Source organism: Mesorhizobium sp. RCC_202 (assembly GCF_041355295.1).
GTDB lineage: Bacteria > Pseudomonadota > Alphaproteobacteria > Rhizobiales > Rhizobiaceae > Mesorhizobium.
The window spans coordinates 283435-334861 of the sequence record NZ_JBFUPO010000008.1; the positions used below are offsets into that span (position 1 = coordinate 283435).

Below are 51427 nucleotides of genomic sequence, written 5' to 3' on the forward strand. Positions count from 1 at the left end.
CCGGAACAGCCCGCTGTCGCTGCGCAGGTCGATGGAAAGCTCCCGCTCCAGGGCTTCGGGCTTCAGCCGCGCCGCCTTCTGGTTGCGCTGCAGATCATCGATCAGCGGCGCCAGCGGCGTGTCGGCCGGGATCTCGCCGACATCGGCGCCGAGCAACAGCTCGGCTTCGACCATCTTCCACAGCAGCGCCTCGCCGTTGAAGAGCGCCGCGATCGAGGCGTCGCGCAGTTCCTCGAAACCGGGCTTCGGCCGTTCGCGAATGGCGGCAAGCGCCCGCGCCAGACGCTCGGCTTCGATCAGCGATGCGGTCGAGATCATGTGGCCCTTGGCCCTGAGAACCGAGGCGATGCGCGCCAGCCACAGGACGGACGCATCATCCTGGCCGCGGGTCTGCCACAGATGCTTGCACCAACCGGGCGCGACGACGCCGGCGCCATAGCCGTAGCCCAGCGCAAGGCGCGGTCCCGTCCAAGGCGCGAAGGTCATCATGGTCTTGCGCCGGCCGATGCCCTTGAGCAACGCTTGGTCGCTTTTCTGCGTATGCGCCGCCTGCAAAGCCGGCACGTGCCAGGCGCCGCAGACCACAGCCAGAGGGCCGTCGAATTCCTTGCGCGCCGCGGCGATCTCGAGCCGCATATGCGCCTCGCGCATCGCCTCGAATTTGCCGATCGCACCCTCGCCGTCGCGCAGCGTCGTCATCGCGTCGGCGATGGCCGCGAAGATCGGGCCGGGCTCCGGATTCTGCTCGATAATGTCGGACCACCAGCTTTCGCCGTCCTCATAGCCGGCCGCGCGGGCCAAGGTGCCGATCGGATCCCGGATGCGCGACGTGTCTTCGCCCTGTTCTTCCTCGCCCTCTGCTTTGGCCGCATCGGCGTCGGTCGATCCTTCAGGCGCCTTCTCCGTCAGTCGCGCCGCCGCCGGCAGATCGATAAAACGCAGCGCCGCCTTGTTGGCGACAGCCCATAGCGCCGCCTGATATTCCGGCGAGAACTCGGCGAACGGCCAGAAGCTCGTCGCGGCGGGGTCGTCCTCCGGATAGCAAAGCAGCGCCACCGGCGGCTTCATCTGAGGGCTGGCAAGCAGCGGCAGCAGCGGTGAGGCATCCACCGGACCTTCGATCAGCACGGCAACGGGCTGCAGGTCCTGCAACGCCTTGACCAGGCTCTCGGCAGAGCCCGGCCCGTGATGGCGAATGCCGAAATAGCTGATGCCGGCCTGCGTCATCGGTCAGATGGCCGCGTTGAGCGCCGCGTAATAGCCGGCATAGTCCGGCCGTTTCTTCAGCACCGTCTCGAGATATTCCTCCAGCACCACCTTGTCCTGCACCGGATCCTTGACGATGGCGCCGACAAGGCTCGGCGCCAGGCCTTCCGCATGGAGCTTGCCGCCGTCAAACCATGCCGCCTGGCTGAGGCCGCTGACCATCGTGGCGATCGCCTCGGCGGTGGACAACGAGCCTGACGGCGTCTTCAGCGTCACCTTGCCGTCCGCCGTCGAGCCGGAGCGCAGTTCGCGGAAGATGGTAAGCACGCGCGCGATCTCCTCGCCGACATTCTTCGGCACCGGCAGGTCCAAGCCGCCGGCCATTTCGCCGACGCGCCTGGAGACGATAGAGACCTCTTCCGCCATGTCGTCGGGCAGCGGCAGCACGACCACATTGAAGCGCCGCTTCAGCGCCGAGGAGAGCTCGTTGACGCCCTTGTCGCGGTTGTTGGCGGTGGCGATGATGTTGAAGCCGCGCTGCGCGTAGATCGACGTGTTCAGCTCCGGCACCGGCATCATCTTTTCCGACAGCACGGTGATCAGCGTGTCCTGCACGTCGGAGCCCATGCGCGTCAGCTCTTCCAGGCGGCAGAGCTTGCCGTCCTGCATGGCGCGGTAGAGCGGCGTCGGCACCAGCGCCTCCTGGCTCGGGCCCCTGGCCAGCAGCTGGGCGTAGTTCCAGCCATAGCGGATCTGGTTTTCGTCGGTGCCGGCGGTGCACTGCACGACCAGCGTAGAGTTGCCCATGATGGCGGCGGCGAGATGCTCCGAGACCCAGGATTTCGCCGTGCCGGGAACGCCGAGCAGAAGCAGCGCCCGGTCGGTGGCGAGCGTCGCTACCGCGGTTTCCATCAATTGACGGCGGCCGACATATTTCGGCGAAATCACCGTGCCGTCGCTCGCCTTGCCGCCCATCAGGTAGGTCAGCACGGCTTTCGGCGACAGGCTCCAGCCGGCGGGCTTCTGGCGGTCGTCGCCGCGCGCGAGCGCCTGCAGTTCGGCGGCATGGACCTCTTCGGCCGGGAGGCGGATGGCTGCGTTCATGCGATCTTCTCCGGATTGATCATCTGGCGGATTGGGAAGGGTTTGCGGTGAGCGCCGCGTTGAGCCGCAGCAGGCCGAGCGATGGCGATGCCGGCGGCAGGCCGGCCGCGACGACCTCGTCGATGAATTTTGCCGCCGCGGGCGCGGTGACCAGGTAGCCGATCGTCTCGACGATGTCCTCGGCGGCCCGCCTTGGCGCATCTTCCTTAGCGGCGATGCCGTTGCGAAGGGTTGCCAGGAAGCGTCCGTTGGAAAGATCATCCCAGCCGAGCCATCCGGCCTCGATGCCCTGCGCCTGGCTCAGTGCGCCGGAAAACTGCGCGTCCTTGACGATCTGGCGAACAAGCACGCGCTGGCGTCCGGTGTCGAGGCGCGGCGCAAGCTGCAGCACCAGGAGCGCCGCCTTGCCACCGGCGGCGATCAATGTGTCGGCCATATGCGCGACGGCGGCGTCGCTGCCCGAAGCGGCAACCATGCGCGAGAGAAAGATATCGGCATTGTTGTCGGCGCCGAACTGCCAGCCGGTTATGAAATCGGATTCGGTCACCCCGAACCGGGCCGCCAAATCGACCAGATTGCAGAGCTCGAACAGCTCGGCGCGGCGCTGCTCCTGCGCATGCGATTTGGTTTTCGCCGGGCCGAATGTGGTGCGGCGACGGATGAAACCTGCCTTGCCTTCCTCGATGAAGCCGGCGAGCTCGGCTACGGGGACGTCCGCGCCGGCCTCGCCGTGTTCGCCCAGCATCGCCAGCATGCGGCCCGCCAGCTCACGGATTTTGCCGGACCGGTCGGCTGCCAGGCTTTTCAGGTACGGCGCGTCGTCCGGTCCGAGACCGATGCGGATGAGCTCGACCAGCGGCAGCCGGATTTCGGCCGATTCGGCTGGCGCCTTGGCCTCGAGCAGCTGTCGAGCCGCTGCCGGCTCGCTGCAGCGCATCGCGGCCAGCGCCAGGCGCCGCGCGGCGGGATAGAAATCGGCCCAGTTGTCCGCATTGAGCTTGTCGGCTGAGCCTGGTCGTTCCTGTTCGGCACTTGCCTGCCAGTCGAGCCAGGGCGCGTAGACATCCGGCGCGTTCTGGTCCGACGCCGCAGGCATCCAATCCATCGGATGGGTGACGAAGCCACGGCTGGCCACCAGCCTGACGACGAGAGCCTTGCGCCTTGCGTCCACGGCATGCTTGAGCGCGGCGCGCAGCAACGGCCGCAACCGATCCGGAAGCATCGGCAAGGCGAGCATCGGCAATTGCGGGCGTCGCTTCAGCGTCTTGGGTGCGGCGGGACGAAGCGCGACATCCAGCGCCTGCGCGGCGATCGCCAGCAACCGTCGCTCTTGCTCGTCGGGGTTGGACGCAGCGGCGACATCTTTCCATTCGGCAGGAGCAAGTTCAAACACCGCGCCACCGGAAATCCAGCCGTCGCGCAACCGCGCCAGCCCTGCCTGCTCAGGCTCGTTCATGACAGATCGAGCCTCCCCATATTGCTCTGCGAGGCCAGCAGCTCGAGCCTGGCGCCGTTCCAGAGCGCGGCCGTGGCCGCAAGGTCGAGACCGAGCAAGGTCCGGTCGACCGTGCCTGCGACAGGCAGAGCGATACCATGCGGATCGCTGGCCGCCTGCCACCAGGCACTGTCCCTTTCGTCCAGCGCGATCGCGCCAGCCGGCAGGATGATCGGGCAATCCGACAGCCACGGCGTGCCATCCTGGAAGGTAGCGTAGAAAGTCAATGGATCGCCCGAAGCGCCCGAAGCGAAATCGGGCCATGTTCCAGGCGAAACGTCGCCCAGCCTTTCGGCGACCAGCGCCCGCAGCGGATTGCGGGACGGGTAAAACACCAGCCTCGCCTTAAAGCGATCACCCGGCGCGAAAGCTCCCGATCGCCGGCCGGCGGACGCCGGAAAGAAATCGAGCAGCACGGCAAAACGCGGCGCTGCGCTCTTCAGATCGAGCAGCCAGGTGGCATGACTGACAAGACCATCGCGGCGGGTTTCGATCTTCTCGCCGAGAACCTCCCAATCGCTTTCGATTTGGATGGCATCCGGATTGGCGAGCACCTGCTCTCGGGTTTCCGACGTCGAAACCAGCCGTTTCAGCTCGGCATCGTCGGGCGCGGCGCGCCAGGCCTTGGCGAGCAACACCAGCTTACCGAGTTCACGGATTGCGGCATCGGGCTTTTCTTCGCCGCGCAATGCCATCAGCCGCGCCGGCAGTTCGTCGATGCGCCCGGCCAGCGCCGTGGCCTTCAGGTCGACAAGCCTCGCCGCAATGCGACGGCAGCGTTCGCTGCAGGCGTCGACGAAGCCGGCAAGACCAAGCCGAAGCTGGTCGGCAATCCATTGATCGAGCTCGTCCAGCGCGGCCAGGACCGAACTTCGCGTGTCTTCGGCCCGCTTGCGCTGCGCCGCCTCGCGGCGTTCGGCCGCCACGGGGTCTTCGACCGGGGCGCTTTCCTCAGGTTGGGCGGCCGCGTCGATGCTTTTGCCTTCGGCATTGGCCGCTTGCGCCGGCTGTTGTCCCGGCTTGCGGCGCCGGCCGAGCCAGTCATTCACCCATTCCGGCGTCTGGGCCACGTCGGCGAAGCTGGTTGGCGCGGTGGCGCCGATCCAGGCCAGCGCCAATATGTGCTTGCACGGAAATTTCCGCGACGGGCAGGTGCATTTGTAGCCATGGTCGCGGAGATCGAATGCCACGCGATAGGGGTTCGATCCCGAACCCTGGCATTCGCCCCAGAGGAGTCCCAGCTGCTCATTCGTCTCGAGCCGGGGCCAGTTCGACCGCTTGGTCAGCTTGGCGGCCGCGCCAAGCGAAGCCTGGTCGGGGGCTAGAGCTTCAATGGTTTTCAAGTCCAGTTGCAAGCCGCGCCTCTCATGACCTCGAAGCATGATTCCGCGACGATAGATAGCCGTTTGCGACCGACTGGTGTAGCTCCAGTCGCGGCAAAGTTGATGTCTTGTCTAATGTTGTGTTGCCCTGCTGACAAAACAGCAGTGCATGACCCCTCCAAGATCAGGCCGACACGGCGGTTTCCGATCCACCGAGGTAAAGCCGGTGCAACTCGTCCGGCGATTGCCTGAGCTTGGCGCAGTCGCCGTCATGGACGACGCGGCCACGGCGCATGACATAAGCGCGGTTGCCGATCGACAACGCCAGGGCCGCAAACTGCTCGACCAGAACCACCGCCAGCCCATCGTCGGCGAGCTTGCGCACCGCCGTCATCAGCCGCGTGACGATGACCGGTGCAAGGCCGGCCGACATCTCGTCGATCAACAGCACCTTCGGCCGGGTAAGCAGCGCACGCGCGATGACCAGCATCTGCTGCTCGCCGCCGGACAAAAGGCTCGCCTTCACGGTGCGGCGCTGAACCAGTTCCGGGAACAGCGCGTAGGCCTCGGCGAGGTCGGCGCCTGGATGCAGGCTGACACGCAGGTTTTCTTCCGTGGTCAGCTGGCGAAAGACGGTGCGGCCCTGTTCGACATGGGCGAGGCCTTCGCGTGAGCGAGCGCCGGGCCGCGCCTTCTGCAGCGCGCGGCCGTCGATGGCTATGCTGCCGCCGGCGACCGGGATGATGCCCGACAGGCCTTCGAGCAGCGTCGTCTTGCCGGCGCCGTTGGCGCCGAGCACGACGCTGATTTCGCCGCTCTCGGCGACGAGATCGAGCGAGGTGACGACCGGCAGCTCGGCGCGGTCGATCGACAGGTTGGAAACGACGAGCCTGCTCATGCCGCGACGCTCTCTTCCTCGATGCCGAGATAGGCTTTTTTCACCGCGCGCTCGCCGAGCACCTTGGCCGGCGGGCCGGAAGCGATGACCTGGCCGAAATCGAGCACGGTGACGTCCGAGCAGACAGCCCGCACCAGGTCCATGTCATGCTCGACGAGCAGCACCGCCGATCCGAACAGCTTCGGGATTTCGGCAATGCGCTGGCCGAGCCGCAAGGTCTCTTCATGCGACTGGCCGGCGGCCGGCTCGTCGAGCAGCACTACGGCGGGGCGCGCTGCAACGACGCCGGCGACATCGAGCAGACGCCTGGTGCCGGCGTCGACGGACGATACCAGCATGTCGGGATGAGGACAGTCGAGCCAGTCCAGCAGCGCCCTGGTCTCGCTTGCCGACAGGCCTCTGGCGGCGAGAGCGAGGTAACCACCAACGGTGAGTTCCGGCGCGATGCGGTTGGTCTGCCAGGTGCGGCGCACGCCGGCGCGGGCGCGCCGATGCGCCGACATGCCCTCGAGCGGCCTTTCACCCAGGCGGACGCTGCCCTGATAGGACGACAGGAAGCCGGCGACGGCGTCGATGAAGGTCGACTTGCCGGCGCCGTTGGGGCCGATCAGCCCGGCCACCGTGCCGGCGGCGACGGTCAGGCTGACATTGTTCAAGGCGACGACGCTGCCATAGCGGACGGTCAACCCGTCGATCGTCAGCGCGGCACCTACGGGACGTTCCACGGCCGCAGGCAGATCCTGCGTCGAGGCACCGACGGGCTTCGGCTTGCGCGCCGGCAGTAGCTTGCGGACCTGGCGCCGGAACGTCTCGCTCATCGTCTCGCCGGAGGCCAGCGCCTGGGTGGCGCCGATGGCGAAGAAGACGTTGCCGATATCCTGCGGCCAGTCCAGCCGGCGCAGAAGTTCGGGAAACATGACGACGAGCAGGCCGCCGATGATGGCGCCCTCGGCAAAATGCGCACCGGCCATCACCGACACGGCATAAAGCGAGAGCGACTGCATCATGCTGAAATTCTCGGCGACCAGCGTGCCGAGATAGCCGGCGAGCAGACCGCCCGAAACGCCGGCGACGAAGGCGCTGATGGCGAAAGCCGAGAGCTTGGCGGTGGCGATGCTGACGCCATGCGCGGCGGCGGCGCGCTCCGAGTGACGGACCGCCAGCCAGGAGGCGCCGAGGCGCGTGCGGTTGATGATCTCGAGCGCGACGGCAATCGTCCCATAGAACAGCAGCACGAAGACGAAATAGCCTTCGTCGCTGTCGAACAGCTCCGGTCGCGGCACCTGCAGGAAATCGGTCTGGCCGGGATAGGTCATGGTCGCCAGGATGGTGTCGAAAGCGGTGGCGAAGGAGAGCGTGACTATGGCGAGGTTGATGCCGCGCAGCCGCAGCGCCGGCAGGCCGATGGCGACGCCGAACGGCACCGCCGCCAGGCCGCCGATGAGGATCCAGACGGGCAGGCCGCCTGGCGCCTCCGCAATGTTCAAATAACCCACCGTCCAGGCGCCGACGCCGGCGAACGACATCTGGCAGAGCGCGATCATGCCGGTGCGGCCGGCCACGAGGCCAAGACTCTGCAGCGCCACGCCGGTGATCAGCACCGAGGTGGCGAGGAACACCCAATAGGAAGGCAGCAGACCCGCATAGGCGACACCGCCGGCGATGAGCGCCACGACGATGATGACGAGCGAGGCTCGAAGACTAGCGCGCTTCATCCCAGCGGGCCTCCCGCTGCGACCAGAGGAGGACGGCAAGCACCACAAGGAACGGGATGGCGCTGCGGTACTGGCTGATGGAGTCGATCGAGCTTGCCAGCCCCTCGACAAGGCCGAGCGCAATGCCGCCGGCGAGCGTCCACCAGAAGCTGCGGAAGACGCCGACAAGGGCCGCCGCCAGCGCCGGCACCACCAGCAGGCTCAGCGTCATGAAGTTCGGCGAGCGCTGAGGCGCGATGATCATCAGCGCGAAAGTGGTGAAAGCGCCGGTCATGCCCCACACCAGGAGGGACAGCATTTGCACCCTCACGCCGAGCAGCTCGGCTGCCATCGGCCGGTCCGCCAGCGCGCGCAAATTGAGGCCGATTTTGGTCCGGTTGAGGAAAAGGTCGGAAAGGATGGTGAACAGCACCGCGAGCCCTATGGTCAGCACCGAGGCGATGGTCACCTCGACGCCGGCCAGCCGAAAGGCGGAGCCCGGGAATAGCTCCGGCATGTTGTGCGGGTGCTGGCCGCCGGTGAGGCGCAGGCCAATGGCGATCAGGCCGACGAGCAGGGCCACCGTCACCGCCGCCTTGGTCGAGGCGCTCGCCTCGCCGAACCACCTGGTCATGATGTAGCCTATGGCGACGCCGGTCAGCGTGCCGGCGGCGATGCCCGCCAGCACCGAGGGCCAGATCGGGAAGCCGGCCTCGAACAGCGCGATCAGCACGAAGGTTCCGGCGGTGCCGATGGCGGCTCCGGTGAAGTTCACCACAGCGACGAGCCTATAGGTGAAGACTGCGCAGACGCCGAGCAGCGCATAGGTGCCACCGGCCGTCAGTCCCGCCACGGCGGATGTGAGCAATGGGTTCATTTTTTCCCAATCTGGAAAGCGGGCTGGCTTCGGCCCGAAATATCTGTCGGGATCGGCGCCGCCCCTCATTGTCCTGCCGGACATTCCCCCGTGACGGGGAGAAAGAGGCGGACTACGAGAGGCAGCGCCGACGCTCGGGAGGACCTCACTTGGCCTGCGGCAGCACGACCCAATCCGGCGTCTCGACCTTCCAGGCGCCGTTCTCGAGCTTCATCACCTTGGTGGCCTGCATCGGCGAATGCGTCTTGGCCTTGCCGAAGACGTAAGGCGAGCCGGCGAGCGGGTTGGTGAGCGGCTGCATGTCATGCAGCGCCTTCGACACGCTTTCGCGGGTCACCTCGCCATCGATCGAGGCGACGACCTTGAGGAACATCTGCGCGGCGAGATAGCCGCCTTGCGAGAACGCGGTGAGCGGCCGGTTTGCCTTCTGCATGTCGGCAATCCATTGGGCATTCGCGGCCGAGTCCTTCTCGGTGTAAGGCTCCCACTCGGTGCCGACATAGATCGGCTGCTTGGTGTCGGCCAGCGCCTTGGCGACCTGCTCGGTATAGCCCGGCGCCAGGAACAGCCAGTTGATGCCGGTGATCTTCTGGGCATCCACGGTCTTGATCAGCTGCACCACCTGCGGCTCGACCTGGTTGGTCAGCACCGCGTCGCAACCGGCGTCGCGCGCCTTGATGACATAGGGCGTGAGGTCGCCCTGGAAGGGCAGCGTCAGATCGATGAGATGGACCTTCTGGCCGCTGATCTTCTCCCAGTTCTCGATCGACTTCTTGTAGGCTTCCTGGGTGCCGCCGATGATGATGAAGAAGGCGCAGAGCTTTTTCGACTTCAATTCGTTGGTGGCGTAATAGGCCATCGCGGTCGATAGCGTGTAAGGCCCGACATTGACCGGCGCGACATTGGGCGAGGAGAAGCAGGCGGCGTCGACGCCGAGACCCTGGACGGAAAGGATCTTCTTGCGACTGTAGGTGGCGGAGTTGACGGCGCAGTCGAGCAGGCTCGCCGAGCCGACCAGCGCCACCGCTTCCTTGTTGTCGATGAGGTCGCGGGCCGCTTGCGCCGCGACCGCCGGATCGGCCTTGTCGTCGGCGATGGTGTAATCGATCTTGCAGCCATTGATGCCGCCGGCGGCATTGACCGCGTCGAAGGCGGCCTGGGTGGCCTTCGGCACTTCGCTGAAATCCGCCGGGCCGGTGACGGTCGATACGGCGCCGACCTTGATGGCGCCGTCCTTGCAGGTCGGGCCGGCGGCGGAAGCTGTGCCGGCCATGGCGGCAAGGCCGATACCGGCCAGGGCCGCCGCGAACAGTCTCGATTTCCAATGCATGTTTTTACTCTCCCATTTTTGTCATGCGTATTTCGGTCAAGCGGCGAGCGCCGGCGAAGCGATGCTCGCCGCATCGATGGCGGCGAATTTCACCAGGGTGCGGGCTATGGTCTCGCGCTCGATGTCGCGGACGATGAACACCAGCCGGGTGCGGCGATCCGCCGACGGCCAGCGATCCAGCCGCGCCGGCGGGTGGAAAACGTGTTGCACGCCATGCAGCACCAGCGGCCGCTCCGGCTCGTCCGCGACGCGGACGAGCCCCTTGAAGCGCAGCAGGTCCTCGCCCTTCAGCGCGGCGACATAGTCGAGCCAGCGGGCGAAGGCGCTCCACTCGACAGGCTTGTCGATGACGAAGCTGAAGGACTGGATGCCGTGATGGCCATGCGTGTCGTGATGATGCGCATGGTCATGGCAATCCGGTCCGCAATGATGGTGGCCATGCGCGACCGCCTCGAGCCGCGTCGCGATGCGGGCGACGTCCGATGCAGCGTCGACGGGCAGGCTTGCCAGGAGATCAAGATCGACTTCGCCGTTGCGGGCAATGGCATGCTCGACTGCCGGGGCCAAGTGCTCAAGCCGACGTTGCAGCTCACCCAGCGCGTCGTCCGACACAAGATCGGTCTTGGTGATCAGCAACCGGTCGGCGACGGCGACCTGCTTGGCGGCTTCGGGATGACGGCCAAGCGTCGCCTCACCGTTCACGGCATCGACCGTGGTGACAACGCCGCCAATGCGAAAGCGAGCCATAAGCTCGGTTTCAGCCATCAGCGTGTGCAGGATCGGCGCAGGATCGGCGAGCCCTGTCGTCTCGATGATGACCCGGGACAGCGGCGCTTCGCCGGCCCGGCTTCGACGGTCGAGCTCCTTCAGCGTCGCGACAAGGTCGCCGCGCACGGTGCAGCAGACGCAGCCATTGTCGAGCAGCGTGAACTGCTCCTCGCTCGCTTCGATCAACAGATGATCGAGGCCGACGGCGCCGAACTCATTGACGATGACGGCGGCGCCCGCCAGCGACGGCTGACGCAGCAGCCGGTTGAGCACCGTGGTCTTGCCGCTGCCGAGGAAGCCGGTGAGGATCGTCACCGGGATCCTGGTGTCGCGCGAGAGATCAGCCGCGCTCATAGACCACCCTCCCCTCGAAATATGTCGTCAGCACCTTGGTGTCGGCGAGGTCTTCTGACGGCGTTTCCAACACGTTGCGGTCGAGCACGATGAGATCGGCCGATTTGCCGATCTCGATCGAGCCGACAGTGTCGCCAAGGCCGATGGCGCGGGCCGAGTTGATGGTGAAGATTTCCAGCGCCGTCGCGACATCGATCGCCTGCTCCGGCCAGAGTGCCGCGCCCGGGAACTCGCCGCTCGGGTTGCGGCGCGTCACCAGCCCTTCGATGCCGTCCCACGGATCGGGGTTGGGCATCACCGGCCAGTCGGAGCCGCCGGCGAGCAGCGCGCCGGCCGCAAGCAGATCCTTGTTCGGCCAGAAGCGCAGCGCGCGCGCCTCGCCCATGGTCTGCTTGTGGCCTTCGAGGAAGCTGGTCGGATACCACAGGAAAGGCGACAGATCGGCGACGACGCCGAGTTCCGCAAAGCGGGCGATGTCGTCCGGCGCGATGTAGCTCGCATGCGCGATATGGTGCATCACCTTCGTCGGGCCGTTGAAAGAGCGCACGACATCGATGGCATCGAGCGCCTGGCTGACGGCGGCATCGCCGGCGCAGTGAATCTTCACGCCGAGGCCAAGCTTCTCGCATTTGCCGACCCAGCGGATCAGCTCCGGCACGGTGACGATGGTCGAGCCACGGAAGCAGCAGCCGAGCACGGGGTCCTTGGTGTAGGGCTCGTGGAAGGCGGCGGTGCGAGCACCCGGCACGCCATCGAGGAAGATCTTCACGAAATCCGGTTTGGCATGGGCGCCGCGATACTGTTCGCGCAAGGCGATCAGTTCGTCGCCGGCGATGCCGAACATGAAGGACGGCTCGACCGCCGGCATCGCCGACACCGACCACGCGGTGAGCTCGCCGCGATCGTCGAGTCCTTTCAGCGAGGCAAGGACCGGCTGCATGGCGGCGGCGTCGAGGAAAGCGGTGACGCCGTAGGAATTCAACGTCGCGATCGAGCGCGCCATCGCCGCACGGCCCATCTCGTCGGTGTAGTGGCCGGATAAAGCGATGGTGCGCTCGATGATGCCGGCGGCGGTTTCGATCATCATGCCGGTCAGCGCGCCGGTCGCCGCATCGCGGCCGATCGAGCCTTTCTCCGGATCCGCCGAGGCGGCGGAAAGACCAGCCAGCGCAAGCGCCGCCGAATTGACCCAGCGATTGTGGTAGGTGTCGTCGCGCAGCATCACCGGGCGGCCCAGGCTGGCACGGTCGAGTGCTGCCAGCGCTTCCAGCGAGTTCAGCTTCGGCAAGAGATCGCTGCCCCATTGGCCGCCGATGATCCAGGAACCTTCCGGCGTTTTCGCCGCCGCCTCGCCGACGCGCGCGATCAGCGTCTCGAAGCTCGCCGTCGGCGCAAAGCGCAGCTCGAACAGCTCGGCCATGCCACCCATCATCAAATGCGCATGCACGTCGACAATGCCCGGCATCATCATCGCGCCCTTGAGATCGACGATTCGTGTGGAGGAGCCGGTGGCCCCGGACAGGTCCGCCGGCTCGCCGACGGCGACTATGCGCCCACCCTTGACGGCAACGGCCGAGGCCCAGGGCCGCTTGCGGTCGAGCGTGTAGATACGGCCGTTGGTGAAAACCAGGTCCGCACTTCTGTCTGGCATGTCTCTCTCCTCCCAACCGGCCAGCGCCGCCACGCCAACCGGCAAAAAACCTCAGTTCACGTCACACCGCCCGGTTCTGCGTCGGCGCGCGGCCGCCGCCATCCGCCACCAGCACCGCGCCGGTGACAAAGGACGCCTCGTCGGATGCGAGGAACAGGCAGCAGGACGCGATCTCTTGCGGCTCGGCGACGCGGCGCAGCGCAATGCGGCCGGTCAGCGCCGCGAATTCCTCTTCCGGCGTCGAGCCATTGGCGGCCGCCGCCACTTTCATCTCGTAGACGCTCATCGGTGTGCGCACCCAGCCGGGCGCGACCGCGTTGGCGCGGATGCCGTCGGCGCCATGCGCGAAGGCGAGCGAGCGCGTGTAGGAAACAAGTGCGGCCTTGCTTGCAGAATAGGCGGCGTTCTGGCCGCTGGCGTTGAAGGCGCCGACCGAGGCAGTGTTGACGATCGCGCCGCCGTTTGTCTTCATGAGCGGCAGTGCCGCTCGACACACCATCATCGCGCCGGTGACGTTGACGGCGAAGCTCCGGGCCCAGGTCTCGTCGCTCAGCGTTTCGGGTTCGTCGAGGATCATCACGCCGGCGGCGTTGACGACGATATCGAGGTTGCCGCCGCAGGCATCGATGGCGCGCGCAATGTCGCCGGCATTCGTGATGTCGCCGCGCACGGCGATGCCACCGCTTGCCTTGGCGGCTTCCTCCAGCACAGCCTCGCCATGACCGAAGGCGATGACCTTGGCGCCATGGCGGCCGAACAACTCGGCTGTGGCGCGGCCCATGCCGGTGGCCGCGCCGGTGACCAACGCCGTGCGACCATCGAGGCGGCGGCTCATGCGAGCCCCCAATGCCGCTCGACGGCATAGCCTGTCTCCGGCAAGGTCGAGCCGCCGTCGACGACGATGGTCTGGCCTGTCGTGTATTTCGCTTGGCTCGACGCGAGGTAGAGCATGGCGTAGGCGATATCGTCGGCTTCGCCGAGACGGCCCATGGGGATGAACCGGCCGAGCCTGTCCGCCACCTCAGGCTTGCTCATCGTGCCCCTGCCTGGCTTGGCGATGAAGCCGGGCTCGACGCCGTTGACGGTGATGCCGTCGCGGGCGAATTCGAAGGCAGCGCCCCGGATGAAAGCGTTAACGCCGGCCTTAGCCGCCGAATAATGCGCGCCGCCCGCCATGGCGACCCGCGCCGACACCGACGAGGTGACGAGGATGCGGCCGAAGCCGTTGTTGCGCATCACGGGTGCCGCCGCCTGCGCCAGCCAGAAGCAGGCTTTCAGATTGACCGCCAACGCTTCTTCGAGCTTGTCCTCGTAAAGCGCCTCGACCGAGGCCCACGGACAGCCGCCGGCATTGTGGACGACGATGTCGAGCCGGCCGTTCTCGCGCACCGCATCGCCGACAAGGTCGTGAAGCGCCGCGCGGTCGAGCCCGGGAAGCGGGACTGCGCGAGCGGACAGGCCGCGCGACGTAAGGCCAGCTGCCAGCGCTTCGGCGATATCCAGGCTCCGGTTGGCGATGATCACCGAGGCACCGGCCTCGGCGAAACGCGTGACGATGGCTGCCCCGATGCCGCGTCCACCGCCGGTCACCAGCGCTGTCCTGCCCTTGAGATCGAAGGCGTTCGCCATGGTGTCAGACAGCGCCCGCGCCACGGACGAGATCGACGAAGCGGCCAAAGACCTCGGTGTGGCGGTCGACATCGGCCGGCGACGTCGCCGGGCACATCAGGAACATGGTGTGGAACGGCGTCACCAGGATGCCTTCGTTCATGTAGAAGGCGTGCAGCAGCGTCTCGAGGTCGCCGCGCCGGCCGGCAATGACGTCGGCGCCGCTCAGCGGCGGCTTCGGCATGAACATGATCTCGGCGCGAGCGCCGGTCTGCGTCACATGCCACGGCAAATTGTTGGTGCGAATGATGCCCCAAGCCGCTTCGGCCAGCCGCGTCGCGTTGGCGATCATGAGCTCGAAGTTCGCTGGCGTCAGCACCTCTTCCAATACTGCGCGCATGGTGGCGACGGTCAGCGCATTGCCGGCCAGCGTGCCGCCGATGCCGAGATGCGCCGACTGGCGCACGCGCGGATTGACCATCGGCACGATCGCCCAGAGCCGCTCGGCGATCTCCCGAGAAACGCCGAAGATTCCGGCCGGAATGCCACCGGCAATCGCCTTGCCGGCGACCAGGATATCGGGCTCCAACCCATGCAGCGCGGTGTAGCCGCCCGGGCCGCTGGAGATGGTGTGCGTCTCGTCGATGATCAGCACGGTGCCGGTACGGCGCGTGATCTCGCGCAAGGCGGGATGGAAACCATCGGCGACCGGGATCATGCCGAAATTGGTCATCAGCGGCTCGGTCAGCACGCAGGCGACGTCGCCATGCGACAGCGCCTCTTCAAGTGCCGCGGCATCGTTGAACTCGACCACCTTGGACACGGCGGCATGGTCGACGCCGTTCGGATGGATCATGTTGCGCATGCCGACGCGGCCGTCGCGGATCTCGACATGCGCCTCCTCGACGCCACCGTGATAGCAGCCGGAAAAGACCAGCACTTTCGGCCTGCCAGTGATCATGCGCGCGATGCGGATGGCGCCGCGATTAGCGTCGGTGGCCGAGGTCGTCAGCGTCCAGTACGGCAGTCCGAAGCGGCGCGTCAGCTCGGCGCCGACCCACAGGCTGTCCTCGGTCGGCAGCATCGTTGTGGTGCCGTTCTGCAGCTGATGGAGTGCGGCGCGCGTCACCGGCTCCGGCGCATGGCCGCACATGCCGCCGGTGTCGCCAAGCGCGAAGTCGACATAGTCATGGCCGTCGATGTCGGTGATATGCGCGCCGCGCGCCGAAGCGGCATAGACCGGGAAGCCGCCGGCCCAGCGCCGCATCCAGTGCGACGGGCCGCCATAGAGGAAATGCGTCTTGCCTTCCTCCCAGGCCGTGGCCGAGCGAGGATGCGTGGCGAGGAACCGCGCCTGCTCATGGTCAAGCAGGGTGTCGATGGTTGCGGAGGGCAAATCATTTCTGCTGGCGGCCATCACGGCGCTGAACTCTCCCTGACGCGCAAAATTTGGGGCGCTAAGCCATTCCCAAGTCGGTTCACTATTTGAACCGTTGTTTTGTATGTTATAGGCACACTGACGACTGCAACGGGCGCTGTCAAGTTAATTCACATGCGAAGTATCTCGGAGAGCGAACATGAGCACGGTGGGCAAGGCGGTGTCGCTGCTGGAGTTGTTCACGCTGCGCGAACCGGAGATCGGGCTTTCCGACCTCGCGCGCCGAGCTGGCCTCGACAAGGCCACGGCAAGGCGCCTGTTGATGGCTTTAGCCAAGCACCGGCTGATCGAGCAGGAGCCGCAAAGCCGGCGCTACCGGCTTGGCGCCGGACTGTCGCGGCTAGCCCGCATCCGCGACGCGCATTTTCCCTTTGTACGCCTTGCCGCGCCGGTCATCCGCGACCTGTCGCTCGAAACCGGGGAGACGGTGCATCTGTCGGAGTTCAGCGCCGGCGCGCTGCTCACCGTCCATGTCGACCTGTCGGGCAAGGCCAATCGCGTCAATGTCGACGTAGGCCAGGTGCTGCCGCTGCATGGCACCGCGTCGGGCATCGCCTTCCTCGCCGCCTCAAAGCCGGAAACGGTCAGCGCCTATCTGGAAAAGCCACTGGAGGCTTTCACCGCGCATACGATGACGACGACCGAAGCCCTGGCCAGGGCGATCGCGCTTGCAGCCGCGCGCGGCTATTCGCGCAGCGCACAAGGCTATGAGGAAGGCGTCCACAGCATCGGTGCGGCGATCCTCGGCGCCGATGGCCAGCCCATCGGCACACTGGCGGTCGCCTCCCCCGTCTCGCGCGTCGACGACGCAACCGCGGCCAGCCAGGGCGAAGCGGCTGTCAGGGCGGCAAGGATGATTTCGACGCGGCTCACCGGCGAGGCTTGAGCCTAGGGCGCAGCTTACGGGGTCTCAGCCTCCACGCCTCATCTCGCCTCGATCAACCACACATCTCTCATCGTGAACGGTGTTCATTTTTCTCTTGAACACCGTTCAAGATGTGTTATGGTGCGAGTATGAACACTGTTCATGGAAGAACCGCGACTGGTCGGGAAGGAGTTGTCAGCGCCGTTCTGGGAGCAGCCGGTCTACTCGATGACCATTGTATCCGGCCTGAAACAGACCATCGCCGACCCGAACTAACCCTGAAACGAAAGGATCATATCGATGCTCGCCGACAGCCATGCCCGCAATTGTTCAGGCGCTCGGACAGTCTGGAGACCCGTCTCCGGCAAACGCTATGAGGCGCCAAGAACAAGAAGCAAATGGATTGGATTGCACCGCGGTAACGAACTTTAACTCCTGCCCGATAAACAAGGCTCAAACCGAGCAAGTCACCGCACAATCCAATCGGATTGGCTGACGGCCTTGCCCAATGGAAATTGCCATGAACACCCATCTTATGATGTCTAGGCGCTTCGCGCCGCTCTTCTGGACGCAATTCCTCTCGGCCTTCAACGACAATTTCTTGAAGAACACGCTGGTGTTCCTCATTCTGTTCACGCTTGCCGCCGATCAGGCGGCCTCGCTGGTGACGCTGGCCGGCGCCGTGTTCATGGCGCCCTTCCTGCTTTTGTCGGCCCTTGGCGGCGAGATCGCCGACCGCTTCGACAAGGCGCTGGTCGCCAAGCGGCTGAAATTCGCCGAGATCGCCGCGGCGGGTGTCTCCGTCGTCGGCATCGCGCTGTCGTCCATCCCCGTGCTGATGACGGCGCTCTTGATGTTCGGCGTCATCTCGGCGCTGTTCGGCCCGATCAAATACGGCATCCTGCCCGATCATCTCGAGCGCAAGGAACTGCCAAAGGCCAACGCCTGGATCGAGTCGGCCACTTTCGCCGCGATCCTCGGCGGCACCATCGCCGGCGGCGTTGTCTCGGCTGACGGCATCGGCGTCACGGTGTTCGGGCCGATCATGATGGCTTTGGCCATCGGCTGCTGGCTCGTGAGCCGCTACATCCCATCCACCGGTTCGGCCGCGCCAGACCTTGCCATCGACAAGAACATCTTCCGTTCGACCTGGCGCCAGGTCTCGGAATTGCGCACCGACACGCGCATCTGGCGCGCCGGCCTGATGACCTCATGGTTCTGGCTGATCGGCGCCATCGTGCTGTCGATCCTGCCGATCCTGATCAAGGATTCGCTCGGCGGCAATGAGATGGCCGTCACCGTCTATCTCGCCGTGTTTGCCGTCTCGATCGCCATCGGCTCGGCCATCGCCGCCTGGATGTCTCAAGGGCGTATCGTGCTCTTGCCGGCGCCCGTCGGCACCGCGCTCATGGCGCTGTTCGGTTTGCATCTCGCCTGGACGATCTCGAGCATGCAGCCTTCGCCGAAGGCCGAAACGCTTGCCCTTTTCTTCGCCGGCCCGAACACCATCCGCGTCGCCATCGACCTCGCCGGCATGGCGATCGCCGCCGCCTTCCTGGTGGTGCCGACCTTCGCCGCCGTGCAGGCCTGGTCGCCGGAGGCGCGCCGCGCCCGTGTCGTCGCCGCCGTCAGCATCGTCAACGCCGGCTTCATGACGGTGGGTGGCATCCTCGTCGCCCTGATCCAGACGAAGGTCTCCACCGGCGGCATCCTGTTCGGCCTCGTCATCGCCAACTCGATCGCCGCCTGGCTGATGCTGAAATACCTGCCGACCAATCCGTTCCGCGATTTCGTCTCCATCCTGTTCCGCGCCTTCCTGCGCCTGGAAGTGGAAGGCCTCGACAACCTCAAGGCGGCCGGCAAGGCGCCGATCCTGGCGCTCAACCATGTCAGCTTCCTCGACGGCCCGCTGGCGCTGACGCTGACCGACGAGGAGCCGGTCTTCGCCATCGACTACACGATCGCGCAGGCCTGGTGGATGAAGCCGTTCATGAAGCTTGCCCGGGCGCTGCCGCTCAATCCGGCGAAGCCGATGTCGACCCGCACGCTGATCAAGGTCGTGCAGGGCGGCGATCCGCTGGTCATCTTCCCCGAGGGACGCATCACCGTCACCGGAGGCCTGATGAAGGTCTATGACGGCGCCGCCATGGTTGCCGACAAGACCGGCTCGATGGTGGTGCCGGTGCGCATCGAGGGCCTCGAAAAGAGCTACTTCTCGCGGCTGTCCTCGCAGCATGTGCGCCGCCGCCTGTTCCCCAAGGTCAAAGTAACCATATTGGAGCCGGTGAAGCTCGAGGTTCCGTCGGAGCTGAAGGGCCGCCAGCGCCGCGCCGCCGCGGGCTCCGCGCTCTACCAGGTGATGTCCGACCTCGTTTTCCGCACCCAGGACATCGACAAGACGGTGCTGCAGAAGATCATCGAGACGGCGCATGAGCGCGGCATGAAGGAGCTTGCTGTCGAGGATCCGGTCACCGGGTCGCTCAGCTACGGCAAGCTGCTCACCGCCGCCGCCGTGCTCGGCGAGAAGTTCGAGAACCTTTATCGCGATCAGCAGACGCTGGGCATCATGCTGCCCAACGCCAATGGCGCCTGCGCCGCGCTGCTCGGCGTCATGTCGGCCGGCAAGGTGCCGGCGATGATCAACTTCACCGCGGGTGCGGCCAACATCCTGTCGGCCTGCAGGGCCGCCGAAGTGAAGACCGTGCTCACGTCCCGCGCCTTCGTCGACCAGGCCAAGCTTGGACCTGTGGTCGAGGAGATCGGAAAGTCGGTCGACATCGTCTGGCTCGACGATCTGCGCAAGACCATCGGCCTCAAGGACAAGCTGCTCGGCCTGCTGCGCAAGTCGACGCCACGGGTGGCGCGCAAGGCTGACGATGCGGCGGCGATCCTGTTCACGTCGGGCTCGGAAGGCACGCCGAAGGGCGTGGTGCTGACCCACCGCAACATCCTGGCCAACGCCGCCCAGGCCGCCTCGCGCATCGACTTTCATTCGGGCGACAAGGTGTTCAACGTGCTGCCGATCTTCCACTCCTTCGGCATGACGGCGGGCACGGTGCTGCCGCTGATCTCGGGCGTGCCGGTCTATTTCTACCCCTCGCCGCTGCATTACCGCATCGTGCCGGAACTGATCTATGCCTCGAACGCGACGATCATCTTCGGCACCGATACTTTCTTGAGCGGTTACGCGCGCACGGCCCATCCTTACGACTTCCGCTCGGTGCGCTACTGCTTCGCCGGCGCCGAGCCGGTGAAGGCGGCGACACGCCAAACCTATATGGAGAAGTTCGGGCTGCGCATCCTGGAAGGCTATGGTGTGACCGAAACCGCGCCAGTGATCGCCATCAACACGCCGATGTACAACAAGGCGGGCAGCGTCGGCAAAATCATGCCCGGCATGGAATACCGGCTGGAGCCGGTGCCGGGTGTCGAGGAAGGCGGACGGCTGTTCGTGCGCGGCCCCAATGTCATGGCCGGCTATTTGCGCGCCGAGAACCCTGGCGTGCTCGAGCCGCTGGCCGATGGCTGGCACGACACCGGCGACGTCGTCACCATCGACGATGGCGGCTTCATCTCGATCCGTGGCCGCGCCAAGCGCTTCGCCAAGATCGCCGGTGAGATGGTCTCGCTGGCCTCGGTCGAGGCGCTGGCCGGCGAATTGTGGAAAGGTTCGCTGTCGGCCGTCGCCACGCTGCCCGATGCCCGCAAGGGCGAGAAGCTGATCCTGATCACCGAGGCTTCCGGCGCCACACGCGCGGACTTTCTCGCCTTCGCCAAGGCCAACGGCGCCATGGACCTGATGGTGCCTGCCGAAGTGCGCGTCGTGGCCAAGGTGCCGGTGCTCGGCTCCGGCAAGCTCGATTTCGCCGGCGTCACCAGGATGGTGCGCGGCGAGGAAGAGCTGAAGGTCAAGGCTGCCTGATCCGGCCAGACGACAGGCCGGCAGAAGACGCCGGCCTGTTCATCAAATCTGCGCCGTTGCGGCGGAGATGATTAGCGTGTTAACTTCCTTCCCGATTGCATCGGCTTGCCGTTGCGTCTCAATCCCGCGACAAGACGGGAGCCCGCGCAGACGGGATGAACCGGAGGAGGAAACGATGCACAGCCACCATGTGAGCGTCGCCGACGGCGAAGCCTTCCTGTCCGCCTCGCGGATGCTGTTCGGCCCGATCACCCAGCGCTTTTCACGCGGCGAGGCGCCGTCGCTGCCCAAGCTGGTCTCGGTCAATCTGGGCTCCTGTCGCCTCTCCGAAATCCGCGCCAAGTCGCATCTGGTCGTCAACGACCGCGCCTTCTGGCGCAGCTTCGATCCGGACGCGATCAAGATCCTGATGCAGCGCAAGGGCCGCAGCCGCTTCGAGCAACAGCAAGTCGCGGTCGACCTCGGCCCGCGCGCGGCGATCATCTACGATCCGGTGCGCAGCTATTCGCTGCAGAACCTGTCCGATGTCGACCAGCTCATCCTGCAGGTGCCGCGCTCGACCTTCGGCGACGAGACGCTGGCACGGCTTTCAGCGCCGCTGCCGCTGCCCGGCGAGGACGATAGCCTGACCCACATCGTGTCCGGCCTGATGCAGATGGCGATCGGCGAGGCGCACAAGCTCGACGAGGCCAGCTGCCGCCGTGTCGGCGAAAGCCTGATCCAGCTCGTCAACGGCCTGATCCGGGCAAAGCCCACGGCGCCGGAATTCCGCCGCCCGCCGCTCGAAGCGCTGCGCGAGCGCATCGTCGCCTATATCGACGCCAATCTGGCGCGCAGCAATCTCTCGGCCGAGGACATTGCCCGCCACATGGGCTGCTCGCGCCGCTATCTGCACCGCGCCTTCGAAGGCGAAGGCATGACGCTGGAACGCTTCGTCTGGGACAGGCGGCTGGAGCGCAGCAAGGAGGAACTGCTCTCGCCAGCGCGCGCCTCGGCCTCGATCTCGGAAATCGCCTTTGCGTGCGGCTTCAATTCGAGCGCGCATTTCTCGCGCGCGTTCAAGAGCAAGTATGACGTCGCGCCTAGGGAGTTGCGGGAGCGGGTGCGGTCGGTGGTGCACTAAAGCACACGATCACCAGGCTTTCGGGAAGCTCGATCGCTCCCCGAAAGCCGACGTTCTGTTTCAGAACGCAGTCCTACATATTCGCCGCTGTCGGCCGCACGATCACTTCGTTGACGTCGACGCCGTCGGGTTGATCGAGGGCGAAGCGGATTGCCCGCGCGATGGCGTCCGGTGTCAGCGACTTCTGCCGCCAGTCCTTCAGGGCAGCCGCCACCTGCGGATCGCTGATGTCGTCGCCGAGCTCGGTCGCGGTGACGCCAGGCGAGATGATGGTCGTGCGGATGTCGTCGTGCTCCTGGCGCAGGCCTTCGGTGATCGCCCAGACGGCATATTTCGTGCCGCAATAGACGGCGGCCGTCGGCAGCACGATGTGGGCGCCGACCGAAGCGACATTGACGATGTGTCCATTCTGCTGCGCGACAAAGTGCGGCAGCACCGCCGCGATCCCGTTCAACACGCCGAAGATGTTGACGTTTATCATGCGCGACCACTCATCGCGCTTCAGCGCGGCAAGCGGTGACAGCGGCATCACGCCGGCGTTGTTGACCAGTGCATCGATCTGCCCGAATTCCGCCTGAGCTGCATCGGCGAAAGCGTTGAAGCTTGCGGCATCCGTCACGTCGAGTTCGCGCCAGGCGACGTTTGGGCCGATTTCCTCGGCCAAGGCGTTCAGACGCTCGGCGCGCCGCGCTCCGATGAATAGTCTGGCGCCGGCCATGCCGAGTTCGCGAACCGTGGCTTCGCCGATGCCGCTAGAGGCTCCGGTGATGAGCACAACCTTGTCTTTCAGTCCCGTCATGATCGTTCCTTTTTGGGTTGCGATGACGGGGCGGAAAATGACGCGGCGCGGGCGGAGGGCGGTAGCGTGATCGTCCAAAGAGTTTGCACGATCCTCCAAATGGGATCGACAAGCCTTGCAACATGGCGCGCGATGCAGATTTATGCAGCATGGAAAAAATCAACGAACTGGCGCAACTGATTGCGCGATTTGCGCCAAATTCCGGGATGGCCAGCACCGTAGTGCCGCGCCTGTCGCTCATTCGCGCCAATCAGCCCAGCGCGACGGTGCCTACGGTCTATGAGGCTTCGCTTTGCATAATCGCCCAGGGATCGAAGCGTGTCTCGCTGGCCGATCAGAGCGTGATCTATGATGCGTCGAGCTACCTTCTCGTCTCGGTCGATCTGCCTCTGGTCGGCCATGTGCTGGAGGCCAGTCCGGCCGCGCCATACCTTTGCTGCAAGATCGATTTCGATCCCGCGGCACTTGCCGATCTGCTTCTGACCGAGCGACGCCCCGCTCCCGGCAACGACTTGCCGGTGCTTGCGATCTATCCGACCGACACCGACCTGATCGACGCCGCCTGCCGGCTTGTCAGGTTGCTTGATCGCCCCGAAAGCATTGCCGTCCTGGCGCCGCTGATTGAGCGCGAGATTCTTTACCGTCTGCTCACGGGGCCACATGGCGGGCTGCTTTGCCAAATAGGCTCCGTGGACAGCCACCTGAACCAGGTGAGCCGCGCCATCGCCACGATCCGGAAGGGCTTCCACGGGCAATTGCGGATCGATGAGATCGCCGCGGCATCCGGCATGAGCGCATCGTCGCTGCACGCCCATTTCAAGGCGATCACGCGCATGACCCCGCTGGAGTATCAGAAGCAGCTGCGCCTGCAGGAAGCGCGCAGGCTGATGCTGACGGACGGGGCCAACGCAGGCACGGCCGGATTCGCGGTTGGCTATGACAGTCCTTCCCAGTTCAGCCGCGAATATCGCCGGCTTTTCGGTGCGCCGCCCCGCCAGGACATCGAACGGCTCCAGGCTGTGCCGGGCTCCGCCGCGGCCTACTGAGCCTTCGTCGGGTCGGGCCTCCCACACGATCTTGCTGGAGCTGCGGCCTGGACCGAACCACGCGGGCGGCACCCAGCCGTCACGCCGACTTCAGCACCGTGAACGGCCGCGCCGCCGGCTTGGTCTGGAAACTCGACGCCGGCATGGGGCGGCCGACGTGGTAGCCCTGGACCTTGTCGATGCCGAATTCGCGCATCAGCGCCATCTGCTCGTCGGTTTCCACGCCTTCGACCAGGATCTGGTGGCCGCGGTTGCGAACGAGCGCGATGATGTCCTGGAGCATCGCCATGCCCTTGGCGGTGCCACAGTCGTGCAGGAAGGAGCGGTCGATCTTGACCGTGTCGAAGTCGATCAGGCGCAGCCAGGACAGGCCGGCGAAGCCGGTGCCGAAATCATCGAGCCATATCCTGATGCCCAGGGTTTTGAGGTCGCTGATGCAGCGCAGGATGTCGGAGTCCATCTCCAGCTCGCGCCCTTCGGTGATCTCGAAGGCCAGCCTGCTGCCGGGCACGCCGGTCTCGCCGAGGATGGCCGCAACGGACGTTGCGAAGCCGGGCGCCTTGAGCTGGACCGGCGAAACGTTGACGCTGACGACATGGAAATCGTCATGCGCCAGCAGATCCGTGCAGACCGTTCTTATCGCCCAGCGCCCGAGCTCCAATATGGCGCCTGTACGTTCGGCGACGGGAATGAACAGGCTCGGCGGAACCAACACGCCATCGAGCATTTTGAGGCGCATCAGCGCCTCGACAGCCTCCACCCGGCCGGACGATACATCCTGGATCGGTTGGTAGACCAACGAAACGAGATTCCGTTCGATGGCGATTTTCAGTAAGGCGGCGATATTTTCGCTCTCGTCGCCGCTCTGCGGATCGGTCGGATCGAACAGCCGCGCGCAATTGCGACCGCTGGCCTTTGCCAGATAAAGCGCCCGATCAGCCTCGTGGATGATCTTCTCCAACTTGGCCCCGGCCTGTGCCCTGGTGAACGCCGCGCCGACGCTTGCCGTCACGATCGAGATACCGTCGCGGCGCAACTCATGAATAAGCCCCAGGTTTTCGATCGTGCGGCAAATGGCTTCGGAAAGTTCGGTGACCCGCTCCTTGCCGTCCATGCGGGCCAGCACAATGAACTCCTCGCCGCCATAGCGGCCGATCGAGCCATCATACTGCTTGACCAGCTCGCTCAGCGCATTGGCGACATGGATCAGGCAACGGTCGCCTTCCTGATGGCCGTAACAGTCGTTGAACTTCTTGAAGAAATCCACGTCGATGAGGATCGCCGCAAAACGGCTGCCCTGCTTTTGCCAGTCGCTCCAGTAATCGCGCAGCTTCTCGTCGATCGCGCGCCGGTTCTCCAGACCCGTGAGCGGATCGGTCCGCGACAGCCTGAGCAGCGCCTTGCCGCGCTCGGTGGCTTCCTTGTGCTGGATCTTGGCTTCGAGCGCGTTCAGGAAGACGTTGTAGCGCTCTTCATTCAGCTTCCAGTTCACATATGAGGTAAACGTAAAACAGGAGACATAGAATGTCCCGAACACCATCTTGTACGTCATCGTGGCCGGCACGAAGTAGTTCACCACGTACAAGATACACAGGATGATCGTCGACGTGATGATCGAGAGCTTGAAGCTGAACGTGAAGAAAAGATTGGCGCTCATCATGAAGATGGTGCCGAACACCAGGTAGTAAGCGACGGCCTGCCGGTCCGCGCCCATGGATGTGGGCAACAGCCAGCCGATATAGCCGAAGATGATGGCCGCCGCGCATGTCAGGTCAAGCCATGTGGTCGCGATCCCGCGGCGAAGCTGCCCTTCCAGGACCAATAGCGCGGTCAGGCCGACGGCGAAGCGCGCGACGATCGTATAGGCCGCCACGTCCGGTATCAGCAGCAGGTCCGATGCCGAAAACAAGACATAGATGGCGACGGCAATCCAAAGCCCCGGCCTGGCTTCCGCCCGGCGCTTCGCCTGGGCTTCCGTGTGGTAAAGGGCGCGGAGCTCATCCGAGCCCTGTCCGTGGCGCGGCTCGTAAGGCTCGACATGCGCCAAATCTGCCAATCGTGTTGACACACGTTCACTGGCAACAAACCCCGGTTCAGGGGCTTTTTGCGCTGCAAGCTCTCTTCTCGCTTCTGCCCCCACTCGGGCCTGCTCCTTGGGACAACGATTTGCCGCGCGATAAAATGCAATGGCTCAAGACAAGTTTGCGTTAACTCGGACCCAGATTCCGACATGCAAGATCTCTAATAAGGCGACATGGTTTACGCGAAATTAATCATAACGGTAAAATCCCGCTGAGGCACCGTTGGCAAACGAGGCATTCTACGCAATAAATTAAGAGAACGTTAACCATGGAGCATCCGGTGCAAACTGTCTTTGATGGCAAAAGTCTCATTACTGCCAAGATGATTGCCGGCAGTCTCCATCGAGGAAAGCCCGAGCATCATGGCGAGGCGTTCCAAGCCGCTCGTGCGGAGCTGGCGCTTATTCTGCAGACCACACAGCAGCAGATCGAACAGCAGAAGGATCCGGCCGAGACCGTTCGTCGCCTGCTGTCGATCCTCAACGCGCTGCGCTCCAGGGTGCATCCCGATGTCTGGCAGGCCTTGATCCCGGTGGCGCAGAGCCATGCGATCCTGCAGTATTTTCTCCAGGATCCGCTCACGCACTGGTCTTTCACCAAGCCCCGGGGTTATTCCGGCGACGCGCAGCTGCTCGACTTCATCTACTGCGACCCGCACGTGGCCGAAGACGTGGCAAATGCCTCGGAGATCGGCAAAGCCCTCTATAGCCACACCCAGAATGTGCCGTCATGCGTGGCGGCGCGGGAACGGCGCGACCTGTTGACCCGGTATGTCGATGAGACCGCGGAGAGGAGCGGACCGGACGCCGAGGTGCTGGCGATCGCGGCCGGCCATCTGCGCGAGGCCAATCGTTCGGCGGCACTCGCCGAGGGCCGTCTCAAGCGCTGGGTTGCGCTCGACCAGGATCCGCAGAGCGTTGGGTTGATCGCGCGCGATTTCCAGGACACGGCGGTCGAGGCTGTCGACGGCTCGGTGCGCACCGTGCTGACCAGAGGCCACAAGATGGGCAAGTTCGACCTCATCTACGCCTCCGGCCTTTACGACTACCTGGCGCACAACGTCGCGGTGAAGCTGACCAAGACCTGCCTGCAGATGCTGAAGCCCGGCGGCAGGTTCCTGTTCGCCAACTACGCCGACGGCACCCCTGACGCCGGCTACCGGGAAACGTTCATGGACTGGGTGCTGCTGCTGCGCTCGGAAGCCGACATGTGGAATATCGTCAACGCCAGCGTCGACCGCAACACCGTCGAGGCGCAGGTGTTCTTCGGTGAAAACCGCAACGTGCTCTACGCAGTGATCGAGAAGCGCGCATAAGACCGCTCCGAATTCAGCCGGCACGATCGATCAGGCGCGCACCCCACAACGGGCGCGCCTGAGCCTTTTCGGGCGCCTCACATCGTCACGACGATCTTGCCGAATTGCTCGCCCGATTCCAGGAAGCGATGCGCCTCGACGATCTCGTCGAACGGAAAAATCCTGGCGATCAGGGGCTTCAGCGCGCCGGATGCGAGGCCAGCAAGGATGAAGGTCTTGGCGGCTTCCAGGCGAGCCGGGTCGCCGGTGATTTCGTGGACGAGATACCCGCGCAGCGTCAATGTCTTGGCCAGCACCTCGAACAGCGGGAACGGCGTCGGCTCGGGGCTGAGGCCGCCATATTCGATGAGGATGGCGCCGCGCGCCATTGCCGCCGTCAGCGGCGTGAAGATCGGGCCGCCGACGGCATCGAGGACGACACGCACGCCTTGTGGCGCGATCGCCTTCAGCCGCGCCTCGAGATCCTCCTCCTGCACTGCCACGACATGGGCTGCGCCGGCGTTCAGCAGGGCGTCCGTCTTGGCCGATGTCCGGGTGACGGCGATCGGCTCGGCGCCGATCATGTTTGCGATCTGGATGGCGGCCAGCCCGACGCTGCTTGAGGCCGCGGTGATGGCCACAGGTTCGCCAGGGCCGAGACCGGCGATATCGACCAGCGCACCATAGGCGGTGAGATACTGCATCCATGTCGCGGCGGCAGCTTCGAAGCCGAGTGACGCCGGATGCTTGACGACGAGCCCGGCCGGAAAGATGACGCGTTCGCCATAGGCCGGCCAGCGCGCCATCGAACGCGGCGGAATGATGCTGACCGCGTCGCCCGGCGCGAGCCCATCGACGCCCTCGCCGAGCGCCTCGACAATGCCCGCCGCTTCGAGGCCGAGGCCTGACGGCAGCGCCGGCGTCTCGATGTAGGTGCCTTTGCGCATCAAGGCCTCGGCGCGGTTCAGGCCAAGCGCCTTGACGCTGATTTGCACCTCGCCCGCTCCAGGCGGCGCCACCTCGACGTCCTCGATGCGCAGCACCTCCGGCCCGCCGTGCGTGTGAAAGCGGACAATTCTTGCCACTCCATCCCAACTCCAAATCCAAGCGATGGAATGGACTATGCAGTGCGCTCGATAGAGGATAAATCGGGCTTTAGGTAGAACAGTCGAAACAGCTGGTTTTGAATATGGATCGCCTCGAAAGCATGGGTGTGTTCGTCAAGGCGGTGGATCTCGGCTCGTTCGCGGCCGCCGCGGCGGCGTTGGAAATGTCGGGACCGATGGTCGGCAAGCATGTGCGCTTTCTGGAGGAGCGGCTCGGCATACGGCTCATCAACCGCACGACGCGCCGGCAGAGCCTGACCGATTTCGGGCGCGCCTATTACGAGCGCTGCCGGATCGTGCTGGCTGAGGCGGAAGCCGCGGACGCGCTGGCCGCCGACCAGTTGTCCGAGCCGCGCGGAAAACTGCGCGTGACGATGCCGGCGCATTTCGGCCGGCATTGCGTGACGCCGATCCTGCTCGAACTCGCCCGGCATCACCCGACGCTCGAGCTTGACCTGTCGCTCAGCGATCGCTTTTCCGACCTTGTCGAGGACGGCTTCGACCTGGCGATCCGCACCGGCACGCTGGATGACAGGGCCGGCATCATCGCGCGACGCGTGGCGCGCCAGCGCATGACCGTCTGCGCCGCGCCTGCCTATGTCGAAAGGTTCGGCCGACCCCTCCACCTCGAGGACATCGCCGGCCATCAGGCGATCCTCTACCGCCGGCTCGGCCAGATGCTGCAGCCATGGCTGTTTCCGCGCGACGACGGCTCGGTCAGCGGGATCGCGCCCGTCGGCAGGCTGCGGCTCGATGACCTCGACGCCATCGCCGATGCGGCGACCGAAGGCATGGGGCTGGCCTGGCTGCCCCACTGGCTGGTGCGTGAGCGCATCGAAGCGGGCATGCTCATTCGCCTGCTGCCAGATCAGCCGGACTATCTCTACGACTGCCATACGCTGTGGCTGCAGACGCCGCATCTGTCGTTGAAGGTGCGGCTGGCCGTCGATGCGCTGGCGGCGGGGTTGCCGAAGCTGATGAGCTGAAAGCCGTCAGGCCGACTTCAGCCTTTGCATCACACCTAGGCGCGTCAGCCCCTTCGGCAGGAACAGCATCGCCAGGATGATGGTGAGGCCCGAGATCACCGGATGGTAGTCAGGCACGACGATGCGGGCGAGATCGAACACCGCATACATCACCAGCGCGCCGAGGATCGGACCGAGCAGCGTGCCGGTGCCGCCGACCACCGTCATCATCAGCGGCAAGAGCATCCAATCGAGGTCGAACACCGAATCCGGCCCGACATGGAAGATATAATAGGTGTAGAGGCTGCCGGCGACGCCGGCGATGAAGGCGCTGCCGGCAAAGGCCGCGACCTTGACCTTCAAGACGTCGATGCCGTTGGCCGAGGCCGCCATCTCGTCGTCGCGCACGGCGATCAGCGCCAGGCCGTAGCGCGAGCGCATCAGCGCGCGGATGGCCAGAGCGGTGGCGACCATCAGGCCGAGCGCCACCCAATAATGCGGGCGCAGCGTGTCGAAGCTCGACGCCGGCGCGACGATGCCGAAAGCGCTGCCGGTGAAGTCGCCGCCATTGACGAACAGCACCTTGACGATCTCGCCGAAGCCGAGCGTACCCAGCGCGAAATAGTCGCCGCGCAGTTTCGACAGCAGCGGCAGGCCAATGATGACAGCGGCAAGTGCTGCGACCAGTCCGCCGAGTGCCATCGTCACCGGATCGAAATAATAGATGCCGGGATGGCTGTCATAGAGCGAGCCCCACAGATAATTGCCGGTCCACAGGATCGCGGTGGTGTAGGCGCCAAGGCCGAAGAAAGCATGACTGCCGAGGCTGATCTGGCCGCCATAGCCGGCGACAAGATTCCAGCTCTGCGCCATGATGGCGTAGAGGAAGACGAAGAACAGGAAGGAGAAATAATAGGCGTCGACGGCACCGGGCACGAATGGCAGCAGCGCGAGCGCGGCGACGACAACAATTGCGATCCATTTCAAGGCCTGGCTCATCGCTCTCAAGCCTTCTTGTAGGGCCGGCTGAACAGGCCTTCCGGCTTGAACATCAGCACCAGGAGAAAGACGCCGTAGGCGATCGCATTGGTCCAGCCGCCGGAGATGAAGAACTGGACATAGGCTTCGATCAGACCGAGCAGGATGCCGCCGGCCAAAGCCCCGCCTACGTTGCCGATGCCACCCAGCGCCAGCGCCACCAGCGCCTTGAGGCTGAAGATGAAACCGGCGAACGGGTTGAACGGAAAGGTCGTCGCCACCGCGACGCCTGCCGCGCCGGCCAGCGAAATGCCGATGGCAAAGGCGATGGCGTTGACGCGGTGCGGGCTGATGCCCATCAGCGTCGCCGCATCCATGTCTTCGGAAGCGGCGCGCACCGCCTTGCCGATGATCGTCCTGCGCAGAAACAGCACCACCAGCCCGGTACCGGCCAGCGCGATCAGGAAGCCCATCGAGCGGGTAAACGAGGTGCGCACGCCAAACAGCTCGATGCCTGTTGCCGTATAGCTCGTCACCACGGCGGCGGTGTTGCCGCCCCAGACAACGGTCATCAGGTTCTGCACCAGGAACATCAGGCCGACGGCGATCAAGAGCGAGACGTTGCGGTCTGCTTCAGCAGCCGCCCTGCGGAACAGGCCCTGATAGAGCAGCCAGCCGACGCCGAGCCCGACCGGCACGACGATCAAGAGCGACAGGAACGAATCGATGCCGAGGCCGTAGAACAACGCTCGCACGAAATAGGCGGCGAGGATGATCATCGCGCCCTGGGCGAGGAAGATCAGCCGCATGGTGCCGAAGATGAGACTAAGGCCTACGGCGGCAACGCCATACATGGCGCCGCCGAGCGCACCGTTGAGCGAGAGCTGAAGCAGGATGTCGGGGGGCGGGAGATTGAACATTTCTACTCCAACACGCCCATATAGGCTTTCTGGATTTCGGGATCGGCGATGAGCTCGGCGCCGGTGCCCTGCATGGCGAGCGAGCCGGTCTTGAGCACGAAGGCGTAGTCGGCGACCTTCAGCGCCTGGTGGATGTTCTGCTCGACCAAAAGGATGGTAACGCCCTGGCCGTGCAAGGTCTGGATCAAAGCAAACATCTGCTGCACGACAAGCGGGCTCAGACCCAGCGACGGCTCGTCGAGGATCAGCAGCGACGGCTCCGACATGGTGGCGCGCGCGATCGCCAGCATCTGCTGCTCGCCGCCGGAGAGCGAGCCGGCCTTCTGCTGTGCGCGCTCCTTCAGTCGCGGAAACAGCGCGTAGGCTTTGTCGAGCAACTCCTTGGTGCGCGGCCGCGCCTTAGGCTGGAAGGCGCCGAGTTCGAGGTTTTCCAGCACCGTCATCTGGCGAAACAAGCCGCGCCCTTCCGGCACATGGGCGATGCCAAGGCGTGCGATCGCTTCTGGCGCCTTGCCGACCAGCGACTGGCCCGCGAGCCGGATGTCGCCGGCCTTGGGCGTCAGCAGGCCGGAGACGGTTCTCAGCAGGGTCGTCTTGCCGGCGCCATTGGCGCCGACAATGGCGACGATGGTGCCGGGATCGACATGCAGCGACACGCCCCACAAGGCGCCGACATCGCCATAGGCGACTTCGAGATCGCTTACTTCAAGCAGCGGGTTCGCCAAGATAGGCCTCGATGACTTTGCGGTTTTGCGTGACCTCGCGCGGCGTGCCGTCGGCGATCTTCTCGCCATGGTCGAGCACGATCACCCGGCCGCACACTTTCATGATGGCGTCGACCTTATGCTCGACCCACAGCATCGAGATGTTGCGCTCGGTGCGGACCTTGCGGATCACGTCGACCATGCGCTGGATCTCGGTCGGGTTGAGGCCGGCCATCGGCTCGTCGAGCAGGAGCAGCGCCGGATCGGAAGCGACGGCGCGCGCGATCTCCAGCATGCGGCGGTCCGACAGCGTCATGTGCGCGGTGCGCATGTCGCGCCTGGCCGTCAGGCCGACCAGTTCGAGCGCGGCAGTGGCGGCTTCGGTTGCGTGCTTGACGCGGCCCCCTGCCCCATAGACGGCGCCGACCATGACATTCTCGAAAGCGGTCATGGTGAGGAAAGTGCGCACCAGCTGGAAGGTACGGGCGATGCCGAGCCGCGAGATGCGATGCGGCGCGATGCCGGTGATGTCCTTGCCAAGGAAGGACACGCGACCTTCTGTCGGCGCGTAGATGGCGGTGATGACGTTGAACAGCGTCGACTTGCCGGCGCCGTTCGGACCGATCAGGCCGATCAGCTCATTGGCACGAACCGTGATGTCGATGTTGTTGAGCACGACAAGCCCGCCGAAGCGCTTCTTGACCGCCTCGAGGCGCAGCAGGGTTTCGTCAGCCTGCATCGTGTTTTCCGTCACTCTCTTTCCCGATCAGATATCGGGGCGGCCGCACGATGGCGACCGCCCCTGCCCGCCGCATCAAGTCTTGCTTTGCGCGCAATTCCGGACGGAAAACCGCAACACAGTTTTCCTGGAATTGCCCGCTCAACGCTTGTCCCAGGCCGGCGCCGGCTTGTAGGTCCAATTGCCGTCCGGGTAGATCAGCTGGTGCTTGCCCTGCCACCATTGCGTGGCGACGCTTGGGATCAGAGCAAAGCCGGTCTGGTCGAATTTGAGATCGCCGACCACGGTGTCCTTGAACTCCTGGCCGAAGATCGCGTCATGGATGGCAGTCGCGTCAGTGCTGCCGGCCTTCCCGATCGCCTGCGCCAGCACCTGGGCGTTGGCATAGAAGGCGCCGACGGTGACGGAGTCCTTCTTGAACTCGGCCTCATAACGGTCACCGAGCTCCTTGGCGCCCTTGTAGGGATAGCTCGCCGACCAAAAACCGTCGGTGAGGATGTAGTCGGAGTCCGGACCGAGCGCCTCGTGGAACTCGCCGGTCCAGGTGCCTTTCCAGCCATGCAGGTAAGGCACGGAGAAGCCGAGCTCCTTCATCTGTCTGAGCAGCGTGACGGTGTCGGCCGGCGAGCCGAAGACCAGCATGGCGTCGACGTCCGCCGCCTTGAGCTTGGTGATCAGCGCCGAATAGTCGGTGGCGCCGATCGCCCAGGGGTCGTCGACGGCGAAAGTGTAGCCATATTTCTTGGCCGCCGCCTCGAAGGCGCCGCCGAACCCTTTGCCGTCGGGCGAGTCTTCCGAGACCAGCGCCGGATGTTTCGGCTTCTCACCGTCCGGCAGCTTGCCCCAAATCTCGAACGGCACCTCGGCGCCGGGCCCCGGATGGAAGAAGAACAGCGCCGAATATTTCAACTTCAACGGCTGCCACTCGAAGGGGAAGGCCGTCGTGATCATGTAGAACTTCTTGTATTTCTCGGCGACAATGGCGCCGGCAATGTTCATCGGCCCGGAATGGGTCGACAGCAGTGCGTCGACCTTCTGCACCTTGATCAGGTTTTCCAGCGCCGAGGCGACTTTGCCTTCCGAGCTTTCGTCATCGGCGATGACAAGACGTATAGGCAGTTTCTTGCCCCCCACCGTGACGCCGCCAGCCTTGTTGATGTCGGCGACGGCCTGCTGATAGGCCCATTTCTGCTCCTTGCCGTCGCCGGCCAGCGGCCCGGTCAAGGAGATCGGCGCGCCGATGACGATCTCGTCGCCGGCGGCATTGGCGACGCGCGTGCCGCCGGCGCTTAGCGCAGTGGACAGCAACAGACCGGCCAGTATTCCTTTGAGACTGATTTCCATTCCATCCTCCCAGGTTTTCATCGGGCCAATCCTCCCAAGGCGAGGCCCGCATCCGTTACGTCGCGCCTCAACCCATCGCGGCCGCGATCAGCTTGGTGTCGGTGAACTGCTCGAAGCTGACGGCCTTGCCGTCGCGCATTTCCCAGACATGGACGACGCGCGCCGACATCGGCTTGCCAGTCTTCCTGTAAGTGCCGGAATAGGTGCCGATGCCGACGATTGTCGTGCCGCCGTCGACCAGCTTTTCGAGCGCGAAAGCGTAGCCGTCCCAATCATCGCCGATGCGCTTGAAGACGCCGGCGATCACCGCATCGGGGCCGACATAGGTGCCGGCATAAGGAAAGCCGGCCATCTCGGTCCAGGCGGTGCTTGCGGTGATCGGCGTCATCATCGCCACCAAGTCCTTGGCGTCGGAGCCGGCGTAGTGCGCCTTGATGGCGTCGAAGTTCGTGTTGCTCATGATCGATGTTCCCAGCGCTCAGACCGGTTCCTGGCCCGGGTCGTAGATGATCCTGGATTTCTTCTCGATGAAGGCGCCGGCGGGCTTGTTCTCGACCTGGCCCTGGCTGGTGACGCCGAGGAATTTGCCGGTCGAGCGCATCGTGTCCCAGTTGTAGAAGAACAGCGAAGCGACCGGGATGATGAATTCGCGGAAGCCGAAGACATAGAGGTTGTCGGCGAACTTCCAGGTGGTGGCGAGGTCGACATCGCCATGGCCGCGCTGGATCCCGACAAGGTTCTGCCAGGCATAGCGCTCGGAGCTCAGGTAAATGTGCTCGTAAACGTGGTTCGGGCTGTAGGTGTAATGCGCGGTCAACCCGACCAGATCGCGCGTCGGCGCCGGCTCGCGTCCGGTCGGCGACGCAGTGGGATCGCCGAGCACGCCGGCGGAATAGACTTGCGAAACACGCGGCTCGCCGGGGGCTTCGCCTGGATCGCGCACCCGCTCGCGGACCGACAGCACACGGCGCGTCGCGGTGTCGACGATGAAGGCCTCGTCCTCGGCCGGCCTGGCGGCGAGGGTCATGTTGATGAAGAAGACATGCGGCGCGACTTCCAGCGCCTCGTACCAGTCGACGCCGGCATCGCTGCCTTCGCTCCACGCCACCGTGTCGGCGGCGGTGAAGGCGAGATCGACGGTACGGCCGGTCTTCAGCGTGATCTTGAACGTCTGGCCGACAAGCGCCTGAGACGTCGCCAGCCGGTTGGTGGCGATGCCGGCGGCGAAGTCGTCAAAATGCTTCCAGTCGGCAGGTCTGTTCTGATCGTTCATGGCCATCTCCACATCAATCCACGAAAGCGAGCGTCGGCAGGTCGACAACGGTGGCGCCGCCGTCGACGGTCAGGATCGAGCCGTTCATCATCGACGCCTCATCCGAGGCGACGAAGCAGATGACGTTGGAGACCTCCTCCGGCGTTGCTGGCCGGCCGAGCGGCACATCCTTGGTGACAAGCCTGTAGGCCTCGTCGATGGATCCCAGCCCGTGCTTGTCGACGATGACCTGCATCTGCTCGTCGGCCATGGCCGTCGCCACCCATCCGGGGCAGATGGTGTTGGTGCGCACGCCCTGGCGGCCATAGTCGCGCGCCAGCGATTTGCCGAAGCCGACGCAGGCATGTTTCATGGTGACGTAGCCTGCCGCCGCTGGCCCGGCGAACAGGCCGGCGATCGAGGCGACGACGACGATGTTGCCCTTTTGCGCGATCAGATCCGGCAGGCATTCGCGGGCGCAGACGAAAGCCGTGTCGAGATTGGTGCGCGTCGCCAGCGCCCAGGTCTCGTCGCTCATCGTCACTGTCGGGCCGACGCCATGGCCGCCGGCATTGGCGACCAGGATGTCGACGGCACCGATCTTCTCGTGAATTTCGGCAAGGGCCGCGCGCACCGCCTTGGCGTCGGCGGCATCGCCTTGCACCACCAGACCGCCTATGTCCCTGGTGACGGCTTCGAGTGGCTCGCGGCGGCGGCCCATCAGCACCACCTTGGCGCCGTCGGCCGCCATGCGCCGCGCGACCGCGGCGCCGATGCCGGTGCCGCCGCCGGTGATGAATGCCGTCTTGCCGGAGAATCGCATGGATGCTGTCCTTGAAGGCGCAAGGCCCGATATCGCGGATCGTCTGTCTGCAATGTGCGACAGCTGCCTGCAGCCGTCTTGTCCGAGCGGGAACTTTGTTTTGACTGAGCGCGCACTTCACCGTTTCTCCCACAGTGTGCCGCGCGATCCGCCGATCGCGCGGCGACCACCGCGCACCCCCGTTCGCTTGCGGTGGCCTATTTCTTCACGGCTTCCAGATCGATGACGATGTCGACCTCCGGGCCGAGGCCGAACCCATTGGCCGCCTTGGCCATCGGGAAGTCGGCGGTGCTCACCTTGCCGGAGGCGCTGAAGGCCGCCTTGGTCAAGGTCGCATCCCACGGCGCCTGCGCTTCGTTGAGCAGCTTGACGTCGAGCGTGATCTCCTTGCTGACGCCGCTGATGGTGAGATTACCGGTGACCTTGCCGGTCTTGTCGTCGACCTTCTCAACCTTGGTGCTGTCGAAGCTGATCGTCGGGAACTCGGCGGCGTTGAAGAAGTCCGGCCCCTTCAGATCGCTGTCACGCTGGTCGAAGGCGGTGTGGATGGAGCCGACATCGAACTCGGCCTTGACGCTGCTCTTGGTGATGTCGGCCTTGTCCATGACGATGGCACCCTTGACGCCCTCGAACTGGCCATGGGCGACGCCATAGATGCCATGCTTGATGGTGAAGGTGACCCAGGCATGCTGGCCGTCGATCTCGTAATTGTCGGCATGGGCGGCCGCGGCCAGCATCGAAGCGCCGGCAAATGCGAGCGCGGCAATCAGTTTTCTCGTCCTCACAAGTTTCTCCCTATTGTTGGTTGTTTGTTGGACCCGGCTCAGGAAAAGCCGAGGGCTGCCCCATGCGGCGCCCAAACGATCGCCGTGAGGATGGCCAGCATCGCCGGAAGGGCGATCAGGATGCCGGCGATAAGCGGCCGCAATGGCCGTGCGCCGGGAAGCAGGAATCGCAGCGGGCCGCGCAGCAGCACCGCAACCAAAGGCGGCAAGGAAGACAGGACCAGCGCGACTGGATTAGCCTTGGGCGCCAGCAGCGCCACCTGGATCAGCACGGTGGCGGCGGCATAGAGCAGCAGGAATTCGGTGCCCCTGCCCGCTGACGCGGCCGATCCACCACGCAGCGTCGCGAGATATTGAGCCAGGCACCAGCCGCCGATCAGCGCGGCGAGCGAGCCGAGCAATTGCCCGGTGACGATCGAGGCGCCGAGCACCGAGACGATCGCGCCCGCCAGCGAAAGGGACATGACCGCCGCCGGCGCAAGGAACGGCTCTTCGACCGAAGACGAGGTCGGTTGCTTTCCGGTGACGATCGCGGCGCCAACCAGCGCCAGCAGACCGACGGCGATCGCAGCAATCATCTGCAGGTCGAGCGAACCGACGGCGATACGCCGCCAGCCGAGCCACAGGAACGCCGCGGCGACCGCGACAATGGCGAGAGCACTTGCGGCCCGGCCGCCCGCAGGCCGTTCGGGCAGCAAGCCGATAATGATGCCGGCAAAGGCAAGGTAGATGAGCTTCTGGCTGGCGGCGACCGGCGGCAGGGCCGGCGGGCCGAGCGTGTCCCAGTAGAAGAACAACAGCAGCGCCGCCCAGATGAGCGTGAGTACCGGCGATGCAGCCGGCAAGGCGAAGCGCGCAAACAGGCCAAGCGCGATGCCGAGCAGCAGCGGCAGCGCGGCGGTGGTGATCATCGGATTGCCGAGTAATGCGCTCAATCGCCGCCACCTCTGTGACCGTTGGGACGCTCGAACCGCGCGCGACGGTGCCGTTCGATGCGGACGCCATACTGGCCAGCAACGCGTTCGCGGTCTTGTCCGAGCGGGAACTTTGTTTTGACTGAAAGCGCACTCGCGACTGTCGCGGCTTGAAGGGCGTCAGCGCGCTGCATAACCCTCCTGGAAACTGCTCATCAGCATTCGAGGAGGATGGCGTGAACGAGAGAACCGTGCCGCCGATCAGCGCGGCGGCCGCCGCATTCCTGTCGCGCCAGCACCGGCCGTTCATCAACGGACGCTTCGTCGACGGGCTCGCGGGTGACGGCCTTGCGGTCGACGATTCCGCCTCCGGCGAGATCGTCGCGCATGTGCCTGAGAGCGGTCCCGAACTCGTCGACCAGGCGGTGCGCGCGGCACGCGCGGCGCTCGAGGGACCATGGGGATCGACGCGGCCGGTCGACCGCCAGAACCTGATGCTGAGGCTTGCCGATGCGATCGAGGCCGATGCCGATCTCTTGGCCGAAATCGAGAGCATCGAGAACGGCAAGTCGCTCGGCGTCGCCCGCATGCTGAGCGCCGGCGGCACGGTCGACTGGCTGCGCTACTATGCAGGCTGGGCTACCAAGATCGAAGGCTCGACATTTCAGGTTTCCGTCCCCGTGCCGCCCGGCGCCAAGCATCATGCGATGACGGTGATGGAGCCGGTCGGAGTCGTCGGCGCCATCGTGCCGTGGAATTTTCCGCTGCTGATCGGCATGTGGAAGATCGCGCCGGCGCTGGCCTGCGGTTGCACGGTGGTGCTGAAACCGCCGCAGGAAACGCCGCTTGGCCTGCTGAGGCTGGCCGAGATCATCGAGGCCGTGGGCTTGCCGCCCGGCGTCGTCAACATCGTGACCGGCAGCGGCGCGATCACCGGCGAGGCGTTGATCCGTCATCCCGGCGTCGACAAGCTGACCTTCACCGGCTCGACGGAGGTGGGAAAGCGCGTCGGCCATGCCGCGGTCGATCGCGTCGCGCGCTTCACGCTGGAGCTCGGCTCCAAATCACCGATGATCCTGCTGGCCGACATGGAAGACGGCATCGAGCCGCTGCTGGCCGGGCTCGGCATGTTCTTCAACCAGGGTCAGGTCTGCACCTCGGCGGCGCGGCTGCTGATCGAAAAGTCGATCTACGACCGCACGCTGGCGCGGTTGGCCGAGATCGCCGACGGCATGACGATGGGCGCCGGCCGTGACGCCGAAGCCCAGATCAATCCGCTGGTTTCGGCCAAGCACCGCAACAGCGTGCAGGGTTTTGTCGAGCGCAGCCTGGCGGCGGGCGTCGAACGCGTCAGCGGCGCACGTGCGGTGCCGGCCAAGGGCCATTATGTGGCGCCGACCATCCTGCATCACGTCGGGCCCGAGATGGAGATCGTGCGCGAGGAAGTGTTCGGGCCGGTCGTGGCGGCAATGCCGGTCGCCGATCTCGACGAGGCGATCCGCATCGCCAACGACACGCGCTACGGCCTGTCGGCCTCGATCTGGACGCGTGACATGGGCAAGGCGATGACGGCGATCCACGGCCTCAAGGCCGGCACGGTGTGGGTCAACTCGCACAACACGCTCGACCCCGCGGCGCCCTTCGGCGGCTTCAAGCAATCCGGCATCGGCCGCGAGCATGGCCGCGCCGCGATCGAGGGCTATCTCGAAACCAAGACAGCCATCATGCGCTACGCCTGATGACGGAAACCTTTGACTACATCGTCGCCGGCGCGGGCTCGGCTGGATGCACGGTCGCCAGCCGGCTGGTCGCCGCGGGAAAACGCGTGCTGGTTGTCGAAGCCGGGCCAGCCGACAACACGCGCTTCATCGACATGCCCGCGACCTTCGCCAAGGTGATCGGCACGACGCGCAGCTGGATCTATCAGTCGGAGCCGGAGCCCAGCGTCGGCGGCCGCTCGCTGCCGATCCCGCAAGGGCGCACGCTGGGCGGCGGCTCATCGATCAACGCCATGCTCTATGTCAGGGGTCAACCGGAAGACTATGAAGGCTGGCGCGATCTCGGCTGTCCGGGCTGGGGCTGGGACGACGTGCTGCCGGTCTACAAGCGGCTGGAGCGCAACGAGCGGCTGGCCGGCGAACGGCACGGCAGCGACGGCCCGCTGCCGGTCTCCGACCCGCGCTACCGGCATCCGCTGTCGCTCGCCTATGTGCGGGCCGCGCAGCAGGCGGGCTATCGCTTCAACGACGATTTTAATGGCGAACGGCAGGAAGGCGTCGGCTTCTACCAGACGACGACGGCAAACGGCGAGCGCCAGTCGGCGGCGAAGGTGTTCCTGCGGCCGCTGGCCGGCAACGCCAATCTCAAGATCGTTACCGACGCACTGGTAACGGCACTGACGTTGGAGAATGGCGCCGCGACCGGACTGTCCTACGCGACGCCTGGCGGACAGGGCCACACGGCTTCGGCCCGGGAGGAAGTGATCCTCGCCGCCGGCGCTCTCGCCACGCCGAAACTGATGATGCTCTCCGGCCTCGGCCCGTCGGCGCACCTCGCCGGAATGGGCATTCCCGTGATCCGCGACATGCCGGCGGTCGGCCAGGATTTGCAGGACCATGTCGCCGCACCGCTTTACGCCCTGACCCGCAAGCCGATCTCGCTGCTCGGCGAGGATCGTGGATTGAAGGCGCTGCGGCACGGCATTGAGTACCTGCTGTTCCGGCGCGGTCTGCTCGCTTCCAATGTGGTCGAAAGCGGCGGCTTCTTCGACACCGATGGCGATGGCAGGCCCGATATCCAGTTCCATGTGCTGCCGGTGATGATCGAAAACGCCGAGCACGGTTCAGTCGAGCGCCACGGCATGGAGCTGAACCCTTGCGTGCTGCGGCCGAAATCGCGCGGTTCGGTGCGGCTGCGCTCCGCCGATGCACGCGACCCGATCCGCTTCACCACCGGCTTCCTGTCGCATCCTAACGATCTTGCGCTTTTGCTTGCCGGCATGAAGGTTGCGCGCGCCATTGTGCGCCAGCCAGCGCTGCGCGAGGTGGTCGCCGAGGAGCTTGCGCCCGGCAAGATGGACGACCTGAGCGACGAGGCGATAACGGATCACATCATCCGCCACGCCAAGACCGTCTACCATCCCTCCGGCACCTGCCGGATGGGAACCGATGAGGCGGCGGTGGTCGATCCGCAGCTGCGCGTGCGCGGCGTGCCGCGCCTGCGCATCGCCGACACCTCGATCATGCCGCGCCTCACCAGCGGCAACACCAACGCGCCGGCGATCATGATCGGCGACCGCTGCGCCGATTTCATCCTGAGCGGGAAATAGGCTCCCGCCCGCGCCGTGATCGGCGCATGACATGTCGTTTCCGTCTCCGCCGCGTCCTTGAAAGCCCGTAGACTTCCGCCGTCAACGGGGATCTGGAACATGCGTCTTTTCAGTCGTTTCGTGCTTGCTGCTTCCGTCGCTCTAGCCTTGGCCACCGGTGCTGCCCATGCCGAGGGCAAGAAACTTCGGCTCGGCACCGAGGGTGCCTATCCGCCCTTCAACTACGCCAATGCCGACGGCACGCTCGGCGGCTTCGACATCGATCTCGGCAAGGCCCTATGTGCCCAGATGAAGGTCGATTGCGAGTTTGTCGTGCAGGATTTCGACGGCTCGATCCCGGCGCTGCAGGCCGGCAAGTTCGATGCCATCATCAACATCACCATCACGCCCGAGCGTGCCGAGAAGGTGGCGTTCACCCACAAATACTACCAGACGCCGCCGGCCATCGCGGTGCCGAAGGATTCGACGATTGCCGGCACCTCGCCGGACGATTTGAAGGGCAAGGCGCTCGGCGTGCAGAGCGCGACCATCCACCAGAATTTCGCCGAGCAGAAATATTCGGGATCGACGATCAAGGCCTATCCGACCGGTGACGATGCCCGCACCGACATGGCCAATGGCCGGCTCGACGCTATGATGGACGGTTCGATCATCCTGACCGAATGGCTGAAGAAGCCCGACGGCGCCTGCTGCAAATTACTCGGCACCTTGACGGCCGATCCGGCCATCCACGGCCCCGGCGTTGGCATTGCGCTGCAGAAGGGCAACAAGGAGCTGGCCGACCAGTTCAATGCCGCGATCGACGCGCTGCGCGCCAACGGCAAGTACAAGGAAATCAACGACAAGTATTTTTCCTTCGACGTCCACGGCTCCTGAGACCGTCTGGAAGCTCTACTCCGGCGGCCATCTGAAGGCGGTTTCTGCGCTTCCGGTGCTCACGGACTTGAACGTCCGCTGCGCTCCAGTTCTCGAAACCACCTTCATATGACTCGCCAGAGCGAGTTTCGAAACGGTCTCCAAATCGCAATGCATTGTGGAGAATTTTCTTGGTTGAGCGGCGCTCCCCTTTCTATTCCAGCATCGTCGGTCTCGGCGCGACCATGGGCCGGGTCGGCGGCAATTTCATTTCCGCCAAATATTATTCCGGCATCGAGGACGAGCACCTGAACACGCGCGCCAATGTCGGCGTGCAGGACCTGAGCACCATGGGCAAGATGGACATCAAAGGTCCCGACGCCGAGGCGCTGGTCAATCATGTCATCGTCAACGATGCGTCGGCGATGAAGCCTGGGCAAGTGCGCTATTCGACCGTCTGCCGCGACGATGGCGGCATCATGGACGACCTCACGGTGTTTCGCCTGGCGCCCGAGCATTTCATGCTGGTGACCGGTTCGGTCAACCGGCTGAAGATGCTGCCGTGGCTGCTGCACCATGCCGAAGGGCGCAAGGCCTATGTGACCGACATCACGGCGGCCGTCGCCTTCCCGACCATCCAGGGTCCGCGCTCGCGCGAATTGCTCAAGGCAATGGTTTTGGACGCCGATCTCGACGGGTTGAAGCGCTGGGCGTTCACGTCGGGGCGCATCGGCGAGACGAATGTGCGCATCTCGCGCACCGGGGTGACCGGCGAGCTCGGCTTCGAGCTGTTCGTGCCGGCCGACGAAGCGGCTTCGGTGTGGGAAACGCTGATGCGGACCGGGCGGGACTTCGGGCTCAAACCCTATGGCGTGCTGGCGATGTTCACGCTCGGGCTGGAAAAAGTCTATCCAGCGCATGGCGTCGACATGGACGAAAGCCGCACGCCCTTCCATGTCGGCCTCGACCGCTGGATCCGTTTCGACAAGGCCGACTTCGTCGGCCGGGATGCGTTGATGCGGATCCGCGACAAGGGTATCGACGAGCGCTGGACAGGGCTGATCCTCGACAGCGACAAGCCGGCCGCGACCGACGCCAGGGTGAAGTCGCCGGACGGCGAGGATGCCGGTATCGTCACCTATAGCGACCATGGCTATTCGATCGGCAAGATGCTGGCCACCGCGCATCTCAAACTGCCCTTTACGGCGATCGGCACCGAGTTCAGCATCGACATCGACGGGACACCGGCGCGAGCGGTCGTCGCGCCGATGCCGTTCTTCGATCCTGATGGTTCCAGGCTGCGCGCCTAAAGAGATATCCACGCCGTCTTGAGGTCGGTGTATTTCTCGATGGCGTGCAGCGACTTGTCGCGGCCGAAGCCGGACTGCTTGAAGCCGCCGAGCGGCACGGTGATGTCGGCGCCGCCATAGGTGTTGACATGGACGACGCCGGCATTGATGGCGCGGACCATGCGGTGCGCGGTCGACAGGTTCGACGTCCAGACAGCGGAAGCGAGACCGTAGACAGTGGCGTTGGCGAGGCGCACTGCTTCTTCTTCAGTGTCGAAGCGCATGATGCCGAGCACCGGGCCGAACACTTCCTCGCGGGCAAGCTGCATGGTCTCGGTCACATTCTCGAAGATCGTCGGCGCCATGTAGCTGCCGCCGGTCTCGGTGAGGATCCGCTCGCCGCCGGTGACAAGCCGGGCGCCCTCTTCGGAAGCCTGGGCGACGAAGCCGAGATTCTTGGTCAATTGCTCGGCGCTCGACACCGCGCCGACGTCGCTCGAGAGATCGAGCGGATCGCCGACCTTGAGCTTGGTCGTCGCCGTGAGGAGCTCGTCCATGAAGCGGTCGTAGACCGAGGCCTGAACCAGCAGGCGCGAGCCGGCGACGCAGACCTGCCCGGAATTGCGGAAGATGCCGTTGGCCGACACCACCGCCGCCTGTTTCAAATCCGGCGCGTCGGCAAAGACGATGTTGGGCGACTTACCGCCAAGCTCCAGGAAGACCCGCTTCAAATTGGAGCGTGCGGAGTATTCGAGCAGCCTGCGGCCGACCGGGCCGGAGCCGGTGAAGGCAATGGCGTCGACATCCATATGCAGGCCGAGCGCCTCGCCGGCGACCGAACCACGGCCGGTGACGACGTTGAAGACGCCCTCGGGCAGCCCCGCCTCGGCGGCGAGTTCGGCCAGCCGCAGCAAGGTGAGCGAGGCGATCTCCGGCGGCTTGACGACGATCGCGTTGCCGGCCGCCAAAGCCGGCGCGATTTTCCAGGCGCCGATCATCAGCGGGAAATTCCACGGCACGATGACGCCGACGACGCCAAGCGGCTCCTTGTGGATCAACCCAAGCACATTGTCGGCCGTCGGCGCGATCTCGCCATAGACCTTGTCGATCGCTTCCGCATAGTAGCGGATGGTGCCGGCGGCCGAGAGCGGTTCGGCCTTGTAGGCCATGCCGATCTCGGTGCCGTTGTCGCGCACGCCGAGCACCGCGAGCTCCAGCGCGTGCTTCTCGACCAGTTCGGCGAATTTGGTCAGCACCTTCTTGCGGAAGGCCGGTGCGGCGCGCGACCAGGAGCCTTTGGCGAAGGCCTTGCGCGCCGAGGCGACCGCGCGATCGATGTCGGCAGCGCCGCCATCGGCGACGCTGGCGAAGGGACGGCCGTCGATCGGGGAGATCACCGGCAGGCTGGCGCCGCTTTGCGCGTCCGTATGGGCGCCATCGATAAACAGACGCCGCGCGCCGACCTCCGCCTGGCGCAGCGTGTCGATGGTGTCCTGGTCGATCATTATCGGTTTGCTCCAAAAGCTACATGAAGGGTTGCCGGCGCGCGGAACTCCCAGCCGCGGAAGACGGGCTCCTCGCCCGGCACCAGCCGCAGGTCCGGAAAGCGCTCCAGCAGCAGGCGTAGCGCAAGGCACATCTGCTCGCGCGCGAAGAAGCGGCCCGAGCAGAAATGATGGCCGAAGCCGAAGACGGCGTGATTGCCTTCGGCGCGATGGATATCGAAGCGATCGGGATCGGTGAAGCGGCTTTCGTCGCGGCTGGCCGAGGAGACCAGTGCCGCGACCGGCGCGCCGGCCGGGATGGTGGCGCCGCCTATTTCGACGACGCGCGTGGTCTCACGTGTCTGCGTGCCGATTGGCGCCACCCAGCGCAGGCCCTCGTCGACCGCTTTCGGCACGAAGGTGTCGGGATCGTCGAGCACCTGCCGCAACTGTTCAGAATTGGTCAGCAGGCCGACAAGGATGGAGCCGGCGCCGTGGCCGGGCTCCTGCATGCCGCCGAGCAGGATCACCTTGATGGTTGGCATCAGCAAGTCGAAAGGCCGTGTCGTGCCCGGCTGCATCCCGTCATGCAGCATATGCGACAACGCTGAAGCGTCGGGCTCGCGGGCGAGCTGCTTCAGCGTCGGCAGCACCGCGTCGCCAACCTCGGCGCTGATCGCATCGGCGACCAGTTGCCGCTTGGGGTCTTTCTCGAAATTGATGGCGCCCTGGGCGAGACCGTAGAACCAACGCCGCAAGGTCGGCATATCGACATCGGCAAGGCCGAGCGAGCGCGCCAGGCTCAGCGTCGACACCGGCTCGAAATAGTCGGCCATCAGTTCGGCCGAACCGCGCGCGGCAATCTCGTCAAGATAAGGTTCGGCGATCGAGCGCACGAGATCGCCGGCATAAGAGGCAACCGTGCGCGGCCGGTATTTCGGGTCGACACCCAGGCGCAGATCCTTATGGACCTCGCCGTCGGTGGTCAGGATGGTCGGCTTGCCGAAGGAGCGTTCAACGGGCGACACGCCCGCGGTGACGACGGCGGAGAAGATGTCGGGTGATTTCGCCACAAGCTCGACGTCTTTCCAGCGGGTGACGAACCATAGATTGACCGAAGGCACGAAGGCCACAGGGGCGCTGCGCCTGAGTTCGGCATAGATCGGGTACGGATCCGCTTCCAGCGCCTCGACGGTGATGTTTTCGGCAAAACTCATGCCGCGCTCCGTTGCGATGAGAGGGCGGCGCCTGGCGCCGCCCGCATTTGTCAGTCTTTCAGCGGAAGGCCTAGATTTGCGAAGGCTGCCGGATCCCGGCTCTTCAAAGCTCCAGCCAGCAGCAGTCCGACAACAGCGGCAATCAGCACCAAGAGCGGCAGGAAGACGCCGAGGAAGCCGCCGGCGCCCGACAGGCTGCCGAAATTGATGACGATCAGATAGATGATGACGACAAAGGCGATGAACGTCAGCCCCGGCAGGATGGTGGTCTTGAGCGCGTTCTCCTGATTGTCCGGATTGGCGCGGAAATACATCACGACAGCCAGCGAGGCGACCGCCATCATCACGATGACGCCGAGCGTGGCGACATTGGTTAGCCACGAGAACAGCGCCAGCACCGGATCGAGGCCGAGTACGGCGAAGAGCCCGACGACCAGGGCCGCAAGCACGGTCTGGATGACGGAAGCGACATGCGGGCTCTGATGCGCCGAATGGGTGACGCCGATCGCCTGCGGCAAGAGCTTCTCGCGGCCCGAAACGTAGATGTAGCGGGCGACCGCGTTGTGGAAGGCCAGCACGCCGGCGAACAGGCTGGATACGAACAGGATGCTCATCGCGTGGGTGAGCAGCGTTCCGGCATAGCGGTCGGACAGGCCGAACAGGAAGGTGGTCGGATCTTGTAGAGCCTGGAGAGACGGCAGGAGCTTGTCGACGCCGGCGCCGACCGCCATCAGCCAGGCGGTGACCATGTAGAACAGGCCGATCAGGATGACGGAGAAATAGGTGGCGCGCGGGATGGTCACTTTCGGGTCGCGCGCCTCTTCGGCATAGATCGTCGTCGCCTCGAAGCCGATGAAGGCGGCGAAGCAGAACAGGATGGCGATCGCCGGCGCGCCGCTGGTGATCTGGCTCCAGCTGAAGGGTGCGGCCGACAGGCCGCTGTCGCCGCCGGTCTTGAGGATGGTGAGGTCGAGGATCAGCACCACGACATATTCAGCAAGCACCAGCACGGTCAGGATCTTGGCCGACAGGTCGACCTGGCGGTAGCCGAGCACGGCGACGATGGCGATGGCGATGAAGCTCCACACCCACCAGGGCAGGTTGATGCCCCAGCCGGCGAACAGGCCGGCGGTGGCCGCGCCGAGCAGGCCCATGACGCCGATCTGCATGGCGTTGTAAGAGAGGATCGCGATCAGCGCCGTGGCGCCGCCGGTAAGGCCGCCGAGGCCCCGCGCGGCGTAGGCGTAGAAGGCGCCAGCATTGCCGATGTGGCGCGCCATGGCGACATAGCCGACGGCGAACAAAAGCAGCAGAAGCGTCACGATGAGATAGGTGCCGGCAAAGCCGGCGCCGTTGCCCATCAGCATGCCGAGCGGCGTGCCGCCGGCGACAGCCGTCAGCGGCGCTGCGGCAGAGATCACCATGAAGGTGATGGCGCCGACGCCGAGGCTGTTCTTCCTTAGCCGGTTCGCTGAACCGGCTTCAATGGTTGTCATGTGTCCCTCCATTCCGCCGTGCGGAAGCCAAGTGTCCCTGAGATGCCGAGGGCCTTCTGATGGGGCCAACTTTTGCATTTCATTATTTGCAACGGCATTTCGATATTAGACTTGCAAAGGAATCGACTTGCTGTCAAGTTAATTCGCACGTTAAGTATCTGACGGAGGATTAGAGCGACAATGAGCACGGTGGCCAAAGCCATTTCGCTGCTGGAGATGCTGGGCCATGGCGCGCCGGAGACGGCGCTTGCCGACCTCGCCAAACGCGCCGGCTTCGACAAGGCGACGACGCGCCGACTGCTCGTCTCGCTGATCGCGCAGGGCCTGGTCGAGCAGGACGAGACAACGCGTCTCTACCGGCTCGGCGCCGGCCTGACGCGGCTGGCGCTGATGCGCGAGGCGCAGTTCCCGTTCCTGCGCATGGCCGTGCCGGTGATCGACGCGCTGGCTGTCAAGACCGGGGAGACTGTGCATCTGTCGGAACATTCCAGGCGCGGCCTGCTCACCGTCCACGTCATCGAATCGGCAAAGGCCAACCGTGTCAGCGTGCCGCTCGGCGAGTTGCTGCCCATGCATGCGACGGCATCGGGCATCGCCTTCCTGGCCTTTGCCGAGGAGCGGACCCGCACTGCGGTCCTCGCCGGACCGATGCCGGCCTTCACGCCCTTCACCATCGGCGACACTACGATGCTCGCCGAGCATGTCGCCGCCGCGCGGGCGCGCGGCTATTCGATCGGCGCGCAGGGTTTCGAGGAAGGCGTGATGAGCGTCGCAGCATCCATCCTCGGCGCCGACGGTTTTGCTATCGGCACCATTGCGGTCGCCGCGCCGCGCGTGCGCACGCAGAAGAGCGACATCGAACGCCTTGGCGCCGATGTGACCGCGGCGGCGCGTGACATCGGCGAACGGCTGTTCGGCCGGCATGACCCAGCCCGCCAGAAACGGGCATAAATACCAACAAGAGAGTTTAGGGAGACTGACGTGGAGGAGAAACGCCGAATCCTGGTTATCGGCACCGGCGACACCAAGGCCGACGAGCTTCTGTTCATGCGCGAGCGGATCGAAGCCGTCGGCGGTGTTGCCGTGATGATGGACGTCAGCGTGCTCGGCGATCCGCCTTACAGCCCGGAGCACGACCGGCACGCGGTGGCCCAAGCCGCCGACACCACGATCGAGGCGATCATCGCCAGCGGCGACGAGAACACCGCAATGACGCTGATGGCGCTCGGCGCCTCGCGGCTTGCCCGCTCGCTCTACGACCAGGGCGCGATCGAAGGCTTCATCGCGCTCGGCGGCTCGATGGGCACCGACCTTGCTCTGGATGTCGCGCTGGCGCTGCCGCTCGGCGCGCCGAAATTCGTCGTCTCGACCATCGCCTATTCGCATCTTCTGCCGCCGGAGCGCATCGCCACCGACCTGATGATGATCCTGTGGGCCGGCGGCCTCTATGGCTTGAACAGCGCCTGCAAGGCGGTGCTGTCGCAAGCGAGCGGCGCGGTGGTGGGCGCCGCGCGCGCCGTGGTGAAGCCGGACGAGTCCAGGCCACGCATCGGCATGAGCTCGCTCGGCAAAAGCTGCCTGCAATATATGGTGACGCTGAAGCCGGAGCTGGAAAAGCGCGGCTATGAGGTGATCGTCTTCCACACCACCGGCATGGGCGGGCGGGCGCTGGAGGCGATCGCCGCGCAGAAGGGATTTGTCGCGGTGATGGATTTCAGCCTGCAGGAACTCGCCAACCAGCTGACCGGCTCGGTGGTGAACTCGGGCACCGACCGGCTGGAGAATGCCGGGCGCCAGGGCATCCCGCAGATCGTCGCGCCCGGCGCCATCGACATGGTCGATTTCCCGACCTGGCAGGCGGTGCCGTCGCGCTTCACCGAGCGGCCCTATCACGCGCATAACCGCCTGCTTGCTTCGGTGACATCGGATGGCGAAACGCGCCGCGAGATCGCCCGCGCCATCGGCGAGAAGCTTGCCGCCGCGACCGGGCCGACCGCTTTCATCCTGCCGGCCGGCGGCATCCAGCAATGGGACCAGGAGGGCGAGCCGCTGCACGAGCCGGATGCGCTGTCGGCCTTTGTCGCGGAGATGCGAGCAAGCGTGCCGGCCAATGCCGAACTGCACGAGATCGCCGGCCACATCAACGACGCCGCTTTCAGCGCCAAGGCGCTGGAGATCTTCGACCGCTGGGTCGCCGAAGGCATCGTTCCGCCCGGCGCTTTGGCTGGCAGGCGCGTCGCATGAGCAGGGTGAAGCCGCAGGCGCTGGTCCTCGACTTCGGCGGCGTCGTCACCCGCACGCTGTTCGAGACGCATGCGCTGACCGAGCAGGCGCTCGGGCTGAAGCCGGGCACGCTGCGCTGGCAAGGTCCGTTCGACCCCGGCAGCGATCCGCTTTGGCGATTGATGCAACGCGACGAAATCAGCGAACGCGACTATTGGACGGAACGGACACGCGAGGTCGGCGCTCTCATCGGTGAAAAATGGACATCGATGCAGACCTTCGTGCAACGGGCGCGCGGAGCGGAACCGGAAAAAGTGGTGCGGCCCGAGGCCGACCAGGCCATCCGCACAGCGCACGCCGCCGGCATCCGCCTCGCCATCCTCTCGAACGAACTCGACCTGTTCTATGGCGCCGATTTTCGCCAGCGCCTGCCGCTGCTTTCCCTGTTCGAGACGATCGTCGACGCGACCTACACGAAAATCCTCAAGCCCGACCTTCGCGCCTATGCGATGGTCGGCGAGGCGCTGCAGCTGCCGCTCGAGACCTGCGTCTTCGTCGACGACCAGAAGCGCAATGTCGACGGCGCCGTCGCCGCCGGCATGCCCACCGTCCATTTCGACGTCGCAGAGCCGACGCGTAGCTATGCCGAGGCGCTTGGCCATTTCGGCCTCGCGCTTTCCTGAACCCCGGAGCCCTTCCCGATGCGTGACATCAACTTCCTCACCGAAAACAACGCCAAGCCGATCTGGCACCCGATGGCGCATCCGGCCGAGATGCGGGCGAGCCCGCCGAAGATCATCATGAAAGGTGAAGGCGCATCGGTGACCGATGCCGAGGGCCGCACCGTGCTCGATGCCGTCGGCGGCCTGTGGAACGTCAACCTCGGCTATAGCTGCGACCCGATCAAGAAGGCGATGGCCGCGCAACTCGATGTGCTGCCCTATTATTCCGGCTTTCGCGGCACCTCGACCGGGCCGTCGATCGAGCTTGCCTATGAGCTGACCGAATGGTTCGCGCCGGAAGGCATGGTGCGCGCCTTCTTCACTTCCGGCGGTTCGGACTCGGTCGAGACAGCGCTCAGGCTTGCGCGGCAGTATTGGAAGATCCGCGGCCAGGGCGACCGCACGAAATTCCTGGCGTTGAAGAAGGGCTATCACGGCACGCATTTCGGCGGCGCCTCGGTCAACGGCAACGCCAATTTCCGCCGCAACTATGAGCCGCTCATGCCCGGCGTCTTCCATACGCCGGCGCCGATGACCTATCGCAACCCGTTCGACGAGACCGATCCGGCCAAGCTGGCAAAGCTCTGCGCGCGCGCCATCGAGGAAGAGATCGCCTTCCAGGGCGCCGATACCATCGCTGCCTTCATCATGGAGCCGGTGTTAGGGGCCGGCGGCGTCATCGTTCCGCATGAGAGTTTCATGCCGATGGTTCGCGCGATCTGCGACCGCCACGACATATTGCTGATCGCCGACGAGGTGGTGACGGGCTTTGGCCGCACCGGCGCCTGGTCGGGCTCGCGGCTGACCGGCGTGAAACCCGATTTCATGACCATGGCCAAAGCGATCACCTCGGGCTATTTTCCGCTCGGCGCAACCCTCATCGGCGCCAAGGTCGCCGACGCCTTCGAGTCTGACAAGACGAGCTTCGGTTCGATCGGCCACGGCTATACCTATTCGGGCCACCCGGTCGGCTGCGCGGCCGGTATCGCGGCGCTGGCGGAGACCAAGCGGCTAGCACTCAACGAGAACGCGGCGGCGCGCGGCGTCGAGCTTGGCAAGGCGCTGGAAGCGTTGAAGGCGAAGCACCAGCTCGTCGGTGATGTCCGCTACAAAGGCCTGATGGCGGCGCTCGAGCTGGTCTCGGATCGCGGTGCCAAGAAGCCGGTCGACAAGAAGACCATGACCGTCGTCGCCGACGGCGCCTATGGCGCGGGTGTGATGCTGCGCGTCTCCGGCAACAACATCATCCTGTCGCCGCCGCTGATCATTACCGCCGCCGACGTGGCGAAGATTGCCGAAGGGTTGGATGCGGGGTTGGCGGCTGCCTTTGGGTGAGTAGTGAGTAGTGAGTAGTGAGTAGTGAGTAGTGAGTAGTGAGTAGTGAGTAGTGAGTAGTGAGTAGTGAGTA

At 65.1% G+C, this 51427-nt stretch carries 43 protein-coding genes (1 of these 43 cut by a window edge); 14 read left to right on the forward strand and 29 right to left on the reverse strand.

Translation table 11 applies throughout. The annotated features are described in order from the left end of the window. From AB6802_RS20125 to AB6802_RS20185, 13 genes are all read right to left on the reverse strand, one after another. Positions 1-1227, reverse strand: partial view of a DUF5682 family protein gene (locus tag AB6802_RS20125; RefSeq protein WP_371011920.1) — the 5' portion only. It extends 1035 nt beyond the left edge of the window; 1227 of the gene's 2262 nt are visible here — the first part of the coding sequence; it begins with the start codon at positions 1225-1227; its stop codon lies off the left edge, out of view. Positions 1228-1230: 3 nt separating this feature from the next. Further along, a complete protein-coding gene (locus AB6802_RS20130) occupies positions 1231-2310 on the reverse strand; it encodes an AAA family ATPase (RefSeq protein ID WP_371011921.1) in 1080 nt (359 codons plus the stop codon). Positions 2311-2329: 19 nt separating this feature from the next. Further along, positions 2330-3766, reverse strand: coding sequence for a DUF5691 domain-containing protein (locus AB6802_RS20135; protein WP_371011922.1), 1437 nt, complete (start codon positions 3764-3766; stop codon positions 2330-2332). Then, positions 3763-5148: an SWIM zinc finger domain-containing protein gene (locus AB6802_RS20140; protein ID WP_371011923.1), complete on the reverse strand. Its 1386-nt coding sequence runs from the start codon at positions 5146-5148 to the stop codon at positions 3763-3765. Before AB6802_RS20140 ends, AB6802_RS20135 begins: the two co-directional genes overlap by 4 nt. Before the next feature lie 163 nt (positions 5149-5311). Beyond that, entirely contained in the window at positions 5312-6025 is a 714-nt protein-coding gene (locus AB6802_RS20145) for an ABC transporter ATP-binding protein (protein ID WP_371011924.1), read from the reverse strand. Then, on the reverse strand, positions 6022-7740 hold the full coding sequence (locus AB6802_RS20150; RefSeq protein ID WP_371011925.1) for an ATP-binding cassette domain-containing protein: 1719 nt from the start codon (positions 7738-7740) through the stop codon (positions 6022-6024). Before AB6802_RS20150 ends, AB6802_RS20145 begins: the two co-directional genes overlap by 4 nt. After that, positions 7727-8596 carry a branched-chain amino acid ABC transporter permease gene (locus AB6802_RS20155; protein ID WP_371011926.1) on the reverse strand — a complete coding sequence of 290 codons (870 nt, stop codon included), beginning with the start codon at positions 8594-8596 and terminating at the stop codon, positions 7727-7729. The genes AB6802_RS20150 and AB6802_RS20155 overlap by 14 nt, the downstream gene beginning before the upstream one ends. Before the next feature lie 145 nt (positions 8597-8741). After that, positions 8742-9926 carry an ABC transporter substrate-binding protein gene (locus AB6802_RS20160; protein WP_371011927.1) on the reverse strand — a complete coding sequence of 395 codons (1185 nt, stop codon included), beginning with the start codon at positions 9924-9926 and terminating at the stop codon, positions 8742-8744. Positions 9927-9962: 36 nt separating this feature from the next. Then, entirely contained in the window at positions 9963-11048 is a 1086-nt protein-coding gene (locus AB6802_RS20165) for a GTP-binding protein (protein ID WP_371011928.1), read from the reverse strand. Further along, entirely contained in the window at positions 11035-12699 is a 1665-nt protein-coding gene (locus tag AB6802_RS20170) for an amidohydrolase (RefSeq protein WP_371011929.1), read from the reverse strand. Before AB6802_RS20170 ends, AB6802_RS20165 begins: the two co-directional genes overlap by 14 nt. Before the next feature lie 61 nt (positions 12700-12760). Further along, on the reverse strand, positions 12761-13534 hold the full coding sequence (locus tag AB6802_RS20175; protein WP_371011930.1) for an SDR family NAD(P)-dependent oxidoreductase: 774 nt from the start codon (positions 13532-13534) through the stop codon (positions 12761-12763). Beyond that, complete coding sequence (locus AB6802_RS20180) at positions 13531-14328, reverse strand: SDR family oxidoreductase (protein WP_371011931.1); 798 nt, start codon at positions 14326-14328, stop codon at positions 13531-13533. Before AB6802_RS20180 ends, AB6802_RS20175 begins: the two co-directional genes overlap by 4 nt. 4 nt (positions 14329-14332) lie before the next feature. After that, positions 14333-15724, reverse strand: coding sequence for a transaminase (locus AB6802_RS20185; RefSeq protein WP_371011932.1), 1392 nt, complete (start codon positions 15722-15724; stop codon positions 14333-14335). A 160-nt stretch (positions 15725-15884) separates the two neighbouring features. Between AB6802_RS20185 and AB6802_RS20190 the strand changes: the two genes are divergently transcribed. From AB6802_RS20190 to AB6802_RS20200, 3 genes are all read left to right on the forward strand, one after another. Further along, positions 15885-16631, forward strand: a complete 747-nt coding sequence (locus tag AB6802_RS20190; RefSeq protein WP_371011933.1) for an IclR family transcriptional regulator — start codon at positions 15885-15887, stop codon at positions 16629-16631. A 499-nt stretch (positions 16632-17130) separates the two neighbouring features. Continuing rightward, positions 17131-20532, forward strand: coding sequence for an acyl-[ACP]--phospholipid O-acyltransferase (locus AB6802_RS20195; protein ID WP_371011934.1), 3402 nt, complete (start codon positions 17131-17133; stop codon positions 20530-20532). 175 nt (positions 20533-20707) lie between these two features. Continuing rightward, on the forward strand, positions 20708-21655 hold the full coding sequence (locus AB6802_RS20200; RefSeq protein ID WP_371011935.1) for a helix-turn-helix domain-containing protein: 948 nt from the start codon (positions 20708-20710) through the stop codon (positions 21653-21655). A 73-nt stretch (positions 21656-21728) separates the two neighbouring features. Here AB6802_RS20200 and AB6802_RS20205 read toward each other — a convergent pair whose 3' ends face one another. Next, complete coding sequence (locus AB6802_RS20205; RefSeq protein WP_371011936.1) at positions 21729-22454, reverse strand: SDR family oxidoreductase; 726 nt, start codon at positions 22452-22454, stop codon at positions 21729-21731. Positions 22455-22576: 122 nt separating this feature from the next. Here AB6802_RS20205 and AB6802_RS20210 point away from each other — a divergent pair, with 122 nt between their 5' ends. Further along, positions 22577-23500 carry an AraC family transcriptional regulator N-terminal domain-containing protein gene (locus tag AB6802_RS20210; protein ID WP_371011937.1) on the forward strand — a complete coding sequence of 308 codons (924 nt, stop codon included), beginning with the start codon at positions 22577-22579 and terminating at the stop codon, positions 23498-23500. A gap of 79 nt (positions 23501-23579) precedes the next feature. Here AB6802_RS20210 and AB6802_RS20215 read toward each other — a convergent pair whose 3' ends face one another. Further along, on the reverse strand, positions 23580-25556 hold the full coding sequence (locus tag AB6802_RS20215; protein ID WP_371011938.1) for a putative bifunctional diguanylate cyclase/phosphodiesterase: 1977 nt from the start codon (positions 25554-25556) through the stop codon (positions 23580-23582). A gap of 305 nt (positions 25557-25861) precedes the next feature. Here AB6802_RS20215 and AB6802_RS20220 point away from each other — a divergent pair, with 305 nt between their 5' ends. Further along, positions 25862-26896 (forward strand): class I SAM-dependent methyltransferase, encoded by a 1035-nt coding sequence (locus AB6802_RS20220; protein WP_371011939.1) that lies wholly within the window; start codon positions 25862-25864, stop codon positions 26894-26896. 77 nt (positions 26897-26973) lie between these two features. Here the strand turns inward: AB6802_RS20220 and AB6802_RS20225 are convergent, their stop codons facing one another. Beyond that, positions 26974-27960 carry a zinc-dependent alcohol dehydrogenase family protein gene (locus AB6802_RS20225; protein WP_371011940.1) on the reverse strand — a complete coding sequence of 329 codons (987 nt, stop codon included), beginning with the start codon at positions 27958-27960 and terminating at the stop codon, positions 26974-26976. 104 nt (positions 27961-28064) lie between these two features. Here AB6802_RS20225 and AB6802_RS20230 point away from each other — a divergent pair, with 104 nt between their 5' ends. Next, positions 28065-28967 carry a LysR family transcriptional regulator gene (locus tag AB6802_RS20230; protein WP_371011941.1) on the forward strand — a complete coding sequence of 301 codons (903 nt, stop codon included), beginning with the start codon at positions 28065-28067 and terminating at the stop codon, positions 28965-28967. Between the two features lie 6 nt (positions 28968-28973). Here the strand turns inward: AB6802_RS20230 and AB6802_RS20235 are convergent, their stop codons facing one another. From AB6802_RS20235 to AB6802_RS20280, 10 genes are all read right to left on the reverse strand, one after another. Then, positions 28974-29945 (reverse strand): branched-chain amino acid ABC transporter permease, encoded by a 972-nt coding sequence (locus AB6802_RS20235; RefSeq protein WP_371011942.1) that lies wholly within the window; start codon positions 29943-29945, stop codon positions 28974-28976. 5 nt (positions 29946-29950) lie between these two features. Beyond that, entirely contained in the window at positions 29951-30844 is an 894-nt protein-coding gene (locus tag AB6802_RS20240; protein ID WP_371011943.1) for a branched-chain amino acid ABC transporter permease, read from the reverse strand. Between the two features lie 2 nt (positions 30845-30846). Further along, positions 30847-31557, reverse strand: coding sequence for an ABC transporter ATP-binding protein (locus AB6802_RS20245; protein ID WP_371011974.1), 711 nt, complete (start codon positions 31555-31557; stop codon positions 30847-30849). Continuing rightward, positions 31550-32287, reverse strand: a complete 738-nt coding sequence (locus AB6802_RS20250; RefSeq protein WP_371011944.1) for an ABC transporter ATP-binding protein — start codon at positions 32285-32287, stop codon at positions 31550-31552. Before AB6802_RS20250 ends, AB6802_RS20245 begins: the two co-directional genes overlap by 8 nt. 141 nt (positions 32288-32428) lie before the next feature. Further along, on the reverse strand, positions 32429-33631 hold the full coding sequence (locus AB6802_RS20255) for an amino acid ABC transporter substrate-binding protein (RefSeq protein WP_371011945.1): 1203 nt from the start codon (positions 33629-33631) through the stop codon (positions 32429-32431). A 67-nt stretch (positions 33632-33698) separates the two neighbouring features. After that, positions 33699-34091: a nuclear transport factor 2 family protein gene (locus AB6802_RS20260; protein ID WP_371011946.1), complete on the reverse strand. Its 393-nt coding sequence runs from the start codon at positions 34089-34091 to the stop codon at positions 33699-33701. 18 nt (positions 34092-34109) lie between these two features. Then, entirely contained in the window at positions 34110-34904 is a 795-nt protein-coding gene (locus tag AB6802_RS20265; protein WP_371011947.1) for a MoaF C-terminal domain-containing protein, read from the reverse strand. 13 nt (positions 34905-34917) lie between these two features. Further along, a complete protein-coding gene (locus tag AB6802_RS20270) occupies positions 34918-35706 on the reverse strand; it encodes an SDR family NAD(P)-dependent oxidoreductase (RefSeq protein ID WP_371011948.1) in 789 nt (262 codons plus the stop codon). A 197-nt stretch (positions 35707-35903) separates the two neighbouring features. After that, positions 35904-36491 carry a YceI family protein gene (locus AB6802_RS20275; protein ID WP_371011949.1) on the reverse strand — a complete coding sequence of 196 codons (588 nt, stop codon included), beginning with the start codon at positions 36489-36491 and terminating at the stop codon, positions 35904-35906. Positions 36492-36529: 38 nt separating this feature from the next. Then, positions 36530-37426 carry a hypothetical protein gene (locus tag AB6802_RS20280; protein WP_371011950.1) on the reverse strand — a complete coding sequence of 299 codons (897 nt, stop codon included), beginning with the start codon at positions 37424-37426 and terminating at the stop codon, positions 36530-36532. Positions 37427-37641: 215 nt separating this feature from the next. Between AB6802_RS20280 and AB6802_RS20285 the strand changes: the two genes are divergently transcribed. The 4 genes from AB6802_RS20285 (at position 37642) to AB6802_RS20300 (ending at position 42898) form a co-directional block, all read left to right on the forward strand. Next, positions 37642-39144 (forward strand): aldehyde dehydrogenase, encoded by a 1503-nt coding sequence (locus tag AB6802_RS20285; protein WP_371011951.1) that lies wholly within the window; start codon positions 37642-37644, stop codon positions 39142-39144. Beyond that, entirely contained in the window at positions 39144-40733 is a 1590-nt protein-coding gene (locus AB6802_RS20290) for a GMC family oxidoreductase (RefSeq protein ID WP_371011952.1), read from the forward strand. The genes AB6802_RS20285 and AB6802_RS20290 overlap by 1 nt, the downstream gene beginning before the upstream one ends. Positions 40734-40832: 99 nt before the next feature. After that, the gene (locus tag AB6802_RS20295; protein WP_371011953.1) at positions 40833-41609 is read left to right on the forward strand and encodes an ABC transporter substrate-binding protein; all 777 of its coding nucleotides are present in this window, start codon (positions 40833-40835) and stop codon (positions 41607-41609) included. Between the two features lie 170 nt (positions 41610-41779). Next, positions 41780-42898 carry an aminomethyltransferase family protein gene (locus AB6802_RS20300; protein WP_371011954.1) on the forward strand — a complete coding sequence of 373 codons (1119 nt, stop codon included), beginning with the start codon at positions 41780-41782 and terminating at the stop codon, positions 42896-42898. Here the strand turns inward: AB6802_RS20300 and AB6802_RS20305 are convergent. Genes AB6802_RS20305 through AB6802_RS20315 form a run of 3 tightly spaced genes read right to left on the reverse strand, consistent with a single transcriptional unit; the run spans position 42895 to position 47074 of the window. Continuing rightward, positions 42895-44382, reverse strand: coding sequence for an aldehyde dehydrogenase (locus AB6802_RS20305; protein ID WP_371011955.1), 1488 nt, complete (start codon positions 44380-44382; stop codon positions 42895-42897). The genes AB6802_RS20300 and AB6802_RS20305 overlap by 4 nt on opposite strands. Further along, complete coding sequence (locus AB6802_RS20310; protein ID WP_371011956.1) at positions 44382-45578, reverse strand: cytochrome P450; 1197 nt, start codon at positions 45576-45578, stop codon at positions 44382-44384. Before AB6802_RS20310 ends, AB6802_RS20305 begins: the two co-directional genes overlap by 1 nt. Before the next feature lie 50 nt (positions 45579-45628). Then, positions 45629-47074, reverse strand: coding sequence for an APC family permease (locus AB6802_RS20315; RefSeq protein ID WP_371011957.1), 1446 nt, complete (start codon positions 47072-47074; stop codon positions 45629-45631). Positions 47075-47254: 180 nt separating this feature from the next. Here AB6802_RS20315 and AB6802_RS20320 point away from each other — a divergent pair, with 180 nt between their 5' ends. Genes AB6802_RS20320 through AB6802_RS20335 form a run of 4 tightly spaced genes read left to right on the forward strand, consistent with a single transcriptional unit; the run spans position 47255 to position 51354 of the window. Next, a complete protein-coding gene (locus AB6802_RS20320) occupies positions 47255-48025 on the forward strand; it encodes an IclR family transcriptional regulator (protein ID WP_371011958.1) in 771 nt (256 codons plus the stop codon). A gap of 30 nt (positions 48026-48055) precedes the next feature. After that, positions 48056-49318: a Tm-1-like ATP-binding domain-containing protein gene (locus tag AB6802_RS20325; protein WP_371011959.1), complete on the forward strand. Its 1263-nt coding sequence runs from the start codon at positions 48056-48058 to the stop codon at positions 49316-49318. Beyond that, complete coding sequence (locus AB6802_RS20330; protein WP_371011960.1) at positions 49315-49980, forward strand: HAD family hydrolase; 666 nt, start codon at positions 49315-49317, stop codon at positions 49978-49980. Before AB6802_RS20325 ends, AB6802_RS20330 begins: the two co-directional genes overlap by 4 nt. Positions 49981-49998: 18 nt before the next feature. Then, a complete protein-coding gene (locus AB6802_RS20335; protein WP_371011961.1) occupies positions 49999-51354 on the forward strand; it encodes an aminotransferase class III-fold pyridoxal phosphate-dependent enzyme in 1356 nt (451 codons plus the stop codon). The last annotated feature ends 73 nt before the right edge of the window (positions 51355-51427 follow it).

Bases quoted from the DNA above. Each gene is read 5' to 3' on its own strand.
- AB6802_RS20130 (WP_371011921.1), bottom strand. From the start codon at position 2,310: ATGAACGCAGCCATCCGCCTCCCGGCCGAAGAGGTCCATGCCGCCGAA.
- AB6802_RS20135 (WP_371011922.1), bottom strand. From the start codon at position 3,766: ATGAACGAGCCTGAGCAGGCAGGGCTGGCGCGGTTGCGCGACGGCTGG.
- AB6802_RS20145 (WP_371011924.1), bottom strand. From the start codon at position 6,025: ATGAGCAGGCTCGTCGTTTCCAACCTGTCGATCGACCGCGCCGAGCTG.
- AB6802_RS20150 (WP_371011925.1), bottom strand. From the start codon at position 7,740: ATGAAGCGCGCTAGTCTTCGAGCCTCGCTCGTCATCATCGTCGTGGCG.
- AB6802_RS20155 (WP_371011926.1), bottom strand. From the start codon at position 8,596: ATGAACCCATTGCTCACATCCGCCGTGGCGGGACTGACGGCCGGTGGC.
- AB6802_RS20160 (WP_371011927.1), bottom strand. From the start codon at position 9,926: ATGCATTGGAAATCGAGACTGTTCGCGGCGGCCCTGGCCGGTATCGGC.
- AB6802_RS20165 (WP_371011928.1), bottom strand. From the start codon at position 11,048: ATGAGCGCGGCTGATCTCTCGCGCGACACCAGGATCCCGGTGACGATC.
- AB6802_RS20170 (WP_371011929.1), bottom strand. From the start codon at position 12,699: ATGCCAGACAGAAGTGCGGACCTGGTTTTCACCAACGGCCGTATCTAC.
- AB6802_RS20175 (WP_371011930.1), bottom strand. From the start codon at position 13,534: ATGAGCCGCCGCCTCGATGGTCGCACGGCGTTGGTCACCGGCGCGGCC.
- AB6802_RS20180 (WP_371011931.1), bottom strand. From the start codon at position 14,328: ATGGCGAACGCCTTCGATCTCAAGGGCAGGACAGCGCTGGTGACCGGC.
- AB6802_RS20185 (WP_371011932.1), bottom strand. From the start codon at position 15,724: ATGGCCGCCAGCAGAAATGATTTGCCCTCCGCAACCATCGACACCCTG.
- AB6802_RS20190 (WP_371011933.1), top strand. From the start codon at position 15,885: ATGAGCACGGTGGGCAAGGCGGTGTCGCTGCTGGAGTTGTTCACGCTG.
- AB6802_RS20195 (WP_371011934.1), top strand. From the start codon at position 17,131: ATGAACACCCATCTTATGATGTCTAGGCGCTTCGCGCCGCTCTTCTGG.
- AB6802_RS20200 (WP_371011935.1), top strand. From the start codon at position 20,708: ATGCACAGCCACCATGTGAGCGTCGCCGACGGCGAAGCCTTCCTGTCC.
- AB6802_RS20205 (WP_371011936.1), bottom strand. From the start codon at position 22,454: ATGACGGGACTGAAAGACAAGGTTGTGCTCATCACCGGAGCCTCTAGC.
- AB6802_RS20210 (WP_371011937.1), top strand. From the start codon at position 22,577: ATGGCGCGCGATGCAGATTTATGCAGCATGGAAAAAATCAACGAACTG.
- AB6802_RS20230 (WP_371011941.1), top strand. From the start codon at position 28,065: ATGGATCGCCTCGAAAGCATGGGTGTGTTCGTCAAGGCGGTGGATCTC.
- AB6802_RS20235 (WP_371011942.1), bottom strand. From the start codon at position 29,945: ATGAGCCAGGCCTTGAAATGGATCGCAATTGTTGTCGTCGCCGCGCTC.
- AB6802_RS20240 (WP_371011943.1), bottom strand. From the start codon at position 30,844: ATGTTCAATCTCCCGCCCCCCGACATCCTGCTTCAGCTCTCGCTCAAC.
- AB6802_RS20250 (WP_371011944.1), bottom strand. From the start codon at position 32,287: ATGCAGGCTGACGAAACCCTGCTGCGCCTCGAGGCGGTCAAGAAGCGC.
- AB6802_RS20255 (WP_371011945.1), bottom strand. From the start codon at position 33,631: ATGGAAATCAGTCTCAAAGGAATACTGGCCGGTCTGTTGCTGTCCACT.
- AB6802_RS20260 (WP_371011946.1), bottom strand. From the start codon at position 34,091: ATGAGCAACACGAACTTCGACGCCATCAAGGCGCACTACGCCGGCTCC.
- AB6802_RS20265 (WP_371011947.1), bottom strand. From the start codon at position 34,904: ATGAACGATCAGAACAGACCTGCCGACTGGAAGCATTTTGACGACTTC.
- AB6802_RS20270 (WP_371011948.1), bottom strand. From the start codon at position 35,706: ATGCGATTCTCCGGCAAGACGGCATTCATCACCGGCGGCGGCACCGGC.
- AB6802_RS20290 (WP_371011952.1), top strand. From the start codon at position 39,144: ATGACGGAAACCTTTGACTACATCGTCGCCGGCGCGGGCTCGGCTGGA.
- AB6802_RS20295 (WP_371011953.1), top strand. From the start codon at position 40,833: ATGCGTCTTTTCAGTCGTTTCGTGCTTGCTGCTTCCGTCGCTCTAGCC.
- AB6802_RS20305 (WP_371011955.1), bottom strand. From the start codon at position 44,382: ATGATCGACCAGGACACCATCGACACGCTGCGCCAGGCGGAGGTCGGC.
- AB6802_RS20310 (WP_371011956.1), bottom strand. From the start codon at position 45,578: ATGAGTTTTGCCGAAAACATCACCGTCGAGGCGCTGGAAGCGGATCCG.
- AB6802_RS20315 (WP_371011957.1), bottom strand. From the start codon at position 47,074: ATGACAACCATTGAAGCCGGTTCAGCGAACCGGCTAAGGAAGAACAGC.
- AB6802_RS20320 (WP_371011958.1), top strand. From the start codon at position 47,255: ATGAGCACGGTGGCCAAAGCCATTTCGCTGCTGGAGATGCTGGGCCAT.
- AB6802_RS20330 (WP_371011960.1), top strand. From the start codon at position 49,315: ATGAGCAGGGTGAAGCCGCAGGCGCTGGTCCTCGACTTCGGCGGCGTC.
- AB6802_RS20335 (WP_371011961.1), top strand. From the start codon at position 49,999: ATGCGTGACATCAACTTCCTCACCGAAAACAACGCCAAGCCGATCTGG.